Here is a 56132-nt window from a genome sequence, read left to right as displayed (position 1 = left end):
CGGCCGCGCGGAACTGCTCGATGCGCTCAGCTTCGGCACGCGCGAACAGCTCGGCATCCTGACGCGGCTCGCGTACGCGGATCTCTTGCAGGCCTCAGGCCGGCCGACTCTGCTGATGCTCGACGATGCCGCGGTACACACCGATGCCGCGCGCCGCGACGCGCTCAAACGCGCGTTGATCGACGCGGCGACGCGGCATCAGATTCTGGTGTTCACGTGCCATCCGGAGTTGTGGGACGACCTGGGCGTCAGGCAGCGGGCGGTGCAGGATCTGAAGGTGGCGTGAGCGGGGCGGGCCGGTACCACCCCGGTACGGTCCGCTTACTCGTACCACCGCGGCGTGTACACCCACTGCGCGCCGTGATGACCGCAAGCGAATCTTCTCGTCAGCGACGACCCGACGATCACCATCGTGCGCATATCCACATCGGCCGAGCGAAGCTCGCCGAGCGTCAGCGTGCGCAGCGTGCCGCCGGGCCGGCCGATATCGCGACCCAGCACCACCTGGGTCGATGGCACGCGATACTCCCGCACGATGTCGAGTGCCTTGTCGAGTTGCCATGGACGCGCGCGCGAAATCGGGTTGTAGAACGCCATCACGAGATCGGCCTGCGCCGCATGGCGCAGGCGGGTTTCGATGATCGTCCACGGCTTCAGGTTGTCCGACAGCGACAGCATGCAGAAGTCGTGGCCGAGCGGCGCGCCGGCCTGCGCGGCGGTCGCGAGCGCGGCCGACACGCCCGGCACGATCGATAGTTCGACGGCCGCCCATGCGTCGTTCCGGGAAGCTTCGAGCGCTTCGAGCACGGCGGCCGCCATCGCGAACACGCCGGGGTCGCCCGACGACACCATCACGACCGAGCGGCCCTCGCTCGCGAGCTCGAACGCGTGCCGCGCGCGCTGCATTTCCTCGCGATTGTCGGTGCCGTGCACGCGCTGACCGGCGCGCAGCGGGCCGGCCATTTTCACGTACGTGTCGTAGCCGAGGATGTCGGTTGCTTCGTTCAACGCGGTGCGCGCGGCCGGGACCATCAGCTCGGCCCGGCCGGGACCGAGGCCGATCACGCTCAGACGGCCGCGGGCACGGCCGAGCGTCGCGGGGTCGATGGCGAGCGGGGAGAGGGCGAGCACGACGCCGGGGTGTGCGTCGTCGTGCAGCGTTTCGTGGGGGACGCGTAGCGCGGTATGCAGCAACCTTGCGGCACTCGATTCGCCCTGTGCGGCGCTGGCATCGGCGAAGCGCAGCGGCACCTCGAGAAGCCTTGCCGCTTGCGCGAGCGCCGGGTCGGCCATGCTCGTCGATGGCGCGAGCAAGGCCGCAAGCGAAAGCATCGCGAGACCCTGCGCGTTCAGTGCCGCGCGCACGCGTGCGACGATCGCGTCGGCGGCATCGGCATCGTCGCTGGCGACAGCCGCCACCACACTGCGCGGATGAATCACGAGTTCGTCGTCACGCCCATCCCACGCGCGCGGCGTCACGCGAATCGCGAGACGCGCCGACGCCGAGCGCGGCAGTTGCGCGTCGTCGAGCCACGGCGCGTCGCCTTCGATGCGCGTGCTTTCGCCCGCGAGCAGATCCGACACGAAGCGCTTGCCCTGACCCAGGTCGGCGAGCGCATAGCCATCGGGCGGATTGAGCACGCAGGTGCCGAAGCGCAGCTCGCCGCTCGTCGTGATCGCGGGCTGTACGGCCAACGCCGCGGCGATGTCGCGCGCCATTACGTTGACGCCCGCGAGGCCGCCGAGCAGCGGCACGACCGCGCTGCCGTCCTCGGCGACCGCGAGGACCGGCGGCTCGGCGCCTTTGTTCGACAGCAGCGGCGCGAGGCAGCGAATCACGATGCCGGCCGCGCACAGCGCGACGATCGGCGTGCCGCGCGCATACAGCTCGCGCAGATGCGCGCCGAGTTCGCTGTACGAGACGTCGGCGTCGACGCGCCCCTGCAGCGCATGGACCTGGCAGTCCGTGGCAACGCCGGCCGCGGCATGCGCGCCGCGCTCGACATACGACGCCTGAATCCGCCGCGCGGTCGCAAGCGCGCCCGTACCGAGAATCACGATGGCGGGCCCGTTCATCCTTGCCATTTTTGCCCCGGCACGACCAGCAGTGAGAAATACGGCGACGCCATCGGATCGACTTCCGCGAGCGGCACGATGCGCTGATTTCGCATCGTCGCGCGTTCGACGTACAGCGCGCGCCGCGCGAGTCCGAGTTCGTCGAGCACGCGCCGTACCTTGTCGAAATTGCGGCCGAGTTTCATGATGACCGCCGCGTCGGCGTCGGCCAGACGGCGGCGCAATTCATCTTCGGGCAGCACGCCCGACAGCACCGACAAGCTCTGGTTGCGATAGACGAGCGGCGCGCCGAGCACCGCTGCGCCGCCGAGCATCGAGCACACGCCGGGCACCACCTCACTGTCGTAGCGCGCCGCGAGCCGGTCGTGCAGATACATGTACGAGCCATAGAAGAACGGATCGCCTTCGCAGATCACCGCGACGTCGCGGCCCGCGTCGAGATGGCCCGCGACGATTTCGGCGGCGGTGTCATAGAAGTCCGCGATGATCGCTTCGTACGACAGCGGCGGTTCGAGTGCTTCGGTGGTGACCGGATAGACGAGCGGCAGATGCTGCTGCGCGTCGTGCAGATACGCCTCGATGATGCCGAACGCGTTGCCCTTCTTGCCCTTCGCGACGAAATATGCGACCACCGGCGCCGCTTTGAGCAGCCGCAGCGCCTTCAACGTCAGCAATTCCGGGTCACCGGGACCGACGCCGATGCCGTACAGCCGTCCGCGACTCGTTAGCTGGCTCGCCATTTATTCGACCTCCGTCGCAAGCGCGTTGACCGCGGCGGCGGCCATCGCGCTGCCGCCGCGCCGTCCGTGCACGACCACATAGGGGACGCCGCGGCTGTTTTGCGCGAGTGCCGCTTTCGATTCCGCCGCGCCGACGAAGCCGACCGGAAAGCCGAGAATCAGCGCCGGCTTCTGCGCGCCGGCATCGAGCATGTCGAGCAGATGAAACAGCGCGGTCGGTGCATTGCCGATCACGACGACGCTGCCCGCCAGATGCGGGCGCCACAATTCGAGCGCGGCGGCCGAGCGCGTGTTGCCGATTTCGCGCGTGAGCGCGGGCACGTCCGGGTGCGTGAGCGTGCAGATCACTTCGTTGTTCGCGGCCAGCCGCGCGCGCGTGATGCCTTGCGCGACCATGCCCGCATCGCACAGGATCGGCGCGCCTTGCGCGAGCGCGCGGCGGCCCGCGCTGCCGGCACCGTCGGAGAACGCGAGGTCGTCGATCACGTCGACCATGCCGCACGCGTGGATCACGCGCACCGCGAGCTTTTCGAGGTCGGCGGGGATGCGCGCGAGGTCGGCCTCCGCGCGGATCGTCGCGAAGGATTGGCGATAGATCTCCTGACCGTCGCGAATGTAATCAAGCATGTGGAGTACTCCGGGCGAGGCGCGCGAGCAGCGCGGCGGCCTCGTCGATCGTCAGTTGGGGCGCGACGCATTGGCCGAAGCCGGGGCGGCCGTCGCGTCGATAAAGGTCGTAGAGGCCGGGCGCGGCGGCGAGCAGCGTGTAGGGCGCGCGATGGGCAGCCGCGCAGGAGCGCGGACAGCCCGTCAGATGCACGTCGACGCCGGCGGGTAAGCGCTCGGCGAGTTGCAGCGCGTCGGTCTTGGTGTCGGCGAGGCCCTTCGCGCAGCCGGCCGAACCGGCGCAGGCGATCACGTGCGTGATGGCCTGCGCGGGATCGCACGCGAGACCGAGTTCGATCAGCTTCGCGAGCACGGCGGGCACCGCCGTCGTCGCGATGTCGGGCAGCAGCACGCTTTGCCATGGCGTCGCGTGCAACCTGCCGTTGCCGTGTTTTTGCGCGAGCGCAGCCAAGGCGCGCAGCGTGGCCGCATCAATCCGGCCGAGCGGTGGTTGGCCGCCGACATGCGACGTGCCGTCGCCGCGCTGCGCGTGCGCGCCGAGCCGCAGCGATGGGTCGGCGGCGATGTGTCGTTGCCAGTGGCTCAGCGATGCGTCGCGCGCGAGCGGGAAATCGACGTAGCGCTGCGCGTGCTGCAGCAGCGCGTCGGCGCAATGCGTGGCGAGCAGGTCGCGCATGCGGGTCGCGTCGGCTGCGGCGAGGTCGAGGAACGTGTGCAGCAACGCGCGCAGGAGCGCAGGCACGCGCGACGCCGGCACCGCCGCGAGCGTGCCCGTGCCGTTGGAATCGCGATGGTCGCGCGGGTTCGAGTTTTCGCCTGCCGGAGCCGGGCACCCCGCGAGGCCGAACACGAAGCGCACGCCTTCTTCGTCAGCCGACGCCGCGAGCCACACGTCATGCGGATGATCGACCCGCGCAAGCTGTTCGCCGCCGTCGAGCAGCAGCGCGAATTTCGGCGACAACGCTACGAAACGCGCATCGCCTTGCAGCAGCGTCAGCAGTTCTGCGCACAGCGGCGTCGTGTCGATCAGCGCGTGCGGATCGCGGCCGGCGGCGGGGCTGATCATCACGTTGCGGACGTCGTCGGCGGAACTGAGCGCGCCGGCCGGTCCAAGCCCCGCACCGATCAGCGCCGCGCTCAACGCCGCTTCGTGTCCGTTACGCACGCCGCGCAGTTGCAGATTCGCGCGATTGGTCAGCTCGGCGACGCCGTTCGCGTGCCGCGTGCTCGCATCGGCGATCGCGCGTGCCTGCGCCGCGCTCAGCACGCCGCCGGGCAGTTTGATGCGGCAGATGCCGCCGTCGCGCGCGGGGACGATGCGCAGCAACCCCGGACATGCCGAGGACCGCGGTGTCGTGACCGCGTGGGACGAAACAGTGGGAGGCGAAGCTCGATTCAAAGGGGCACCGGGTTTAGCGTCGCGCGACGGCATGGCTGCGGCCTCGCTGCATGCTGCCCGACGAGGGCCGGCGTGAACGGTGCGGCCGAAAGGCGCTTCGGGCCGACCGTGGGCAATGAAAGCGGCCATTATATCTTTACGCTGTGGCCGCAGCGCCTGTTTGCCGGCCATCGCGCGCTGCCGGTGATCCCGGCAGCATGGCGCTCCGCCGCGAACCCGCGGGCCGCATGGCGGCGGTATCATGCCGACTTTCGCAACCCGCGCTCCGAGCCTGTGCAAAGCCGCATGCGTGAGCCGGTGCAATCGCTAAAGAATCGACGCAACTAATGAGGATGGATGCATGCCGGCATGGCTGACCGTAGTGGGCATTGGCGACGACGGCTTCGCCGGTTTGGGGCGGCCCGCGCGGCGTGCGTTGCTGGGCGCGTCGGTCGTGTACGGCGGCGAGCGCCATCTGGCGATGCTGCCCGCGCGGCTCGCCGCGCGCCGTGCCGCATGGCCGCGCCCGTTCGATCTCGCGCCGTTGCTCGCCGAGCGTCCGCACGCGGTGTGCGTGCTCGCGAGCGGCGACCCGATGCTGTTCGGCGTCGGCGCGACGCTCGCGCGGCAGTTGCCGGCCGGCGAGTTGCGCGTGCTGCCGGCGCCGTCGTCGTTGTCGCTCGCGGCCGCGCGGCTCGGCTGGCCGTTGCAGGATGTCGCCACCGTCTCGCTGGTCGGCCGACCGCTTGCCGCCCTGAATGCGCATCTGCGTGACGGCGCGCGCCTGTTCGTGCTGAGCGTGGACGGGCGCACGCCCGCGGCACTGGCGGCCTCGCTCGATGCGCGCGGTTTCGGCGCGACTGCCATGACCGTGCTCGAACATCTGGGCGGTGCACGCGAACGGCGTGTCGATGGCCGCGCGGATCAATGGCCGGCCGGCGAGATGGCCGCGCTCAATCTGATCGCGCTCGAGTGCCGCGCGTCGGCGCATGCGCCGCGTCTGCCGCTGACCTGCGGTTTGCCCGACGACGCCTTCATCCACGACGGCCAGTTGACCAAGCGCGACGTGCGCGTCATCACGCTCGCGCGCCTCGCGCCCGCGCCCGGCGAGTTGCTGTGGGACGTCGGCGCGGGCAGCGGTTCGATCGGAATCGAATGGATGCGCGCGCATCCCACGTGTCGCGCGATCGCGATCGAAGCGAACGACGCGCGGCAGCGCTTCATCGAACAGAATCGCGATGCTTTGGGCGTGCCCGGGCTGCAACTCGTGGCCGGCCGCGCGCCCGACGCGTTGCAGGGACTGCCGGCGCCGCACGCGGTGTTCATCGGCGGTGGGGTGACGGAGCCTGACGTGCTCGACACCTGTTGGACACAACTGCGCGACGGCGGCCGGCTCGTCGCGAACGCGGTGACGCTGCAAGGCGAGGCGGTGCTCGCCGCATGGCGCGAGCGGCATGGCGGTACGCTGACGCGCATCGGGCTCGCTCACGCGCAACCGCTCGGCGGCTTCGATACGTGGCGCCAGGCGTTGCCGATCACACTGCTCGACGTGACCAAACCCGCCAAACCAGCGGCCGATTCGTGATGCGTGACGAGACTCCCGAGCAGCCGGCGCCGCTGCGCAGCGGCTATACGACCGGCAGTTGCGCGACCGCGACGTCGCTCGCGGCCGCTCGTCTACTGCTGGCGGGCGAGGTCAGCGAGGTCGCGGAGATCGTGTTGCCGAAGGGCCAGCATGTGCCGATGCGGCTCACGTTCTGCCGCCTTGCCGCGCTGGACGGCGAGCGGATCGCCGAAGCCGGCACGATCAAGGATGCCGGCGACGATCCCGACGTGACCCACGGCGCGCTCGTGTTCGCGCGCGTGCGCCTCGTGCCCGGGCCCGGTGTGATCTTTCGCGCGGGGCCGGGCGTCGGCACGGTCACGCGCGCGGGGCTCACGCTGCCGGTCGGCGAACCGGCGATCAATCCGGTCCCGCGCCAGATGATCACGCAGCACCTCGACGAACTCGCCGCGCGCCATGCGTATCGCGGCGGCTTCGAAGTGACGCTCGGCGTCGAAGGCGGCGAAGCGCTCGCGCTGAAAACGATGAACCCGCGACTCGGGATTGTCGGTGGGCTGTCGATACTCGGCACCACCGGCATCGTGCGGCCGTTTTCGTGCTCGGCGTATATCGCGTCGATCCATCAGGGCATCGATGTCGCGCGAGCGAACGGCTATACGCATGTGGCCGCCTGCACCGGCAACGCGAGCGAGGACGCGATGCGCGCGCACTACGGCCTGCCCGATATCGCGCTGATCGAAATGGGCGATTTTGTCGGCGCGGTGCTCAAGCATGTGAAGCGCGCGCCGGTCGAGCGACTGAGCATTTGCGGCGGCTTCGGCAAGCTCAGCAAGCTCGCGGCCGGCCATCTCGATCTGCATAGCCGCAACTCCAGCATCGATCTCGAACAACTCGCCGCCTGGGCTGCCGCGCATGGCGCCGACGCCGCGCTGCAAGCGGCGATGCGCGCGGCCAACACGAGCCAGCAGGCGCTCGCGCTCGCTCACGCGCGGCAGGTGCCGCTCGGCGATATCGTCTGTCAGCACGCGTTGGCCGTTGCTCGCGATATCGTGCCGCCGCAGGTCAGCGTCGAAATCTTCGCGATCGACCGGCAGGGCAACATCGTCGGAGTCGCGCGGTGACGCGCATCCTGCTGCTCGGCGGCACCGGCGACGCGCTGAAGATCGCGCGCCAACTCGGTCCCGCGCATGTGTACAGTCTCGCGGGACTCGGCAAGGTCCCCGACGACTTGAAGTGCGCGGTGCGCGTCGGCGGTTTCGGCGGCAGCGCGGGTCTGGCGCGTTACCTCGCGAGCGAAGCGATCGGCCTCGTGATCGACGCGACGCATCCGTACGCGGCGCGGATCAGCGCGAATGCCGTAGACGCGTGCCGCGTGGCGAAGGTGCCGTGCTGGGCGCTGCGGCGTCCAGCGTGGCAGCCGCAAGCCGGCGACGAATGGCGCATGGTCGATGACTGGAACGAACTGATCGACACGCTCGCGCCGTTCAGGCGGCCGCTTTTCACGCTCGGGCGCGAACCGCTCGCGCATCTCGACGAGATTGCGCCGCATCAATTCTGGACCGTGCGCGTGCTCGATTCGCATCCGGACACGGCGCGCTCGCGCATCCTCGCGGCGCGCGGACCGTTCACGCTCGACGGCGAACGCGCGCTGTTCGCGCTGCAGGCGTTCGACGTCGTCGTCAGCAAGAACAGCGGCGGCGCCGCGACCGAGGCGAAGCTCGAGGTCGCGCGCGAACGCGGCTTGCCGGTGATCATGCTGCGACGGCCGGTGTTGCCCGAGGTCGATCGCGAGTTCGCCAGCGTTGCCGATCTTCTCGATGCGTTGCCCGCGCAGGCGAATGCGGATTCGGGTAAGTGAGCAAATAATTGGAGTACTGAATGACAGTGTTTTTTATCGGCGCGGGTCCGGGCGACCCGGAACTGATCACGGTCAAAGGGCAGCGTCTCGTGCGCAGTTGTCCGGTGATCCTGTATGCGGGGTCGCTGGTGCCGGCCGCGGTGCTCGAAGGTCATAGCGCGCAACAGGTGATCAACACCGCGGAGCTCGATCTCGACCAGATCGTCGCGCTGCTCGCGGCGGCGCACGCGAAGGGCCAGCATGTCGCGCGGGTGCATTCGGGCGATCCGTCGCTGTACGGTGCGATCGGCGAGCAGATCCGCCGTTTGCGCGAGCTGGCCATTCCTTACGAAATCGTGCCCGGCGTGACCGCGACGGCCGCATGCGCAGCGGCGCTCGGCTGCGAGTTGACGCTGCCCGGCGTGTCGCAGACGCTGATCCTCACGCGCTACGCGAGCAAGACGTCGATGCCCGAAGGCGAGCAGTTGGGCGATCTCGCGCGGCATCGCGCGACGCTGGCGATTCACCTCGGCGTGCGGCATCTCGCGCGCATCGTCGATGAGTTGCGGCCGCATTACGGCGGCGCGTGTCCGATCGCGGTGATCTATCGCGCGAGCTGGCCCGACGAGGAAAAGATCACTGGCACGCTCGACGATATCGTCGCGAAGGTGCAGGGCAGCGCGATCGAGCGCACCGCGCTGATTCTGGTCGGCCAGGTGCTGGCCGCCGAAGGGTTCGCCGATTCGACGCTGTATGCGAAGGGCAGTTGACGGCGCCGTGAAAGCCTTTCTGGCGTCAGGAAGCGGCGTGCGTTGTCGATCATAATGTGACGCAGCGCGCGAGCCTGGCCGCCGTCTGCTGGCAAAACGCGAAGCGCGAAAACGCGAAAATCCGCAAGTTCTGCACCGCCTCGCGGCGCGCAGACCGCCTGCGTCACCGATCTGCTGATCCCCATTTGCGAGAACTAACCATGATGCGTCGAAGCTGTGCCGCGCTGTCGAGCGCGGTGCGTGATTTCTTCGCGGCGACGCTGCCGGCGGGCGGCTCGTAGCGCTCGCGAACGCACGTGGTTCGCGACGCCGCGCGACTCAATCCTCGAGCGGCGACATGGCCTTGAGTGGTGCCGGCTGGTCGTCGCCGAATCGGATCGTTGGGACCAGCGCGAGCAGCGCGACCACGAATAGCGCGATCACGAACATCGACACGAAGGTCAGATGCAGCGACTGGTGCAGCACGAGCCGGACCAGATCGCTGTCGCCGAGATCGGCGGCGCGGTTCTGCAGCAGCGCCTTCAGCTGATCCGACGTGACCGTCGCGACGCCCTGCGAATGACTGAGCCCGAAGTTCAGCACCGCGCCGAACAGCGTCGCGCCGAGCGTGCTGCCGAGATTGCGCGAAAACAGGTTCGACGCGGTCGCGCTGCCGCGTTCGTCCATCCTGACGATCTCCTGGATCAGCACGAGCGAACTGACGCTCGACGTCCCCATGCCAAAGCCCATGATCAGCGACGCGAACCCGGCGACGAGCGGCGACGCGCCCGGCGACAGCAACAGCAGCAGCACCGCGCCGAGCGGCACGAACGCGCTGCCGCAGATCAGGATGCGCCGCAAACCGAGCCGGTGAAACGACTTCGCCGCGAACGTCGCGCCGGTGGGCCAGCCGACCATCATCATCGTCAGCGCGAGGCCGGCCACCACGGGCGAACGATGCAGCACGCCCTGCACGTACATCGGCAGGAACGTGGTCGCGCCCATCAGGATCATGCCGGCCAGCACCGTCGCGCTGTTGCATGCGGCGATCGGGCGGCGGCTCCATAGCGCGAACGAGATCATCGGTTCGGCCGCGCGACGCTCCTGCAGCACGAACAGCAGCACGCACAGCACGAAGACGCCGCCTGCGAACGAGGCTGGCGCCAACGCGTCGTCGCCGGCGTAGGTCAGCGTCATCATCAGCGCTGCGATCGCGGCCATGAACAGCGCGGCGCCGGCGAAGTCGATGGACGGCCGCGCGTGCCGTTCCGATTCGCGCAGGAACGCGATGAAGCCCGCCGCCGACGCGAGCCCGATCGGCACGTTCATCCAGAAGATCCACGCCCAGGACAGGTTGTGAATGATGAAGCCGCCGACCATCGGACCCACGACCGCCGAAATCGCCCACACGCTCGCGAGATAACCCTGCACCTTGCCGCGTTCGCGCGCCGGGTACAGATCGGCGACGACGGTCAGCGTGACCGGCTGGATCGCGCCCGCGCCGATCCCCTGGATCAGGCGGAACACGATCATCGCCGGCATCGACCACGCGAAGCCGGCGAGCACCGAGCCGACGAGAAAGATCGCGATGCCCGCGAGGATCACGGGCTTGCGCCCATAGAGGTCGGCGAGCTTGCCGAACACCACGGTCATCGCGGTCTGCGTCAGCAGGAACGACGAGAACACCCAACTGTATAAATGCAGGTCGCCGAGTTGCGAGACGATCTGCGGCATGGCGGTCGACACGATGGTCGCTTCGATCGCGACCATCGCCATCGAGGCCATCACGGCGGCGATCACGAGCGGGCGCGAAGATTGAATATTGCGGGACATGAAGGGCGTAGTATCGATATGTTGAATGCGTCGACGGCCCGGAGGAGGCCTTGCTGCGACGCATCGGCGCGGCCGCGCGCGGCGGCCGGTCAGGAGTATGCGCCTTGCGGAGAATGCGCGCTCGCGCCCGGGCAGCCGGCGAACCGGCCGGATTGGGCACGACCGTTGCGTATTCGGATTTCCCTTTGACACACGGAGGACAATCATGAGGATCGAATTCACCGGACGCCGGGAAGTGGTGGCTGCTGCGCGCGTCGCCTACGAGGCCAATGTGGACGGGAAGGACGTATGGTGCAGCGTGTCGCTCGACGCGCTCAATGACCATTTCGGCAATGGCAGCCTCGGCAACGGCGCCCCGTCTGCTCACGATCTGGTGGGAGCGTTCGAGGCGAACCGCGCCCGCATTGAAAATGCTACGCGGCGGGTGCTCGAACGCAACGGGGGACGGTCCGTGGAGCTCGAGACGCGCGACTTCGATTGAGCGACCCGCTTGCTTGTATCGGGTCAAGCGATTCGTGCCGCGGTGGAAAGGACTCTTCCATCGCGGCGACTATATCCGCGACGTCGGCGCGGCTACAGTATCGACGCACACACCGCTTAACGCGTGTGAGCGAGAGAGTTGGACCCGGCTGCCGGCAGCCGGGTCTTTTTTTATGGCGCGTGCGAGCACGCCATTATTTCGCTGGCAATTCGCCGCAGGAGCGTGCGACGATTAGCACGGTGATTCGCGCGACGATTGAAAGGCTGCGGTATAGTCGCGGCAACTTTAAATCCGTCTCTTCGATTCTCTGGAGAATATCGTGCAGGAAATCATCGAAGGTCTGATCCGCTTTCAACGCGAGGTCTTTCCACAGCAAAGCGCGCTCTTCAAGCGTTTGTCGACCGCGCAGAATCCCAGCACCCTCTTCGTGACGTGTTCGGACAGCCGCGTGGTGCCGGAACTGCTGACGCAGACCGAACCGGGGTCGCTGTTCGTGATCCGCAATGCGGGCAACATCGTGCCGTCGTACGGTCCGGAGCCGGGCGGCGTGTCGGCGACCGTCGAATATGCGATTGCCGTGCTCGGCGTGACCGACATCGTGATCTGCGGCCATTCGAACTGCGGCGCGATGACGGCGATCTCGAGCTGCACGAATCTGGAGCACATGCCGGCGGTCGCGAGCTGGCTGCGTCACGCGGATGCGGCGAAGGCGATCAACGCGTCGCGCCACTACTGCTCGGATGCGGAGCGTCTCGAGGCGCTGGTCAAGGACAACGTGATCGCGCAGCTCAGCAACATCCGCACGCATCCGTCGGTGGCGGTCGGACTCGTGAACAAGACGCTGCGGCTGCATGGCTGGATCTTCAATATCGAAAGCGCCGAAATGCTTGCGCTCGATGGCAAGACCGGTAACTTCTTGCCGCTTGCGGATAATCGGGAAATTTGTGCGGGTTGAAGTGGCATTAAAACGGGTTTTTAGTTTGAGGGATTGACACCTTGGCTTGCTAAAAGCCTTGCATAAAGCGAACGCGGCGCAACGGATATTTCCGGTGCGCCGCGTTGTTTTTTCGGGTTGGCCGGCGCGGCGACGCGGCTTCGATCCCACCGCGCCGCCCGGCACAACCACCTCTATCAGCTCGACGTCACCAGCGAATCCGACGGCACGAGCTTCAACACACCAGGGCTCTTCGCAGCCGGGTTCGACCACAGCAGATGCATGCTCGCCGCGCCCGTGCCGTGCACGTACTCGACCTTGATCGAGGCGCTCTGGTTCGCGGCGAGATGGACCTTCCCGCCCGCGCTGCCTGGCGTCGTGCTCGTCTTGTCGATCACCTTCACGCCGTCGATCCACAGACGCGCGACGTTGTCGCTGTTGATCGTGAACGTATATTCGCCGTCCTGCGTCGCCTTCAGCGCGCCGGTCCAGCGCACGCCGTAGTTGGTCGCGTTGACGCCGGCCGATGCATCGGGCGAATCGGTGCCGCGCTCGGTGTTCAGATCGAAATCGATCAGCGGCGTGATCGACGTCTTCACCGGCGCCGCGCTGAAGGTCGGATCGTTGTAGTACGCGACCTGCAGCACCGGCAGCTTGACGTCGAAGCCGCCCGTCAGCGCCTGCGTTTCCGACGTCTGCCAAGGATGGCCGTCCGGGTAGAACGTCCCCTGGAACGGCGTCGCCGGTTCGACCGTCGCGGGCGCGCTCGGCGTCTGGCCCCAGTGGAAGCGCGTATTGGTACGGCCGATCATGAGCTCCCACACGATGAAGCCGGTGGTGCCGCCATAGTTCCCGACGATACCCGGCATCGTCTGGCCCGTCGTGCCCGCGAAGCCGCGTTGCAGCGTCTCCGAATTCAACGCGTTGATGCTGCTGCCATTCACCGGACCCGTGTACGGATTGTTGTACGGATGGAACCCATAGAAGTCCGAAAAGTACGTGCCTTCGTCTTCCTGCACCTGCGGCGAGTTGATCGGCTGCGTCGCGCCTGCGTTCAGGATCGCGATACGCGCATCGTTCATCATCTCAGCGCGCGTGTTCTGCAATGAACCATTGCCGCTGCAGCCCGGTTCGTTCATCGGCTCCCAGAAGATGATGCGCGGGTCGTTGCGATGCGGCGCGACAAAGTCGGTGATGTAGTTCGCGAGGCTCTGCTTGTATGTGATCGCCGGGTTCGACGCGCTCGCCTGGAAGTACGCCTGCTCGACCGGCGTGCCCGGCGACTGCACCCACTGGCTGTTATGCACGCCCCAGACTGGCGCGGGCTGCGGGCCGAATTGAGGGGTGGGGTTCCAGCAGTCGTCGTAGAAGATCGGCGAAACCTTGATGCCGTGCCGCGCGGCGATCGTCAGCAGGTTTTCGAACTTGCTCAGGAAGGCCACGCGATCGTTGGCCCACACCAGATAGTGCAGGTACACGGCGACCGTGTTCATGCCGTACGTCTGCGCATAGGTGAGTTCGCGGTTGACGATCTCGGGATCGTAGTTCTCCCAGAAGTCGATTGCGTTGACCGCGTTGGACGGCGTGTAGACCGCGCCGACCACCTTCGAGAAATCGTAAACCGGCGAAGTCACGGTCGGATACGTATGGATCGTGATGTTGCTGAACGATACGCCCACACCGAAGCGCCGCACGCCGAAGCTACCCGACTGGAACGCCGCGGGCAGCGCATTGGTCGCGTCGTTGGCGCTCACCACGCGCTGGCCGTCCAGATCGACGAGGATCGCGTTGCCGCTCGTCGTCACCTTCAGATGATGCGTGCTGCCGCCGACGATCGAACTGATCGGATACTGGATGAAATTGGTCCAGTTGTTGTTCTCGCGACCCACCACGAGCGAATGCGAGCCGGTGTCGAGGCCGATGAAATAGCCGGTCAGGCTGTCCGGACCGCCCGACGTCGGGTTCGTCGTGCGCACGACGAAGCCCGCGTTCGCAGGGCCCGAGCCGACCGGTGCGGTGACGGTCACGTCCGCTTCGTACGACGCGCTCGCGTAGGTCGTGGCGAGCGCGACGGCCTTGTCGCCGGCGCCGGTGCCGTTGGCGGGCGGCGCGTCGATCGCGATCGTCGACGCACTGGCGCCCGGGTGCCAGGTGCTCGCCGAACCGGGCGCGAGGTAACTGGTGAAATCGCCGAACGACAGCGTCGTCCTCGAGAGCGGGGCGGGCGGCGCGGGGGGCGTGTACGGCGCCAGGTTCAGCGTCGGGTCGGCGATCACGAGTGGCGGGGTGGTCGTTTTCATGCCGACCGGGATGGCCTTGGCGGCCTTGAACTCATTCTGCACGTCGGCCGCGTCGGCCGAAGCCACGGCGGCGGCCGACGCCGACGAAACGGCTGTCGCCGCTGTCGCATCGACCGCTTTGACCTGCTCGTCCGCCGTAGCGGACGCGTTGGGCGAACCGTCATTACCGCCGCAGGCGCTCAGCATCGCGAGCGCGGCCAGCACAAAGTAATTGCGCACCTGTATCTCCTGAGGTCCCCGCTTGGTCGTGGGTCATAATTATTATTAAATACGCATACAGCGAACTTGCTTGAAAGCATCGCTGTAAGAGTGCGGAAGTCGATATGAATAATATTATTAGTTAGTCTGACCAGTATCGGTGGATTCCCTGATTTGCCAAAGTGGGCGCGCGGGGTAGTCGCGAGGGCGCGCGCGAGCGCGGGCATAATCCTGTTTTTCATCACCCACGCTCACCGAACCGTCCATGCCGCCCGTCGCCGCCGTCCGCCCGAGCGCCGTACCGTTGCGCAGCGTCGCGCTGATCCTCGTGTCGATGTTCTGCTTCGCGCTCGTCGACGCCCTCGCGAAATCGCTTGCGCTCGCCTATCCGGCCAACGAGGTCACGTTCTTCCGCATGCTGTTCGGTCTGTTCCCGGCCGTCGCGATGTGCCTGCGCGGCAAGCCGCTCGCCACGCGCTTGCGGCAACTGGACGTGCGCGGGCAGACCCTGCGCGCGCTGACGCTGCTCGGCGCATCGGGTCTGTTCTTTGCGGGGCTGCCGTATATGCCGCTCAGCGAGGCGGTCGCGATCGTCTATTCGGAGACCTTGCTCGTGATCGTGCTGGCGCCGCTGCTGTTGCACGAAACGCTCAAGCCGCGCGACGCGCTGGCCGCGGCAGTCGGTTTCGCCGGCATGCTGCTCGTGGTGCGCCCTGACGGCTCGCACGCGAGCTGGCTCGGGCCTGCGCTGCTGATCGCGAGTGCGTTGTGCGGCGCGCTGTCGATCATCCAGATCAAGCGCATCAAAGCCAGCGACGATTCGGGCACGACCGTGCTGTACTTCACGCTGGTCGGCACGGCCGTCATGGGCGCGTCGCTGGTCTTCGCGTGGCGCACACCGTCGTTCGATGCGCTCGCGATCATGGCGCTGCTCGGCGCGCTTGCGACGGCGGGCCAGTTCTTGATGACGATGGCGTTCCGCGATGCCGATGCCGGCGCGCTCGCGCCGTACAACTACACGAGCATCGTGTGGGCCGCGCTGTTCGGCTACCTGGTGTGGGGCGAGACGATCGGCGGAATATCGATGCTCGGTATCGCGTTGATCGTCGGCAGTTCGATCGCCGTCGCGATGCGCCGCAAGCCGGAGGAAGGGCCGCTCGTCTGAGTTGCGCTTGCGTCGCTGAAAACAGGGTCGAAGGCGGCGCCGGAAGAACCGCTTGGGACTCCGATTAAGGCGCGCGTTTGAACGGAAGAATACCCGTCGATTTCGGACACATCCCCGACCAGATCCGCCGATTCGTCGGTTGTTGGGTCTAAAAGGGAAAACACTGTCATTCGGATCGCCCACACTTTGACTAATGGGTCGGTCGATCGGTTGGAATGGGGAGCGTGCCTTGTATAGCGAACCGAGAATGATCGTGTTGATGGGCCTCGTCTTCGGCGCGGTGACGATTGGGGCCTATGTATCGCAGCTGGACAACGACTGGTCGTCCGGTCGGGACGTGAGTCTCGTCGCCGACGGCGAACGGGGTGTCAGCGCGACGGCGGCGGCGGCGGGGCAGAGCGAAGGCCGGCCCGGCGCGGCGACGGTCGCGCCGGCAACGCGCCGCCATGCGCTGCGCGACGACGTGGCCGCCTTGCGGGCTCAGCCGGCCGCGTCGATTGGAGCGCAGGCGGGCGACGCTCTGGCCATCGCGGCGCTACAGTTCGCCCGGGAGTCGAACAAGGCGCAGCAACAGCAGCACCCGCACCCGCAGCCGCAGCCGCAGCCGCAGCAGACGAGTTTGCCGCCGCAGCCTACGGTGACTTCGAACCGGACCCAGGCGCCACCCACGGCAAAGACCGGGCACGCACACCATAGCCGCGTTGCGTCGGGTACCAAGACGAAACCTCGCTCAGCGCAAAGTGTTGCGACGACATCGGGTAGTCATGCGCGGGGCGGCAGCCACCGGAAAAGTTCTACTGCTGAGCGGTCTGGGAAGAAAGCGGCCAGCGTCGTGCCAGAGGCGCGGCCGTTGCCGCAATATGCAACGCAAGGCGTCGAGTCGCCATGGTCGATGTCGCGCGCGGGGCTGACCAGCCAGTCCGCAAATCAAGCGGTCGCCAGCAACGGCCCCAAAACCCGCGCCGAGGTAGAGGCCGAACTCGTGCGCGCGCGTGAGAACGGTACGATGCCCGCGTTCGGCAGACCCGAGCCATCGGGACCTGGGGCACACTGAAGCGGGCCTCGCGCCGCGTCCCCGGCAACCGTTAGATCAACGACGCGGCGAGCCGCGCGAAGGTGGCTTCGTCGGTGCGATCGAACGCAAGCGGCGTGACCGATACGTGCCCCGCCGCGACGGTTGCCGTTTCGCTGTCGGCATCGTTCTCGCGCGGGCCACGATCGAAGCGCAGCCAGTGATACGCGATGCCGCGCGGGTCGACTTCCGGCAGCACCTCGATGTCCCTGACGAGCCCGACGCCCTGGCGCGTCGGCGTCAGCGGACCGGCGTCGGCGGCATCGACGTCGGGGAAGTTGATGTTCAGGCAGGTCGGCGCCGCATGCTCGATCGCGAGCAACTGACGGATCACGCCGGGTGCGAGCGTTCGCGCGGTGTCCCAGCGCACGCGCTCGCGATCGCTGAACGCCTGGCTCAGCGCGAACGACGGCAGCCCGAGCAGCAGACCCGTCATCGCCGCGCCGACCGTGCCCGAGAACATCGTTTCGATGCCGAGGTTGCCGCCGCGATTGACGCCGGACAGCACCAGCGACGGCGGCGCCTCGCGCATCAGATGACGCACGCCCATCACGACGCAATCGCCGGGCGTGCCGGTCACGCCGAAACGGCGTTCGCCCTGGCGGCTCACGCGCAGCGGCGAATGCAGGCTGATGGAATGCGACGTACCGCTCTGGTCGTGCTCGGGCGCGACCACCCAGACTTCGTGCGCGAGCTCGGCGGCCACGGCTTCGAGCACGGCGAGGCCGGGCGCGTCGATACCGTCGTCATTCGTCAGCAGCACTCGCGGCAGCTTGGATTCGTAAGCGGACATCGCGTCAATCTCCTGTGGCTCGGTGAATGAATCGTAGGGAAGGGACGCCCATTATCGGGCTTTCGTCGGACGCGCGTACGATGACGGTGAGCCGCCAACCGACCTAGGACGACCCGTCATGCAGATCGACCCGTTTGAGATTGCGATCGCCGATCAGGACATCGACGATTTGCGCCGCCGCATCCACGCCACCCGCTGGGCGCCCGCGACGCCCGCGCCCGCCTGGCAGCAGGGCGCCGACCCGGCCTGGCTGCGCGAACTCGCGACCTATTGGGCCGGGCAATTCGACTGGCGCGCGGCCGAACGCAGGTTGAACCAGCTGCCGCAATTTCTCGCCGACGTGAACGGCCAGACCGTGCACTTCGCGCATCGGCGCGCCGCCAGTGTCGCGCCCGGATTTCAGGCTTATCCGCTGGTGATCACGCACGGCTGGCCCGGTTCCTTCTTCGAGTTTCACGCGCTGCTCGGTCAGTTGTGCGATCCGGTCGCGTTCGGCGCCGATCCCGCCGACGCCTTCGACGTCGTCGCGCCGTCGCTGCCGGGCTTCGCGTTTTCGCCTGCGCCCGCGCAGGCCGGCATGTCCGCGTTCCAGGTCGCGGACCGGTGGGTGTTACTGATGCGCGGGCTCGGCTACGAGCGCTTCGGCGCGCAGGGCGGCGATCTTGGCGCGGGCGTGTCGATCGCGTTGGCCGCGCATCATCCGCGGGTGGTCGACGGCATCCATCTGAACTTCCTGCCGAGTTCCTATGAGCCCGCGATCGGCGCGGTGCAGCGGGAGCTGACGCCGGCCGAGCAGGACTATCTGCGCGAGAAGAACGACTGGGCCGCACTCGAAGGCAGTTACGCGCATCAGCACGGCACGAAACCGCTGACGGTCGCCGCGTCGCTGAACGATTCGCCGGTGGGACTCGCCGCATGGATCGGCGAGAAGTTTCGGGCGTGGAGCGATTGCGGCGGCGAGGTGGAAAGCGTGTTCTCGAAAGACGATCTGCTGACCAATATATCGCTGTACTGGTTCACGCAGTGCATCGGCCCGGCGATGCAGATGTATTGGGAAAACCGCCTGCAGCCGATGCGTTTCTCCGACGGCGAGCGCATCGACACACCAGTCGGCTTCGCGCTGTTTCCGAAGGAGATCAATCATCCGCCGCGAAGCTGGCTCGAACGAACCTTCAACGTCGCGCAGTGGAGCGAAATGCCAGCCGGCGGGCACTTCGCGGCGATGGAAAAGCCCGCGTTGCTCGCGGCCGAGATTCGAAAGTTCTTCAGGCCGTTGCGGCAGAAAGCGCGCTAGGCAGCGTCGATCACTAACGGCGAAGGCGGCTCATACCGCCTTTTTTATTCATTCGGCGCGCGTCGAACGCCTCGGCGCGGCCGCAACGGACACGCTATTCATCGACGACAGCCAGGCCAGCGTGGACGGCGCGCTCGCGGCCGGTTTCTAGGGCTTCCGGTGCGTCGACGTGGCGAGCTTGTCGATCGAACTCGCGCGGCGCGGTGTGTTATAGCAGTTGCGATGATGGTCGAACTTTCATGCACGAGGGCACCATACACGCTATGGCACATTCGTCGAACCACGATCACCGCCGCCGTTTTCTGCGCACGGCGCTCGGGCTGCCGGCAGCGCTTGCGCTGTCGCGCGTCACGTCCGCGCAAACCGAGGCGCACGCGCAATCCGGTGCCACCTTACCCCGCATGGGCCGCCGCGCGATCCCGTCCACCGGCGAAGCGCTGCCGGTGATCGGCTGCGGCACGTGGCGCACCTTCGACGTCGGCGACGATGCCGCCGCGCGCGCCCAACTCGCCGAGGTGCTGCGCATCCTGTTCGAAGCGGGCGGCTCGGTGATCGATTCCTCGCCGATGTACGGTTCGTCGGAAGCGGTCGCGGGCGCGCTGCTCACGCAGCTCGACGCGCATCGCAAGGCGTTCGTCGCCACCAAGGTCTGGACCGAGGGACGCGAGGCCGGCATCGCGCAGATGGAGGAATCGCTGCGGCGTTTTCAGCAGCCGCATGTCGATCTGATGCAGATCCACAATCTGCTCGACTGGCGCACGCAGCTCGCGACCTTGCGCGACTGGAAAGCGCGCGGCCGGATTCGCTATCTCGGCATCACGCATTACACATCGAGCGCGTTCGACGAAGTCGCGGCGGTGATGCGCAGCGAGAAGCCCGATTTCGTGCAGATCAACTACGCCGCCGACGATCGCGCGGCCGAGCAGCGCATCCTGCCGCTCGCGGCCGATCTCGGCATCGGCGTCGTGATCAATCAGCCGTTCGGCGGCGGCGGTTTGCTCGCGCGCGTGATGAAAATGCCGTTGCCCGCATGGGCCGGCGAAATCGGCTGCACGAGCTGGGCGCAGATTCTGTTGAAATTCGTGCTCGCGCAGCCGGCGGTGACGGTCGTGATTCCAGGCACCGGGCGGCCGCAATACATGGCGGACAACGTGCGCGCGGGATCGGGGCCGCTACCCGACGACGCGATGCGCGCGCGGATCATCGCGGCGGTCGGCGGCTGACGTGATGCGCAATCCAGTGCGCAATCCATCACGGCGATTACTTGCCGCTTGCTATTCGCATACAGGTGCCGCCTCCCACAAACGCCGCACGACACGGGAATAAATCCCGCCACACGCCAGTCATGCCTCACGAACCGGGTTCGGTTCGGCGAATCCTTATCGTGAGGTCATCATGTCGTCACATCCTTCATTCGATCCGGCGCGTCGCGGCGCGCTGAAGTGTCTTGCGTTCGGTGGCCTCGGCACTGTGTTCATGCTGTCGGGCGGCGTGCTGACGCCGGTCGAACTCGCGCTCGCGGCCGACGCGAACACCGCGACGCCAGCGGCTGGCACGCCGCTTTTCCTGCAGATCAGCGACACGCATATCGGCTTCAACAAGGAGGCGAATCCCGACGTCGCGGGCACGCTGAAACAGACGATCGATTACGTCAACGCGATGCCGGCGCGTCCGCCGCTCGCGATTCACACCGGCGACATCACGCATCTGTCGAAGCCCGCGGAATTCGATCTGGCCGCGCAGCTGATGTCGGGACTGAAGATCACCGAGTTGCACACGGTCCCCGGCGAGCATGACGTCACCGACGGCCCCGGCACGGAGTACTTCAGCCGCTTCGGCAAGGCTTCGGATAACCGCGGCTATTACAGCTTCGATCACCAGGGCGTGCATTTCGTCGGGCTCGTCAACGTGATGCATTTCAAGCCGAACGGCCTCGGCGGTCTCGGCGACGAGCAGCTCGAATGGCTCGAAAACGATCTGAAAGGCCGCTCGTCGAGCACCCCGGTCGTGGTGTTCGCGCACATGCCGATGTGGACCATCTACGAGCCGTGGGGCTGGGGCACGGGCGACGCGGGACAGGCGATGAGCTATCTGAAGCGCTTCGGTTCCGTGACGGTGTTGAACGGCCACATTCATCAGATCGTGACAAAGGTCGAGGGCAACGTGACCTTCCATACCGCGCGCTCGACCGCCTATCCGCAGCCGAGCGCCGGCCAGGGCGATGGCCCTGGGCCGCTGAAGGTCGCGAGCGACCAGCTGCCGAAGATGCTCGGCGTGACGAGCGTCAGCATCGCGCGTCATCCGCTGAAGGCGACGCTCGACGACACGACGCTCGCTTGACGACACGCGCTACTTTTACGCTTGAGGAGATCAATGATGCTAACCAGGATGATGGGCCGCGCGCTCGCGATTCTGCTCGGCAGTGTCGCGATTCTGGCGGTGTCGGCGGGGCTCGGTTTTGCGCAAACGACGATACCGATGCAGGTGCAGAAACAGACCGTCGCGTCGACGCCTAACGCGATCGTCATCAAGAACTTCATGTTCTCGCCGATGGAACTGACCATCAAGGCGGGCACGACGGTCACATGGAAGAATCTCGACGGCGAGCCGCACAGCGTGGTCAACGACGCGGGCCTGTTCCGCTCGGCCGCGCTCGATCAGGACGACACCTATCAGTTCAAATTCGATAAACCGGGCGTGTACAAGATCTTTTGCGGCATCCATCCGAACATGAAGGCGACCATTACCGTGCAATGATCCGATTGCCGCCAAGCCCTTGCTCAGCAAGGGCAGTTTGGATTTTGCTCCGAACTCAACCTTGGATCGCGAGCACTGTTATTCCGTAGGCGGCTTGGCCGGCCCCCAGTCGACGGGGTGGTGCAGCGAAATCTGCAGACGATCGCGCAATTCGGGATGGACAGACGCCTGGTTGAGAACAGCCATGCCTCCGATTTGACGCAAGGTTTCGTCCGTGATCGGCGCGCGGCAATCGTCCGAAGCCAGAGGCACAGTCATTGCCATTCCGCGCAAATGCAGCGGCGGCGCGTCGAGCGGCGGGCGCTCGACGCGCAGGTCCGCCGCCTCGGCCAGTTGCCGGTGCGCGTTGACGAGCCGCGCGAGCCGCGCGAGAAACATTTCGCGCCACGCGGCGTCGAGCGCGGCGAACTGATCGTGAAACGTGTCCATCGTTTCAAGAAAATTGACCAGCGAATCGAAGGTCTCCTGATAGCTCGCGAACACCGGCAGCCGTGCCGCGTTGCGCTTCAGATGTGGCGACACCCACGCCTGCTCGAGGTCGGTCTTCAGCAGCAGGTGCGCCTGCTTCAGGTTCGTGCTCAGCGTGCGCAGCCTGGAGGCCGCCGGCTTGATCTGCGCTTTGTCGAGCTGTCCCGCGGCCAGTTGCGCGACGACATCGGTGGCCTGTTCGTTGCCGTCGTTGACGAGCGTGTTCGCCCAGTAGCCGTGATCGGGCGGAAACGTGATCTGCTGGATGACGAAGCCGAGCAACATGCCGAGTACCACGCCAATCAGGCGCTGTTCGAGCAGCGGAAGATGTTCGCCGGTATAGAGCACGAGCGTGATCGGCACCGTGATGCTGGTCATCTGGAACAGCGACGGCCGCAGCGCGACGATGCCGAAGATCACGACCGGCAGCAGCGCCGCGCCCATCCACAGGTGCGGCGCGGTCAGCCAGATCAGCAGCGTGCCGATCGGCATCGCCACCACGTTCGAAAACACCCGCTTGTAGAAGTAGCTTCGAGCCGCCGAAATCGAGCTACCGAGCGCCAGCGTCAGCATCGTCGAACCGGCGAGCGGCACGGCCGCGTCGGGAAAGTCGAGCAGGTATGGGATGCCGAAACCGATCCACAGGCCGAGCGTCAGCTTCGTGTACTTGGCGGTTTCCGACAGAGAAAAGCGCGCGAGCGCGCGGTGCAACGGCGTGAGTGGCTGGTGCTGATACCTGTTCGACATGATTCTTATGCTGACCGATGACGTTGGGCCGGGCACCGTTGGGCCGGGCACGGCGCGGCGTTCGCGACATGCGCGCAGGTGACCTTACCATCCGGAGCGGACGGCTTCGGGAATTCGTACGGCAGCAGGTTCGCGGAATACTGCTCGAGGTGCGCGGCGCGCGCAGTCCAACGCGGGTTTCGAGCGACGGTTTCGGCGTCGCGCGCGCGTTCGCTGCCAGGCCCGCTTGTTGCATGCAAAACGGCGACCGCGTTGGCGCGTTCCGCAGAATCCGCGTCGCATCGGGCGTAGCGGACGACGGCAGGCGCACGGCTGGCTGTCGGGCTCTGTGCCGGGTTGGAGTTTTTACCTGTTTTGCACGCTTTTTTGCCAACTCACGCGGTATCGGGCGGCGTCGTTTGAAGCACCGCCGAAGCGAGGCGGAAACGCAACGCTGCTATGTTGTCGGCCGTTCGCGACAGGATTACATTCATTGAGCATTGCGTGCAGCGGCAGCCTGCGAGTTCGGTTTACGCGCCGGCTCGTCAGCGCGCCAGCTTGTCAGCAGGAAGTGGCATACCCGGAGCGTATTGCGATGGCTACCGATCCCGACGATATCGACTTGCGTCATTCCATCACGGACGGCCGGTCCTCCTTCGAACCCGACGGCCCTGACGAATCGGGCGTGCCGCCCCCGCACTTCGGCCGCCTCGCCCTGTGCCTCGCGGCGGCCGGCGCGCTGACCTTCGGTGTGATGGGCACCGTCGCCTACGGCGTCTGGTTCAACCAGGATCAGCAGACGTACGCGGATGCCATTGCGGGCGCGCGCCGGGCGCTCGGCTCATCGGCATCGGCCCGGGTGCCGACGGTGGCCGTCGCGCACGCGCCGGAGGAGGCCGCCCCGCCCTTCGCCATGCCGTCAGCCAGGCAGCCCGCCGCGCCAGACGTCGCGCTCGAAGCGGCCCGCGCGAACGGCGGCTTCGAGGACACCAACCCGGCCGTGTGGTCCGGGCAGATCCACGCGAGTACGCCTGACCCGAATCTCACCGCCACGCTGGCCGATACGCCGGTCGATACCTCGGCGGATATGTCGGCGGATCTGTCGGCGGATCTGTCGGCCAACCCACCCACAGCCCCCATTGTTCCCACGCCACCGCCGGGCTACACGCGGCACGTCGCCAATGCCGCCAATTCCACCGGGAAACCCGCGGCCGGTCACGACGCGAAAGAAACGCGGCTCGCACAGCAGGAGCGGCGCGCGACGTCGCAGCACAAGGGTGGTCTGTTTGCGCGGATCGGACAGTTCTTTCGACGCGTGAGCTATCGTCAACATGACAACGGCCGACGGCAACAAGATACCTACTCCCATCCCTGAGCACGCGGTCGTCGGGCCAGCGGGGCGAGCAGGGCTACGCGGCGCCGCACACGCGCGCGTGCCGGTGTGGCGCTTCCGGCCGGGGCCCGCGAGCGTCGCCGTGGCCGCGCTGTTGTGTCTGCTGTTCGGCCTGCTGTATGTAGCGATGCAGATCCGCACGGTGTTTTCCGATCAGTTGAAGCAGGAGTACGCGGGCCTCGTACTCGAAGCCGCCGGGCGCGTCGACAGCGCGCGCGAACAGTTGGCCGCGTGGCAGCGTATGGCCGACACCCCGGCGAGTCACGACGCGTCGTTCGTGCCGGCCTATGACGCGGCGCGCGCCGAACTCGCGCGGCGTTTCGCGGCGCTCGCGGCGCTCGTCAACGCGAGTCCGTCGCCGGCGCCGCCCATTCCGTCGGTGTCACCGACACAGGCGACGCCCGAAGCCGTCGCGGTGGTGCTCGGCAGCGTATCGGCCTATTGGCGCGCGCAGCGCGACGCGTCGAGCGCCGACGTGCGGCTGCGCGTCGCGCACGTCGCGCGCACGCTGATCGCGCTCGCCGCGCTGCTGTTCTGCATGCTGATCACGGCGCTCGGCATGTACGCGAAGCGCACCCGCCAGCTCGCGGGGCAGTCGCACGAGTTCGAGCTGGCGTCGCTGCACGATTCGCTGACGGGCCTGTCGAACCGCCGCAAGCTGCTGGCCGCGCTCGACTCTGCCGCCAGGCACGCGCGGACCGCGGCCGTCGAGCAGCGCCTCGCCGTGCTCTATATCGACCTCGATGGCTTCAAGCAGGTCAACGATTCGTTCGGGCATCGCACCGGCGACGAATTTCTCGCCGCGGTATCCGCCCGGTTTCGCGCGTCGGTGCGCAAAGGCGATCTGGTCGCGCGCATCGGCGGCGACGAGTTCGCGGTGCTGGTGCGCACCTTTGCGGGCGATGACGAGCTCGCCGAGATCGCGCGCCGGCTGATGGCCTGCGTGGTCGACACCGACGCACAGATGGGAATCGGCGGCGTGCGCGCGAGCGTGGGCATTGCGAGTTATCCCGACGACGTCGACGATCACCGCCGTCTGGTCGCCGCCGCCGATGCCGCGATGTATCAGGTCAAGCGCGACGGCAAGAACGGCTTCGCGTTCGCGGCGCAGACGGGCAGGGAAGCGACGTTGTGAACCGCCTGAACGTCACTGGCCTTCGTTGCGCCACTCCGTCAGCTTTTCGCGCTCGTTGAGTTCGATGAACGCCGGCCGTGCGCGCAGCCCGCGGATATAGCTCGCGAGATGCGGCCAGCCCACCGTCGCGGGGTGGGGCATGTTGCGGGTCCAGCGCATCAGCACGAGCGCGAGCAGATCGGCGGTGCTGAGCTTGCCGCCCGCGAGGTATGCGTGGCCGTCGGCGAAATGCCTGTCGAGCCGCGCACACGCTTCTTCGATGCGGCGTTGCGCGAGCGCGCGCACCGCCTCGGCGCCCGCGGGGTCGCCGTCGCTGCCGGCGTAGAACCAGTCGCGCATCGCGGGCAGCAGCGTATTCGCGAGGTAGATCATCCATTCGAGCCATTCTGCGCGTGCTGCCGAGCCGGGCGCGGGCGCGAGGTCGGCCTCGGCGTGGCGCTCGGCGAGCAGCATCAGCAGCGCGGCCGATTCATGCCGCGGCACGCCATCGACGACCAGCGTGGGCACGCGCCCGGCCGGATTCAGACGCAGATACTCGGGATCGTGCTGCTGGCCCGCGTCGATATCGACGAGGCGCGCTTCGAACGGCACGCCCATTTCGAGCAGCATCCAGTGCACGGGCATGCTGGCCGCGCCGGGCGAGTAGTAGAGAACGTAGGACATTCGGGGCTCCGTGGATCGTTGAGAGCGCGGTCGAGCTGTGAACAGAAAGAATAAGGGGCTGTCGCCGAAACGAACAGCCCCTTCAGATGCGTCAGGCGCCAGCGTACGCAAATGCGGGCGCTTCGAAACAGCAAGCCTCGAATCACGCCCGCGGCCAGGTCTCTTTCAATGCGCCGACGCGTGCTTCTCCTGCTCGGCTGCGCTCGGCTGCGTCACCGCGCTGACGATCACGAACACGACCACGTTGACCGCGAGCGCAAGGAAGCCGATGTTGACGTCCTTCAGCGCATCGGGCAGGAACGGCATCAGTTGGCCGACGCTCCAGTGCAGCGTCGTCGTCAGTGTGACCACCGCGACACCCGCGACGATGCCGCAGAACGCGCCTTGCCTGGTCGCGCGGTTGTGCGGGAACAGGCTGCAGAGCACGGCCGGGAACAATTGCGTGACGAAGCTGTAGCCCATCAGCAGCAGCGCGACGATGGTTTCGCCGCCGTTCAGCGTGAAGGCGACCGCGACCAGCGCCACGACCGGTACGAGGAAGCGCGCGATCACCGCGACCGACGCATCCGACGCGTTGCGGTTCACCATGCCGCGATACACGTCGTTGGCGAGCAGCGTCGACGCCGAGGTCAGGATCATCGAGCCCGGCACCAGCGCGGTCAGGATACCGGCCGCGCCGATCACGCCGACGAACCACGGATCGAACGTCTGCAGCGACAGGCGGAACAACGACAGGTCGATGTCGGCGCCCTTCAGGCCCGGCACGCGCAGCGTCGCCGCGAAGCCGACGAAGAACACGAACAGCAGGATCAACTGATAGAGCGGCAGAATCGCGGCATTGCGGCGGAAGATTCGCTCGTCCTTCGCCGTGAAGATCGAACCGAACGTGTGCGGCCACATGAAGAAGCCGAGCGCGGTCAGCAGCACCGTCGACTGGAACCACACGACGCTCGAACCGCGCGCCGGGAAGGTCAGGAAGCCGGGACGGGCGGCGTCGATCGTGCGGAACATCGCGGCGAAGCCGCCGTAGTAATGCAGTGGCAGATAGATGCCGAGGAACAGCACGATCGCGAGAATCAGCAGATCCTTGGCCACCGAGTTCCAGGCGGAGCCGCGCACGCCCGACACGATCACGTAAGAGGTCACGACGATCGCGCCGATCCAGATCGCCGCCGTCGACGAGATCGCACCGTACGACGCGGTCGAGACGATGATGCCGAGGCCCTTCAATTGCAGCACCAGGTACGGGATCAGCGCGGCCACGCCGACCAGCGCGACCAGCGTGCCGAGCGCCGGGCTCTCGTATTTGCGCGCCAGGAAGTGCGGCTGCGAGACCAGGCGGTGCGTCTTCGCGTAGCGCCAGATCGGCGGCAGCATCCAGTACGACAGGATGTACGCGAGCGTGCCGTACGCGAGGATGTAGTAGACCGGCGCCCCCTTGCCGTACGCGAAGCCGCTGCCGCCGAGGAACGTGAAGGTCGTATAGATTTCGCCGGCCATCAGCAGGAACACGAATGCGGTGCCGAAGCTGCGGCCGCCCACGCTCCACTGCTCGAGGCTCATGTCGTGGCCGCGCCTTGCGCGCACGCCGAGGAATAGCGCGAATAGCGTAACGGCGGCGATGATGACGAGTGCGCTCATGGGCGAACCTCCTCGCCATCGGCGGCGACGTGTCGGTTGGACGGATCGAGGTTGTAGATGATCGCCATGATGATCGCGCTCAACACCACCCACATGACGATCCAGGCCAGCACGAACGGCATGCCGAGCACGATCGGCTCGACGCGATTGACAAACGAAACGCCGACCAGGATGCCGACGAACGGCAACGCGGCAAGTACACGAAGCAGCATGTGGACAACTCCTCGAACCAGTAGGTATGTGTCGTTGAAATTCCGGCTTCGCTGAGGACTGTATGCCGGATACTTCGGTCCCGTAAAGCAGGTCAAAATAAATGTCGGAGTTTCGACCGCTGCAATTGCATCTTTCCAGCCCGGATTGCTGCAGTGCAAAGCGGGACGCGCCGTGGCGCGCAAGGTGTCGCGCGGCTTTTCTGCAGGCCGACTGGCGCGCCGCGATATGATCTGCGAGCATTGCAGCATTTTCCGGACCGCGCGATTCCAGCCGGGTTCATGACCGGCGGCGCGCCCAGGCGCGAACTCGCGCGAGCACACGCAGACAAGCAGGCACACGGACACGCACATGGTCGAAAGTCTGATCTCGGACATCATGTTTGGCTTTATCGGCTTAATCAGCATCATCAATCCGTTCAGCGGCGCGTTTGTGTTTCTGGACCGGACCGCGTCGTTGACCCTCGACGAGCGCACCGTACTCGCCCGCAAGATCGCGATCAACGCCGCCGTTGTGCTGCTGGTGGCATTCTTCATCGGCACGCCGATCCTGCATTTCTTTGGTATCTCGATGGAGGCGCTGCGCATCGGCGGCGGGCTCGCGCTTGCCGTGGGCGGCTGGCAAATGCTCAATGCGCCGGACACGCCGGCGGTCGAGCAGACGGAAGTCAAGCGCGTCGACGCCGAAACCGCGAAATCGCGCGCGTTCTTTCCTCTGACCGTGCCGCTGACCACTGGCCCCGGCTCGATCGCGACCGCGATCGCGCTGTCGGCGAATCGCACGCACAAGCTGTCGGCGTTCGTGATGGGGGGCATCGCGTCGGTCGCCATCACGTTCGCGGTGGCCGTCTGCGTGTATCTGATCTACAGCCGCGCGACGATCCTCGCGCGCTATCTCGGCGTCGAGGGCACCAAGGTCGCGTTGCGGGTGTCGGCGTTCCTGCTGCTATGCATCGGCGTGCAGATCATTCTGACCGGCGTGTCCGAATTCCTGATTCCGATCGCGACGATGCGCCCGCCGGCGGGCTAGCGCCGCATGCCGGCGCCATGCATGCTGTGGCGGCGGCGCCGCAGGCGGATCGCCTTCGGGTGGTTCGTGTGGAACGTCGACCGGATCGTCCGGGATCGGATCGGGGTCGATCTTCGGCGGCGGCGTGTTCGGCGCGATGTCGGGGTCGACTTCGGGCGGCATCGGCGCATGCGGATGCAGCGGCAGTGACAGCGACTGCAACGAAATTTGCGCGTGGGTTGGCGCGTTCAGGTCGAATGTGCCGATTGCACTGGGCGCTTGCCGGCTCGTATCAGGTAAATCCATCAGTCCTCTCCTAGGGTCTGTTTACATATGGAACGCACGCGCGTTCCATATGTAAACAGACCCTGGTCTTCGTTCAGACGCGCAATGCTCGTGCCGCATGCCGACGGATGTCGTTCGCGTGGAACGTCAATTGCTGGAACCCGGCACGCGCGCCGCATCGCGATGACTGCGCGCGCCCGGCTCACATTGGACATCGCCCACGCAAAGCACTGGACGAGGAGCGCATATGGCGCGACACAAGGCCGACGTTGCCGACGACGACTTCGAGATTTTCGCCAGCTATCACGGAACAGGTGACGGCCGATACATAGGTGGGCTGAAGGTTGTGAGGAAAGCGGACAGGCGGATTCTGTTCCCGTTCGAGGGCGCACCGCAGATCGGCCCCTATGCGACCGCCGATGAAGCACGCCGCGCCGCGATTGCGTACGGCCGCAAGCTCGTCGCGGCCGATCGTGCCGCGCCCGAAGGCTGAGCGGGCGCAGCCGGTTTGGCAGTGCTTCCGTGAGAGGCGCAGAGCCATCAGGGCAGACCGCCGAGCGACGGCGAAATCGTGCTGCCGCGCGCGGGATCGTCCGGATGTTCGTCGGGCACGGTGGGGCGCGCCGACAGCGGCGGATGATCGCGATAGCAGGTGTCGACCGAACCGTCGACGAGGCAGTTCTGGAACGCATCGGCGTCGCTCTTGTGCGCGAACGTGTACAGCGTGCGCTCGACCTGCACCTCGGTATCGGATACGCGAATTGTCGTAATGCTCATGAGGTTCTCCTTCGGGGGCGCGCCTTTTTTACAAAGCGAACGTGCCGTGCTACCGCCTTCGAGATCGCAATGGCCGTGCCTGTTGCGCTGCGCGCGGACTTCTCCGGCAAGGCTCGAATGTTGCTGCATGAACCAGATGCCCGTTCGAGATGGCGCGTAACGACGCGAATCGACGGCAGAACAAACGAGGAGGGCGCGATGCAAGATCCCCAATCGACCGACACCCCGCAGCAGAGCGCGACGCCAGGCGGCGAGCAGTCCGCGAGGCCAGATAACCGCGCCGCGCCCACGATGTCCGACGAAGTCAAAGCCCGCAACAAGCCGAGCGGTACGCACTACGTCGAGCCGAGTCCGCTCGGCATCGAACCGGTCGTGCAGACCGGCGTGGACAAAGCGACCAATCCGCCACGGTCGAGCGAGCGGCCGCGCCAGGGCGCCGAAGTGCCGCTCGGCAGCGGCGAGCACGCGGAGCCGCCGGGGGGCGGCGGGCGCGAATCGCACCACAAGCAGCCGGGCGAGCAATGACGCTGCGCGTTGCGTGCCAGCCGTGCATCCAACCCGTCAACACCCAACCGGAGAAAGCGCATGCAACCGGACAATCCAACCCAATCGATGAACCCCGGCGACGAAGCGCCGCCCAACACGCCGGGCGCTGGCGAAGACCTGTGCGCCGCCTGCCACGGTACGGGCAAGGTCGAGGGCGCTCGCTGCGCGGTGTGCGGCGGCACGGGCAAGGTGCTGCAGGGCATCGGCGGAGGCTAGCCGGCTGCTCGTGCGCAGGTTCGCGGCAACCGCATCACAAGCCAGGAGCAACCATGTTCAACGAGTCCAGGCACGGCTTCGACGCCGCGCAGACCGAATACGAAGCGTTCATGCTGGAGCCGCACGACTGGGTGCCGAACAACAGCAAGCTGCCGGTCGTGCTGTACCGGCGCGCGCTGTCGCCCGGCAGCGGCAATCTGCCCGCCGCGTTCGAAATCCTCTTCGAGCGCAATGCATGGCCCGCGCAGTGGCGCAACGGCATCTTCGATTTCCATCACTTTCACGCGACCGCGCACGAGGTGCTCGGCGTGACAGACGCGAGCGCCGAGGTGATCGTCGGCGGGCCGGGCGGACGCGTGGTGACGGTGCACGCGGGCGACGTGCTGTTGCTGCCGGCCGGCACCGGCCATTGTCTGCAATCGTTCGAGCGGCATTTTCAGGTGGTGGCGGGCTATCCGTTCGGGCAGCAATGGGACATTCGCCGCGAAGCGCTGACGCCGCAGGAACTCACCGAGATGCTGGCGTTGCCGTTTCCGCCGCTCGATCCGATCGACGGCAAGCATGGTCCCGTCATCGAGTTTTGGCTGCAGTCGGCCTGAACTTCGTCGTTCGCGAAGCAACCGACCTGCCGCGGCGTGGCGTGCAGAGTTGCGCGGTTAGGCGCATCATCTGTGGGCTTTGCCGCGATTTTCCCGCGCGCTTTCGGCGGTGACGCTGGCACGTGGGCGGTTCCACGTGCGGCTTCGCGTCCTTATCGACATGCCCGGACGCGCGCGCTTCGATGTCGACTCGATGCGCCGATCCGTCCGCGCGCTCCGCGGCGCGCGTCGGCCGTCTTCCGAATTGCCGAACAAGGAGCGTCCCATGCAAAACGATTCCGCCCTCGATCAGTTGTGCATCAACACGATCCGCACGCTGTCGATGGACGCCGTGCAGAAAGCCAATTCCGGCCACCCCGGCACGCCGATGGCGCTCGCGCCGGTCGCGTATCACCTGTGGCAACACCACCTGCGTTACGACCCTGACGAGCCGCTGTGGCCGAATCGCGACCGCTTCGTGCTGTCGGCCGGGCATGCGTCGATGCTGCTGTATTCGCTGCTGCATCTGGCCAACGTGAAAGCCGTCGACGAACACGGCAAGCCGACCGGCGCACCGGCCGTGTCGCTCGACGACATCGAGCATTTCCGCCAGATCGACAGCAATACGCCGGGCCACCCCGAGTACCGGATGACGACCGGCGTCGAGACCACCACGGGACCGCTTGGGCAAGGGCTCGGCAATAGCGTCGGCATGGCGATGGCCGCGCGCTGGTACGAGAGCCACTTCAATCGCTCGGACGCGCCGCTGTTCGACTACCGCGTGTACGCGATTTGCGGCGACGGCGACATGATGGAAGGCATCTCGCACGAAGCGGCCTCGCTCGCGGGGCATCTGAAGCTGTCGAACCTGATCTGGATTTACGACAGCAACCGCGTGACGATCGAAGGCCATACGGACCTCGCGTATAGCGACGATGTGGCAAGCCGCTTTCACGGCTACAACTGGCACACGCTGCACGTCGGCGATGCGAACGACACCGCCGCGCTGGAAAAGGCGCTGGTCGAAGCGAAGAGCGTGACCGACCGGCCGACGCTGATCGTGGTCCACAGCATCATCGGTTGGGGGGCGCCGAACAAGCAGGACACCGCGTCCGCGCATGGCGAAGCGCTCGGCGTCGAGGAAGTCGCGCTCGCCAAGAAATTCTACGGCTGGCCCGAGGACAAGTTCTTCTACGTGCCCGAGGGCGTGCACGAGCGCTTCGCGCAGGGCATCGGCGCGCGCGGCAAGGCGGCGCGCGAACAATGGCAGGCGAAGTTCGACAGCTACAAAAAGCAGTATGCGGAGCTCGCGCGCGAATTTGCGCAGATCGAGGCGCACGAATTGCCGCAGGGCTGGGACAGCGACATCCCGAGTTTCAACGCGGACCCGAAGGGCATCGCGACACGCGAATCGTCGGGCAAGGTGCTCAATGCGATTGCCGCGCGTGTGCCGTGGATGATCGGCGGCGCGGCGGACCTGTCGCCGTCGACGAAAACCAACCTGAAGTTCGAAGGCGCCGGCAGCTTCCAGGCGGATCACTATGCCGGCCGCAATCTGCACTTCGGCATTCGCGAGCATGCGATGGGCGCGGTGGTCAACGGTCTTGCGCTATCGAATCTGCGCGCGTACGGCTCGACGTTCCTGATCTTCAGCGACTACATGAAGCCGCCGATCCGCCTGTCCGCGATCATGGAAGTGCCGGCTATCTATGTGTTCACGCACGATTCGATCGGGCTCGGCGAAGACGGTCCGACGCATCAGCCGATCGAGCAGCTCGCGTCGCTGCGCGGCGTGCCCGGCCTCACGGTGCTGCGTCCCGGCGACGCGAACGAAGCGGCCGAGGCATGGCGCGTTGCGCTGACGCAGCCGCATCGGCCGGCATGCATCGTCTTGTCGCGCCAGCCGCTGCCGACGCTCGACCGGAGCCGCTATGCGCCCGCGAGCGGCGTCAGGCACGGTGCGTATGTCCTCGCCGATGCGCCCGACGGCAAGAAGCCCGAGGTGATCCTGATGGCGACCGGCAGCGAGCTATCGATCTGCGCCGACGTGTACGAGAAGCTGAAGAGCGAGGGCATCGCGGCGCGCGTCGTGTCGATGCCGTCGTGGGACATCTTCGAGCGCGAGGACGGCGCGTATCAGGAGTCGGTGCTGCCTGCGGACGTCGAGGCGCGCGTCGCGGTCGAGCAGGCTGCGTCGCTCGGCTGGGATCGGTATACAGGACGGCTCGGTGCGCAGGTCGTCATGCATACGTTCGGCGCGTCGGCGCCGATCGCGGATCTGAAGAAGAAATTCGGTTTCACGCCGGAAGTCGTGTATCAGGCGGCGAAGCAGCAGATCGAGCGGGTGAAGAAGGGGAAGGGCACTTGAGCGTGCGGCGCTCGACGACGTCGTGAACGCTTGATGCGAAAAGCGGTGGGCCGGCGGGATCTATCCGTTTCGATCAGGCGTGCGGCCACGGTTTGCGGCCGCTTGCCGGCCTACTCGGTCGCGAGGCCGGACGCCTCGCCGCGCCATGAAAGGAGACTTCAAATGGCCGAGATCAATAAGGAAGACGTTGTTGCGGTGCTGAACCGGATTCTCGAATCCGAGTTGGCCGGCGTCGTCCGATATACGCACTATTCGTTCCTTGTGTTCGGATTCGGACGCATTCCGATCAGGTCGTGGTTGCGCGCGCAGGCCGATGAATCGTTGTTGCACGCACAGCAGGCCGGCGAATGGATCACGACTCTGGGTGCCTATCCGTCGCTTGCGATCGGTCCTCTGCTCGACTCGCACACCTTCGATATCTCTTCGATCCTCCGCGAGTCGTTGCAAGCCGAGAATCTTGCGTTGCAGTTGTATCGCGACCTGCTGGCGCTCGTCGAGGACCGCTCGGTTGCACTCGAGGAATTCGCCCGTCAGATGATCCACGTCGAGGAGATGCACGCGGGCGAAGTCGACAAGATGCTGCGCCGCCCTGGGGAAATGACGACGTCGGAGGACAGCTAGTGCGGATGCCGATGATGGATATCGGGGAAATGCGCGTGCGAATGTGTAATAGGCAGATGCACGTGAACGTGCGTGTGCGGATCTTCACCGGCATAAGGAAACTCATGCGCGTGCTGATGGTGCTCGTCATGGCGATGCCGGTGCGTGTGTTCAAGAAACTCATGGCTGTGCTCATGCTCATGCCGCTCGCGCACATGTAGCCAGATACCCAGCGCCATCAGGGCGGCGGCAATCCAGAAAGACAGATTGGGTAGCGCGGGCCATATGATCAGCGAAAGCATGACACCGAACAGCGGCGCAACGGAAAAGTACGCGCCTGTACGCGCCGTACCGAGATGGCGAAGTGCAACAACGAACAGCACGAGGCTGATGCCGTAACCGCCAAGCCCGGTCAGCATCGCTGCCGCCATGGTTCCTGCTGACGGAAGCGAAGCGCCCGCCGCGATCGCAATGCCGAGATTCACGGGACCGGCCACCATCCCTTTGAGACACGCGATCACCATCGCGTCGTTCGCCGAGACCTTGCGCGTCAGGTTGTTGTCGATTGCCCAGCACAGACACGCGCCGACGATCAGTAACGCACCCACCGGCACGCCTGACTGTCCCGGATGCCACGACAGAAGCACGCCGCCCGCAACGATCGCCACCATCCCGAGAAAAACCTGAATGTCGACATTTTCCTGGAAGACCACCCAGGCAATCACTGCGGTCAACACACCCTCAAGGTTGAGCAATAACGAACTCGTTGCCGCTGGTGTGGTGGACAGGCCCAGCATCAGCAATGCGGGGCCGGCGACGCCACCCATCGCTATCGCCCCGATCAGCCAAGGCAACTCGCCTTTGGTGATGCGGTGGTCCGCGGCGGACTGAAGTCCGCGCGATCGGAAGGCACGCCACGCGATGCCGACGCCAAGCCCCAGGCCGCTACCGAGATAAAACAGTCCTGCGAGCATGAAGGGGCTGACTGAGCCGAGCAGCGACTTGGCCAACGGTGTCGCGGCGCCGAACAGCGCCGCGGCGATTAAGGCGGTGAATATCGCGCCGTATCCTGATCTCACCACTCCAACCTCTTGTCCGCAGCAGAAGGGACAGTTTACAGACCATCGCTGGGGTGACGGACGAAATTCGCCGTTCGGCGCGGCAGCGGTGAACCTGGTCGTCACCGACACGCGGCTCGACTATCGCGGCAAGGTCCATCGGTCGTTCAATACCGCCTGGACGAAATGATAGGGGCATACGTCGACGCACTTCGCACATGTTCGGAGCATCGAACTGTCGGCACGCCGCAGACATTTCGCCGCGAGGCTGTCCGTGCGCCACCACCACTCGCGAATCGCCTTCATGCCCGCGGCTGCCGCGCAAACCGATTCGATCGCGCGCGAACATGGCACACCCTGTGCGCTAGAGACCGCGGGTCCGCAACACTCTGCAGTTCAAGGATCTGCGGCCTCGCTCGATATGCTAAGCTGTCAGACAGTGCTCCGCACAAACGCACAAAAGTAGCGCACGATCGATGCTTTTCTCGGATGTATAAAGAGGAGAAGCGACCATGAAAATCCTATGGGTCGATGACCACGAAATTCTTTGCGTTGCTCTTTCCGAATATGTCCAAACACACGCGTCGGAACTGAGCGCAGCCCCAATCGACATCACGCCCGTCTTTACGCTTGCCAGCGCGCTTGAAGAAGTCAACAAGACACCGTGCCCGGACCTGGTATTCCTGGATCTTAATCTGGATGGTGAGAATCGTGGCGCCGCGACACTTGAGCATTTTCAGGCCGGAAATCCATCCAATGTTCCCGTGGTCATCTGCACAGGACTTGCTCCTGGAAACGATCATGAAGTTGAAATTTTGCGAATGTGCATGCGTGACTACGCCGCTCGAGGAATCCTGTTGAAAGGAGGCGCGCACAAAAAAATGTTCATTGGACTGAGCAGGATCTTAGGAGGTGAACTCTGGATTCCGGAAGAAGTCTTGCTCCGCTTTGCCTGCTCGACACAAGCGCCCTCAGCTAGCCGGAATCAGCATCATCTTGGGCTTTCTCCGCGAGAGTGGGATTTGGCGCGTTGCATTGCACGTGGCCTCTCAGGTAAACAGATCGCAAGAGAGCTTGGCGTCTCCGAGGGACATGTCAGACAGGTTTCTTGTGTTATTTACGACAAACTTCAAGTCAGAAACCGCGTTGAAGCTGCACTTCGAGTCAATGCCGAGCTTACCCTTGGAAGCGGGGCGGCAGATACGCGACTGTCGTGAAGATCTCTGCTACACCGCTCTTCATGTTTCCCTGCCATCACTTTTAACCGCCTTCGGTCGACGTTTTTGGCTTATGTTCTGCAAGTGTGGTCAATAAGGTTCGTTCCGAAACCGGTTTCGACAAAAGCTTGATGCCACTGACGGCTACTTTTTTGAGCACAGCTGACGAGGTGTCCCCCGACCACAGGATCGCAGGGATCGAAGCGTCGGTAGCAGCGCGGACCGCCGTAATCGCCGCAATGCCGTCCTCGTTTTCCAGCCGGTAGTCAGAGAGGATGAAGTGCGGACCGCTTGCCAAAGCCTCAATGCGCAACTGCTCGATGACGTCGGATGACGATTCCCCCGCCACGACGTAGCAGCCATGCTCGATCAGGCGCATCGATATTTCGATTCTTAAGTCGCTGTTGTCCTCGATGATCGCCACGACCATATTGGTCAGGTCCGGGTCGCCGTCTTCAACCGTTTGAACCTCGCGCAACTCCGGCGGTATGAGTCCCATGAACGGGACCGTAACCGAAAAACGCGATCCACGTCCTGGTGTCGAGTCCACGTCCAGTTTGTGACCAAGAAGGTTCGCGAGCCCCTGGACAATGGACAGACCCAGGCCGAACCCTTTTTCACGATTCCTCTCGGGATTATCGACCTGTACATAGCTTTTGAAGATATCCGCCTGTCGACCTTCAGGGATACCGATCCCGTTGTCCCAGACGCTTATCTTTATGCCGCTGCCTCGCCTCTGGCAACTCACCAGAACATGTCCCTTCTTGCCTCCCTGTTCGGAAGGCGTGTAACGGACCGCGTTGATCACCATATTCCGGACGATCCTGTCCAACGCATGTCGATCCGTACGGACCAGATAGGGGCGACTACGGAGTCTTAACTTCAGCCCCTTCGTCTCAGCCAGCGGCTGCATATCCACGACTATGCCGCGTAAAAGGGAAGGCAGCGCCACCTCCTGAATTTCTACATTCCAGGTGCCGGACTCGAGGCGGCAGATATCCAGTGCCCCGTTAATCATTCCTTCCATCGCGTCCACTTGCCTTTGCGCAATCGAGACGCCTTCGACCAGATTGGTCGATTTAATGCTCCGCCCGATGAAATTTAACTTCAGGCCGAGCGTGGTGAGCGGTTGACGCAGGTCATGGCTTATCGCAGCGATCAGCAGGTTCTTCTCCGCCGTTGCCGCTACAGCCTGAGAACGCGCCTCCTCGAGAATAATCTCTTTAACATATGCGCGTTTCTGACTGTAAAAAATAAACCACGCGAGGAAACAATAGCCAATTAGTTGAGCCGTATAAAAGCCCAGCATTGCTGGCCGGTAAATAAATAGAGGTGGTCCCAAGCTAAATCCGAACGGGATAGCCCCGAGCACGAATGAACCTAAATTCGCACGAAGACTCGGTGCGAGCAGCAGCAAGGTAAATGTATGGCTGATTAGCGTGTACTCAAGGAAGCCAGAACTGGCCAATTTGACGTAGGGAGCATGGCCCGAGAAATCGGGTGGGGTGAGCCCAAAGCTACCCGCCGCCCACCAGAACGATGTCAGTGTGACGACTGCAGCCCATGTCCAGTGCATCTGCTCGACCGCGTCGACGCTGGCGTGCTTCGGGAGCGCCATGGTCTTTTTCAGCAAGTATGCTGCCATGGGAGTGGCTATCCCCCACAGTCCCAGGACCCAGACGACACGGAACCAAAGATAGCTATCCGACGTCTTGATCCACGATCCATATATGCACAACAGTGTGGCTCCGACCGACACTAGCGCGGTCCAACATACCGCTCGACGGGACAGCGATTTCAATAACTCACGTTTGACATAGAGATTCTGCTCGGTACTGAGTGCTGCAACGGGTCCCAGAAAAGGATTCACAAATTCAGCGAATCTGCGGAGCTCGATTTCGTGAGCCGTTTCACCCGCCCACAGTGATGTTTTGGCCCCGCGCTTTTCGCCCGAGTCAGAATCACGTCGTGTTTGAATACGGGACGCCATAGCAGGCCTCCGAGAATCAAGTGCAGCTACGCTCCGTTATGCAAGCTTTGTGTTCCCCTGCCATCTCTTTCACCCGCCTTCGGTCAATGTTTTTGGCTTATGTTCTGCAAGTGCGGTCAATAAGGTTCGTTCCGAAACCGGTTTCGACAAAAGCTTGATGCCACTGACGGCTACTTTTTTGAGCACAGCTGACGAGGTGTCTCCCGACCACAGGATCGCAGGGATCGAAGCGTCGGTAGCAGCGCGGACCGCCGTAATCGCCGCAATGCCGTCCTCGTTTTCCAGCCGGTAGCCGGAGAGGATGAAGTGCGGACCACTTGCCAGAGCCTCAATGCGCAACTGCTCGATGACGTCGGATGATGATTCCCCCGCCACGACGTAGCAGCCATGCTCGATCAGGCGCATCGATATTTCGATTCTTAAGTCGCTGTTGTCCTCGATGATCGCCACGACCATATTGGTCAGGTCCGGGTCGCCGTCTTCAACCGTTTGAACCTCGCGCAACTCCGGCGGTATGAGTCCCATGAACGGGACCGTAACCGAAAAACGCGATCCACGTCCTGGTGTCGAGTCCACGTCCAGTTTGTGACCAAGAAGGCTCGCGAGACCCTGGACAATGGACAGACCCAGGCCGAACCCTTTTTCACGATTCCTCTCGGGATTATCGACCTGTACATAGCTTTTGAAGATATCCGCCTGTCGACCTTCAGGGATACCGATCCCGTTGTCCCAGACGCTTATCTTTATGCGGCTGCCTCGCCTCTGGCAACTCACCAGAACATGTCCCTTCTTGCCTCCCTGTTCGGAAGGCGTGTAACGGACCGCATTGAGCACCATATTCCGGACGATCCTGTCCAACGCATGTCGATCCGTACGGACCAGATAGGGGCGACTACGGAGTCTTAACTTCAGCCCCTTTGCCTCAGCCAGCGGCTGCATATCCACGACTATGCCGCGTAAAAGGGAAGGCAGCGCCACCTCCTGAATTTCTACATTCCAGGTGCCGGACTCGAGGCGGCAGATATCCAGTGCCCCGTTAATCATCCCTTCCATTGCATCCACTTGCCTTTGCGCAATCGAGACGTCTTCAACCAGATTGGTCGATTTAATGCCCCGCCCGATGAAATCTAACTTCAGGCCGAGCGTGGTGAGCGGTTGACGCAGGTCATGGCTTATTGCGGCGATAAATTGGTTCTTCTCCGCCGTTGCCGCTACAGCCTGAGATCGCGCCTCCTCGAGAACAACCTCTTTTACACATGTGCGTTGCTGATCGTTGCAAATGAACCATGCGACGACACAATAGCCAATTATTTGAGCCGTATACCAGTCAAACATTCCTGGCCGGTTAATAAAGAACAGTGGTGCCATGTTAAATCCGAATGGGATAGTGCCAATCACGAGTGCGCCTAAAGCCGCACGAAGACTGGGTGCGAGCAGCAGCAACGTAAATGCCTGGCAGATCATCGTCAGTTCCAGAAAGCCATACCGGCCGAATCTAAAGTAATAACCATGGAGGACCACGAATTTGGGTGGGATGAGCCCAAAGCTGGCCGCCGCCCACCAGAAAGATGTCAGCATGACCAATGCAGCCCATGCCCAGTGCATCTGCTCGACCGCGTTGACGCTGGCGTGCTTCGGGAGCGTCATGGTCTTTTTCAGCAAGTATGCTGCCAAAGGAGCGGCTATCCCCCACAGTCCCAGGATCCAGACGATACGGAACAAGGGATAAATATCCGATGTTTTGATCCACGATCCGAATACGAACCAGAACGGGCTTCCGACCAGCAGTAGCGCGATCCAATATACCGATCGGCGGGACAGCGATTGCAATAACTCGCGTTTGACGAGGAGATTCTGCTCAGTACTGAGTGCTGCAACCGGTCCCACAAAAAGATTCATAAATTCAGCGAATCTGCGGCGCTCGATTGTGTGAGCCGTTTCGCCCGCGCACAGTGATGTTCTGGCCCCGGGCTTTTCGCCCGCGTCGGAATCACGTGGTGTTCGAGTACAGGACGCCATAACAGGCCTCCGGGAATCAGGTGCAGCTACACGCCATTGTGCTAGCGGTCCGCCAGCAAGTCGATGGACAAGTGTTCTGTTTTTTGCCGAACAAAAGTTCGTGATCCACGCAGGTGGTCCCTACCCGAGATTTGTGCCCGCTGTGCCGAGCGTTGGGTGGAAGACCGTCAAAGCTGCTCAACGAGGGTAAGTATGAGGCTGATCTCTCGCGCTGCGCAGTACCACTAACTCGCGGTTGTCCTGATCAAGCACGGCTCGCCAATTGCGATATTGGGTGCTCGCTCCGCGTGTGCCGCGTCGAACTGCATCCGTAACCAGGCGTGCGCCGTACTCTCAAGAAATCACCCTAACGAATAATCGTAAAGCGACACCCAACATTTATTCTCCCGAAAAGGAACATTTAATGCCGAACATCAAATTATCGACGTAACTACAACTGACACGATTACACGGCGCAATAATGCAACATAATTCGATACAAGAAGGGCGTCAATCACCGCACAACGGCCCGCGTTCTTCTCTTGTCGAATGCCTGTTACGAGTACGGCTCTATAACCGGCCGATGCGGAAAACGCAGTGCGTACATGCGCGACGTTTTCCACCTCACTTTCAGGGAGATCGACATGATCCGCAATACGCCACCGAGTTAAGCCAGCTGAGTCGCGGACGACTCCACACCCCATATCAACCACAACTTGCAGTTTGTCTGCAGAACTGGCTGCAGTGTGCTATTCGGTTTCCCGATTGTTAAGTTAGCCATGAATCAAGGAGCTCCATGATGAAAACCCTTGCATGCCTTGTCCTCGCCAGCTGTGCGCTTGCCAGCCCGGTCGTCAGCTTCGCTCAGAGCACCGCGCCCGTCACCCGTGCGCAGGTGCGCGCGGAACTGATCCGTCTCGAGCAGGCCGGCTATCACGTGGGCGACGGCGACCATACGACGTATCCCGAGCAAATTCAGGCTGCTGAAGCGAAGATCGCTGCACAGGACAGCCAGCAGGCGGGCAACAGTGACGTTGGCGGTACGACGACCAACGGCACCGCAGCTTCCGGCAGTGTCCAGCATGTGTCGAAGCCCTCGCCATCGTCGTGCGTCGGCCCCGCAAGTTATTGCAACCTTTTCTTCGGTAATTGACCGCGAGATGGCTCGCCCGACACCGCCCCGACGATCCGGGTAACGTGCCTGGATCGTCTGGGGGCGTCCTCACCGGTGGCGTCCGAATCTTCGGACCCTGCGCAACGAATTCCAGGTGAAATGATGAACCCGCGGTCGATACGCATCGCCGGCCACATGGTGTTGACCTCGTTGACACTTTACGTCGCCAATGTATTGCTGCGCACTAACAACAGCGTTGCAGGCGCGATGTTGCTGATCCTCGGGACGTTGGTCATACATCTCCTTCGCCCCTTAATCCATTCGAGCATCGAGCCGCCTTCGATGAGCTTTCGCGTCTGGCTCAACAAATCCTCGCTGCCAACGGACTTTCAGATCGGGCAAGCATCGCTTCGTTCGCACCCGACGCCGCGGGATACGGTTCTCGACAGCTTCTCAGCCTCGGCGCTCATCAGCCGTCCGTCGAAACGGTGGTAGCCTCCCACGCATCGATTTCCACGTTCAATGCCGACAACTTGTCTCGAACGAGCCCGAGTGCGTCGCTACCGAGCAAAAGACGCGTGGGCGGATGATCCGCTGCCATGGCGGCCAGCATTGCGCGCGCCGCTTTCCTGGGATCTCCCAACTGCTTGCCGCTATTTTCCTCGCGGGCCTGGCGGATGGGATTGAAAATATCGTCGTAATCCGAAATCGAGCGGGGGGTCCGCGTCATCGAGCGACCTGCCCAGTCAGTGCGAAATGAGCCCGGCGCCACGGCCGTCACGGCAATACCGAAGGGCTTGACCTCTTTGCCAAGCGCCTCGGAGATGCCCTCCAACGCAAACTTGCTCCCGCAGTAATAAGCGATTCCCGGCATCGTGATGTAGCCGCCCATCGATGTGATATTCAGAATGTGGCCGCGGCGGCGCTCACGCATGAACGGCAGGACGGCCTTCATCATGGCGACCGCACCAAATACATTCACATCGAACTGTCGGCGCATATCCGAGAGCGGCGATTCCTCCATGATGCCCTCGTGGCCGTAGCCGGCATTGTTGACCAGCACATCGATTGGGCCGACGCCAGCCTCGATTTCCGCCACGACGCCGTCGATCGCGTCGAAGTCGGTCACGTCGAGCACGCGTCCCCAAGCGGCATTCGCGGATACGGACTCGAATTCACGCTTTGCCTGGGCACTTCTCACCGTACCGACGACCTTGTGACCCACCGACAGCGCTTCCTGTGCGAGCGCGCGGCCAAAGCCGCTGCTGACGCCGGTGATGAGCAGAGTTTTGCTGGTTGCCATTGAAGCTTCTCCCGAATGTCGATTGGAGAGTGCATACTAATCTGACCAGCGAGGCAAATTAAGCCGAATTCCGCTGATTTTCTTGCATAAAACTATGAACACGATACGCGCTTTGGCCCAGCACCCAGCTCTATCCTCTCGAAGCCAGAAACGCATGATTGTCCTGCTACGCGCGTTGGCGCCTGACGAGGGCTACAACCTGACGGCACTGCCGAGCGTCCGCATCTTGCGGTCGAACCGGGCGCTATCGCGCACGCCCGTTCTGTACGATCCCGGTATCGTGATCGTCTGCCAGGGCCGCAAGCGAGGTTATTTCGGCGACCAGCTCTACCTGTACGACGAGCGTCACTACCTGGCCGTGTCCGTGCCCGTGCCGTTCAGCATGGAGACCGACGCAACCGAGGAGCGCCCACTGCTCGCGCTGTATCTGCACCTAGATTTCGCATTGGCCGCCGAACTTGCGGAGCGGATCGACCGCGAAGGCGTGGGGGAGTGCGCACCAGCACCTCAAAGCATGATGTCGACGCCGATGGATGACGCAATGCAAGCGTCCGTGCTGCGCTTCCTCGAGGCGATGCATCGGCCGCTCGAATCTGCTGTGTTGGGCGCCGGGCTGCTGCGTGAACTGTATTTCCGGGTGCTCACCGGAGCCCAGGGAGGCTCGTTGCGCGAGGCTTTGGCGATGCGAGGACAGTTCGGACAGATAGGCCGCTCACTCCGCCTGATTCATGCAAGCTATGCTCAGCCCCTCGACGTGAGGCAACTGGCCGACGAAGCGGGTATGAGCATTCCGAGTTTCCACAGCCACTTCAAGGCAATTACGCAGGTGTCGCCGATGCAATATGTGAAGTCGACGCGCCTTCATCAGGCTCGCCTGTTAATGGTGCGCGAGGAGCTAACCGCGGAGGCGGCGGGACACGCTGTGGGTTATGCGAGCCCGTCCCAGTTCAGCAGGGAATTCAGGCGTCTGTTTGGCTTGACGCCGGCCGCAGAGGCTAAGCGTATGCGCGAGAGCTTCGCGATCCCGGCAGTATTCGGTGATACAACTTATGTCTCGTCGCACTGAATTTGCCTCGGTTCGGTTCGATCGTAGATCAGTGATCGGACATCCACGAGTGTCTGCTAGACGGTGAGTCACAACCGGCACCGCTGAGCGCGAACGTTCGATATCGCACCGATTGTCCGAAAGTTAGGGGGGATAGTGGGACGGCGGCCGTTTTCAAGCGACGATGCAAACCACCGAGCCAACGGATCAACTGACTGCATGAAGGACTCGATCAACAACACACCGCTGGTCGGTCGGCTGCGCGACGTAGAAACCAAGTGGAAACGACCCCATGCCCAAGATTTTTTTCGAGCGGCCTGGTAAAGGCCCCGTGTTGACCACTTCTCTTGACGACGAATACGCAATCGCGGTCACGCGCCCAGATGGCTGTGCGTGTGTGGATGACGAAGCACGAACTCGTCGGGCCATGTGCCTGCGTGAGGGTTCGCGAAAACGTCGCAAGGCTAAAGTTCTTGCGCAGCAACGACTCGAAACCCGCGGGCAGATGCGATTGGTGGAATGACTATCGCTCCCATTCGCCGGAGTCTTCTTGAATCGAAGCCTGCGCGATAAACGCAACTCAGCTATGTCTGACTGCGCAAGAGCAGCCGCGGCCGGAGTTGTCGAGGCGCGGCGGCCGGGTCAAGCCACTTTCTATTCCACCGCGATGCAGTAACGTCGATCTCATTGAGCATCAGGCATCTCAAACAATAAACCGGGTAACACTGGTCGACAACCCAATGAGGCGGCTTCCGGATGGCTTCCAATCTCCTGTCGCCGAGACGAGACTCTTTTGAAGGCAGATCTAGCAGAGATGAGCGTACCAGCGGACACAGGATCCATCCCGCTTTGCCGAGGTTCGGCAAAGCCATCCCCAGGCTTGTTTCCGATAGCATGCCCGCGCTCACCTGACAAGGCGCCACGACACGCCCCAACCAACTGCCAATCGCGATCCAACGTGGCGCGAGAATTGATGGTTTTTGGCTTTGACGACGGCAGGCTTCAGATCGCGACACAACCCGTGCCCGCTTCCGCTGCTCAGAAACTTTATAACTAAAAAAATTGGAGAAATTGCAGAATGGACCTTTTCGATACAGCAATCCAAACTTTCCTGACGCACATTGCTTTGAGTTGCGCCATGTTGAACCACGCGATAAGAATCATCGCGGACCTATACACATTCAAAGGTTTGGTGCTCATGCCCGTATTGTGGTGGATATGGTTCAAACCCAGCCAGCGTGGCGAATGGGAGCGTGAAATGGTCGTCGCGACGATCGCGAGCGGCCTTCTGGCGCTCACACTATTCAGGCTCATTGCCCATTATTTGCCATTCCGTATGCGGCCTCTCTTTAATCCTGAACTGCACTTGAATTTTCCATCGGGTGGTCTGGACGCGGCCGTGCTGCCAGCCTGGAGCTCCTTTCCGAGTGACCACGCAATGCTGTGGATTTCGGTCGCAACTGGGATCTTTCTGGTTTGGCGCGGCGTCGGCATGCTCGCACTTTTATACACCGCGATCTTCATTTGTCTGCCGCGCGTTTATCTCGGCTGGCACTATCCGACCGACATACTTGCGGGGGCGGCGATTGGAGCGACCATCACCTGGATAATGACTCGGGACGCCGTTAGAACGTGTTTTTCAGTGCCGATTCTGGGGTGGATGCACAAATTTCCCGGGCCCTTTTATACCCTGTCGTTTGCCTTGTGTTTTGAACTGGTAACCCAGTTCAACGAGTTACTGGTTCTGGGGCGGTCGGTATTGCAAGGCCAATGACCACGCGGGGAAAACGCGCGCGCCAGGCTGAGATCGACCAAGCGTATCTGATCGATACCGCCAGTCCATTGTCATTTGATGGGGCGCAGCGAGTGCTTGATAGTCGGCAATCGCACAGGCTCCTCATGACGTGACGGTTTCACCCGACGTGTTGACCTCGATCCCCCAGTTGCCTTGCTCGAGCCAGTCATCGCCGAGCAGTACCGCCGGATGCTGGGTGCGGCTCTGCCCGTTCGCAGCCGTCGTGTCGGACACCGCGACGGCCTTGCAGGAGCTTCACGGGCTTCTACATCCCGGCGAGCAGGCGAGATTGATGACACCCAATCCCATAGAACCGGTCCAGGGACTGCAAGCCGAGCAGGGTGGCATACTCCATCAAATGGTGGCCGCGATTCGCGTGCCCGACAGCACGCATGATGCAATTCGGCGTGCGTTTAAGGCACGCGGCCAGGATCAAGCGTAGCGAGATAAACTAATCCAATGTGTCGTCTTCAATAGCCGTTTTGCCTGGCGGTTTCAAGGGTGAAGCGCAACGGGGTTAATGAAACGCAGGCGGAGGCAGTGAAGCGGCTTCGAGCATGCGTGCGAAGACCTCCAGAGGCGAGTGAAATGCGTGCGTAGCACGTGGCCTGCTATTCATGCTGTCAGCGATGGCGTCAAGTTCATCCTGGCTGCACACGGACAGATCCGTACCTTTGGGCAGGTACTGACGCAGCAACCCGTTGGTGTTCTCGCAGGTGCCGCGTTGCCACGGACTGTGCGGGTCGCAGAAGTACACGCGCACGCCGGTGGCGGCAGTGAGTTCGGTATGTCGCGCCATTTCCTTGCCCTGATCGTAGGTCAGGCTCTGGCGCATCGGAGCGGCGATGGAGTTCAGTTTGGCGCTGAAGCCAGCCAGCGCGGAGGCGGCAGTGGCGTCGTTCATCTTCGCCAGCAGCACAAGCCGGCTGGAACGCTCGACCAGCACGCCCACGGCGGAGCGGTTGCCCGCGCCCTTGATGAAGTCGCCCTCCCAATGTCCGGGCATGACGCGATCGTCGACTTCAGGAGGACGCACATGGATGCTCAGCATGCCGGCCAGCTGGCCGCGCCTGTCGTTGCCGCGACTGCGCGGCATACGCGTATTGTGGGTCTGGCGCAGACACGCGATGAGCTGGCGACGCAGCTCGCCGCGCGGCCGCGCGTAGATCGCGTTGTAGATCGTCTCGTGCGAGACATGCATGCTCGGGTCATCAGGCCACATGCGTTTCAGGGTACCGGAGATCTGCTGTGGCGACCACTTCCAGTCCAGCAGGCTGAGCACAATGCGCCACAGCGCGCCTTGCGGGTCCAGTTTGTGCGACGGGCGAGCCGCCGCCCGACGGCTCGAACTGATGGCCTGCGCGTGAACCGAAGCGTAGCCACGCACAGCAAGGGTATTGCGTGCCAGCTCGCGGCTTACGCTCGACGCCGAGCGGCGATCGTTCGGGCCATGGCCCGAACGATCAACCCCTGCTGTTTCATGCTGGCAATAGTGAGACGTTCTTCAGGCTGCAACTGCTGATATGTTCGCGAATTCATGTGCGCACCTTAGCAGGTCCAAGGTGTTGCACTTCACAATTGAGGCCGCCCCTTTATTGCTGAAGAATTGTCTGGAAGCGCACAGATTCCCCCGATATGCCTCGTATGCTTTAGCGCTATAAGCGAAGCCAAAATGACAACCAGATGGCTTCTCGAGGCCCTTCGCACACACCAACTTTTTTCTACCGTCGCAATCTGTGTTCCCAGTCGCGGCTATTCGGTCACGCTACGCCCGACGAAATTGAACCGCCTGGTCGCATTGCGCTCATTTGCGCCCGGTTGCCAGCCTTGATTGCTCTCATTGGCCGGCTGGCGACTTTGTGGTTGGGGTCGCAAGCGAGTTGTTAACCCCGTAAGCGGGGGGGCGGGACGTCGAGCGACTGTTCGCGCTATTCGGCTGGCCCGAGGTCGACGACGCGGCGCCGCTGTCCGTGTTGGTGGCGCCAGGCGTGCCGTAGCCACTCGTTGCAGCGGCCGGCGACTGTGTGGTCGGAGTCGCCAGCGTGTTGTTGCTTTGTGCATATACGCTGCCCGACAGCGTGAGTGCGGCGACGGCCGCGATCAATGTGCTGGTTGCCTTCTTCATGACACGCGTCTCCTTGGTTGGACTGCGATTTCGACGCAAACGATGCTTCCGCACCGTTTCCGTCGTGCTCGCCTAATGCCAAGTTTAGGAAAGCGATGGCTGATAGTTACGCGCATTATTCACAATGGTGAATATCGATTTTCGGCGCTAACCGGGTAACCTGACGCGCGCTGGTCCCCAATCTGAGGCTATCAGTCACCGCGCGCAAGACGCCCACTGCGGCCGCCATTATTTCTCTTCCCGCATCCACGGCGTAAACGTGATTCCGACCAGCAATCCTTCCGGCCCGATGAAGCGACTGACCGTCTGGCCCCACGGCTCATTCCGGTTCCTGACCAGCATCCGATACCCTTGCGATTCAAGTTCCGCCGTTGCCGCCTGGACGTCGTCGACATCAAACTCGATCCAGGCTTGCGGGATGGGTACGTCGCGAGGCCACGAATCCGTGCCGAAGCACGACTGCGAGGCGTGGGAGAGCGGCCACAAGGCGAAAGAGTTTGCGCCGTTCAGACCCTCCGTATGGAGATAGCCGCCGTTCTCTTCCTTGAAGGGGATACCGAAGGCCCGACCGTAGAGATCGCGGCTTGCCTGGGCTTCAATCACAATCGGGCCAAAACCTGCGATGAACAAGGCCGTGGCTTTTGGGATCTTTTCCATGGCTTCTCCTTTGCCGCGAAAGAGCGGCGCGATGAAGAACGAACAGGTTCGCCCACGCCCATCGAACTGATCTGGCGGCGAGTTTTCCGGTACCGCGGGGCATGGCATGGTTGAGTGTAGGCTTGTTTCGGGTGGCCGGCGATGCATCGCGCGGCGCCGTGGCGCGTGCGTCGAGGCGAAACGGCGTTGGCACGCTTTACCGTCGCTTTGCAAGAATTGCAGAAATTCGCGCGGGTCCGATGCCCGGCCATCAAGCCTTGGCGTTGATGCCGTCTTGCGCGTTGTCCTCGCCGCCCCGTTCAAGCGTGCCGCGATATGCGCGCGACTCCATCTCGGCCAGCCGGCTCAGCGTACGCGACAGATCATGCGCGCCTTCGAGACCGATCAACGCGGTCTCGATCGGCTGATCGGAGGCGATGAAGAGCGCACGCTTGCGGTCGTAGAAGATGTCGATCAGCCAGACGAGGCGCTGCAGCGTATGCGGCTGCCTCAGCGCTTCCGTATGCAGACGATCGACGATCAAGCCTTGCCATTGCTCGGCGAGATCGAGGTAGTCGAGGTGCGAGCGGCTTGCGACGCACAACTGCTCGAAGTCCGCCCACAGCAGCGCGCGGCCGGCTGCCCGCGCTTCGAGCGGCCGGCCCGCCGCGCTCAGCCTGACCGGCTCGATCGCAGCGTCGCGTTCATGGCTCGTGAAGATATCGCGCAACGCGGCCTCGCTCGATGCGTCGAGCGGCGCGAAAAAGCGCGGCACCTCGGCCGCTTCGCCGCTGAAGCGGTAATCGCGCACGCCGTCGAAATGGATCACCGTGAAGCCGCGTTTGATCTGCGCGATGGTCGGCAGAAAGCGCTCGTGAAACTCGGGGTCGGGCAACAGATCGTCCGGTGCGTAGTTCGACGTCAGCACGATACGCGTGCCCAGGTTGATCGCGGTGTCGAGAAAGCGGCCCATCAGGAACGCGTCGGCGATATCGTGCACATGGAATTCGTCGAAGCACAGCAGCTCGACACCGTCGAGCCATTGCCGCGACACGTCGCCGAGCCGGTCGTCGCCGCGCGGCGCGTGCACGAGCCGGCGGTTCATCTCGCGCAGGAACTCGTGGAAATGCAGGCGCCGTTTGCGGCATGGCGCAAGCTCGAACAGCGTATCGACGACGAGGCTCTTACCGCGGCCCGGCAGTCCGTGACAGTAGACGCCTTGCGGCCCGAACGCGGCGGTGGACCATGCCTGCCGCGCGCGCTGCTGCGCGCCGACCAACCCGACGAGCGCGCCGATGGCCTCGCGCTGCCGTGCATCGGCAGAGATGCCGCGCGCGGTCAGTGCGCGCGCGATGCGGGTTTCGTCAAGCATGGGCAAGAGCGTCCATGCCTGATGACGCGAACGACGCGAATGATGCGACTTGCGCGAATGACGCAGTGTGGGCCGCCGCGAAAACGGCGAGGACGTGTGTGAGCATGAGATAACGGCCGACGTGATGGCCTGCGGCGAAGCAGACCCAATGAGCGCGTGCACGGAGCGCGCGCCATTTTACCAGCCACGTTCTGCGTCGAACGTTGGCGCGCACACGCGTCGTCGAGCCGCTACCGCGTCATTTGTCGTGATGCCCCGGCAGCACGGCACCGAGCACCTGCTTCGCCGTTTCGACCACCACGTTGCCCTGATCGGGGTCGCCCTTCATCAACGTCTCGACGAACGCCTTTGCCTGCGCGAGCGTGACGTGCGGCGGCAGCGGCGGCACGTTCGGATCGGCCTTCACCTCGATCACGACCGGACGATTCGACGCGAGCGCGTCGTCCCAGGCGGTGGCCATCTGATCGGGATTGTCGACATAGATGCCCTTCAGACCGATCATCTCCGCGAAGCGGTGATACGGCACGGACGGAATGCTCTGCGAGGCCTCGAACTTCGGATCGCCCTCCATCACGCGCTGCTCCCATGTGACCTGATTCAGGTCGCCATTGTTGAGCACCATGCAGATCCAGCGCGGATCGCTCCAGCCTTGCCAGTACTTCGCGACCGTGATCAGCTCGGCCATGTTGTTCATCTGCATCGCGCCGTCACCGACGAGCGCAATCACGGGCCGCTCGGGGTACGCGAACTTCGCCGCGATCGCATAGGGCACGGCCGCGCCCATCGACGCGAGCCCGCCCGACAGCGAGCACATCATGCCGCGCTGCACTTGCAGATCGCGTGCGTACCAGTTCGCGACCGAGCCCGAATCGCTGGTGACGATCGCGTTCGAGGGTATGCGCTTCGACAGCTCCCATATCGAGAGCTGCGGATTCAGGCCATCTTTCGCGGGTTCGTGCGCGCGTTTCTCCAGCGTCTTCCACCAGTCGGACACCCAGCCTTCGATGCGCTCGCGCCACAGCCGATCCTTCTTTTGCTCGAGTAGCGGCAGCAGCGCGCGCAGCGTCTCGGCGCTATCGCCGACGAGGTTCACTTCCATCGGATAACGCAGGCTCAGCATGTCGGCCTTGATGTCGATCTGCACGCCGCGCGCGTCGCCTTCCTTCGGCAGAAATTCCGAGTAGGGGAAGCCCGAGCCGATCATCAGCAACGTATCGCAATGGGTCATCATGTCGTAGCTCGGCTTCGTGCCGAGCAGGCCGATCGAACCGGTCACCCACGGCAGATCGTCGGGCAGCGCGGCCTTGCCGAGCAGCGCCTTGGCGACGCCGGCGCCGAGCTTCTCGGCGATCGCGATCACTTCGTCGGTCGCGTGCAGCGCGCCCGCGCCGACCAGGATAGCGACCTTGCGGCCCGCGTTCAGCACGTCGGCGGCCTGGCGCAATTGCTCGTCGCTCGGCACGACGCGCGGGCGCGCGTAACCGATGCCCGAATGCAGCGTGCCATGCTTGCGCCCCGGCGGCTCGTAGGAAATGTCCTGCAGATCGTTCGGCAGTATCAGCGCCGTGACCGCGCGCTCGGCGAGCGCGATGCGCACTGCGCGATCGACCAGATGACGGACCTGCGCGGGCATCGTCGCAAAGCCGACGAACGAGCCGGCCACGTCCTTGAACATCGCGGGCAGATCGAGCTCCTGCTGATAGTGTCCGCCGATCGCCGCGCGCGCCTGCTGACCGGTAATCGCCAGCACCGGCATGTGATCCATGCGCGCGTCGTACAGCCCCGTCAGCAGATGCGATGCGCCCGGCCCCGAGGTGGCGATGCACACGCCCAACTCGCCGGTGAATTTCGCATGCGCGGAGGCCATGAACGCGGCCATTTCTTCGTGACGGACCTGAATGAATTCGATCGGCCCCGGCTGATCCGTGCTTTTGTGGCGTTTCTTCGCTTCGCTCTGCGCGCGGTTCAACGCGCCGAACACGCCGTTGATGCCGTCGCCCGGATAGCCGTAGATTCGTCGCACACCCCATGCGTGCAGCCGCCCGATGATGAAATCGCCGACGGTTTCAGCCATGATCCTCGCTCCTCGATAGCCAGTCGATGCCGCCGCGCGAAATGGGCGGCCGTCGTCGGTATCGGCGAGCAAGGCTTGTTCCTTGCGAATGGCTTGCTACCCGGTCTTGATCCTCGGCTGCGGCGCGTCGAGCGGTTCGTGGCCGAAGCGCTCGTATTGCGATATCACCTGCGCGCCGAACAGCAGCAGTGTCGCGAGCCATTCGAAGCTGAGCAGGATCACGATCGCCATCGTCAACGAGCCATAGACGACGCTGACCTGCGACAGCGTGGCGAAATACCAGACCAGCACGTGCCGCGTGATCTCCCACAACCCGCCGGCCACCACGCCGCCGATCAGCGCGTGTTTGAGCGACGGCCGTCCCACCGGCATCACCAGATAAACCGAGGTCAGCACGAAGATTTCGCCGGCGAGCCCGAACAGATACAGCATCACTCGCGAGAAGCCCTGCAACGATACGTGCAGGCCGAACAGTCTGAGTCCTTCGGCGCCGATCGTGTCGAGCGCGCTCGACACGAACGTGACGATCAGCAGGCCCACGCCGAGAAACAGGATGTAGCAGTACGGCAGCAGCGCCGAGATCAGGAAGTGGCGCCGCTTCACGACGACCCGATGCACGAAGATCAGCGACATCGCGTTTTCGAGCACGGTGAACGCGAGCGAGCTGAAGAAGATCATCGTCAGCAGCAGCACCCAGCCGATTACCGCGCGATGCAGCAGGAAGTTCGACAGCTCACGCACGAGCGCGGCCGATTGTCCGGGCACGAGCCAGCGCAGCAGATGCGCAAGCGCGTCGAGCACCAGCTGCTGCGGCACCACGCGCGACAACACGATGACGATCAGGATCAGCAGCGGCACGATGGACAGCAGCGCGTAGTACGCGACCGCGCCCGCGAGCAGCAGCCCCTGGTTCGCGCGAAACGCTTTCAGCGTTTGCAGCAGGAAGCGCCAGGGATGTCTGGCGATATACAGCGCTTGCTGGTCGAGCAGGATCGGCATGAGGCCTCGCGGTGCGCGCCGGGCACTGCCGGATGGCAGCCGCTCTCGACACGCCTGTGTGCTTTATATACCGTAAGCAGAAACGGGGCCATCAATGGCGCGGCATATAGTTTGCTTGGCCGCGTTCGCAAGATCGCGTTCCCTTGCCGAGGACAGCCGATGGATCAGCCGCCGCGTCAGACCGACACCGCGCCGCAAGCCAACGATCTGGTGATCGCGCGGCCGGAGGGACTGTATTGCCCGCCCGGCGATTTTTACATCGATCCGTGGCGGCCGGTCGAACGCGCGGTGATCACACATGCGCATTCCGACCACGCGCGTTTCGGTCATCAGCGCTACCTGGCCACGCGCGCGGGCGCGAGCGTGCTGCTGTCGCGGCTGCCCGGCATCGCGCTGCACACGCTCGACTATGGCGAGCCGTTGACAATCGGCGCGGCGAGCGTGTCGCTGCATCCGGCCGGGCACGTGCTCGGCTCGGCGCAGGTGCGCATCGAACACGCGGGCCGCGTGTGGGTCGCATCGGGCGACTACAAGCTCGAAGCCGATCCGACCTGCGCCGCGTTCGAACCGGTGCGCTGCGATACGTTCATCACCGAATCGACGTTCGGTCTGCCGATCTATCGCTGGGATACGCCGCAAAGCGTGTTCGATTCGATCGATTCATGGTGGCGTCACAACGCCGCCGAAGGGCGCGCGTCGGTGCTGTTCTGCTATTCATTCGGCAAGGCGCAACGCGTGCTCGCGAGTGTCGATGCGGCGATCGGGCCGATCTTCTGCCACGGCGCGCTCGGGCCGCTCAATCGCGCGTATCGCGACGCGGGCGTGCGTCTGCCGGCGGTCGGTCTGGTCGGCGAGATTGCCGCGAAAGACAAGGGCGTATTCAAACAGGCGCTGATCGTCGCGCCGCCGTCCGCGCAGAACAGCGCGTGGCTCAAGCGCTTCGGCGACTATAGCGATGCGTTCGCGTCGGGCTGGATGCGCCTGCGCGGCGCGCGTCGCCGGCGCGGCGTCGATCGTGGCTTCGTGCTGTCGGATCACGCGGACTGGCCGGGTTTGCAAACGGCGATACGCGAGAGCGGCGCCTCCCGCGTGATCGTCACGCATGGCTCGATCGAACCGATGGTGCGCTGGCTCAACGAGCAGGGCCTGCACGCCAGCGCGTTCGAAACGCAATACGGCGACGATACCGTCGAAGCCGATGCGGCCGGCGCCGACCAGGCGCCGGCGGCGAGCGAATCATGACGGGCACCGTATGAAACGCTTCGCGGCTCTCTACACCGCGCTCGATGCGACCACGTCGACGCACGACAAGCTCGCGGCGCTGACCAGTTATTTCTCGGTGGCCGACCCCGAAGACGCGGCATGGGCGTCGTATTTCCTCGCGGGCGGCAAGCCGCGTCAACTCGTGCCGACGCGTTTGCTGACCGAAATCGCGCGCGAGCGCGCCGGCTTGCCCGAGTGGCTGTTCGAGGAGTCGTATCACGCGGTGGGCGATCTGGCCGAGACCATCGCGCATATCCTGCCGCCGGCGTCGCGCAACTCCGAGCTGGGTCTCACGCAATGGATCGAGCAACGCATGCTGCCGCTGCGCGGCCTGCCGCCCGACGAGTTGCGCAGGCGTCTGCTCAGCTACTGGGACGAACTCGACTGGGGCGGTCGTTTCCTGCTGACCAAGCTGATCGGCGGCGGCTTTCGTGTCGGCGTCGCGCGGCAACTGGTGGTGCGTGCGCTCGCCGAAGTGGCCGGCGTCGATCACAAGCGGATCGCGCAACGAATGGTCGGCTGGACCGATTCGCAACAGAAGCCCGATGCGGCGCGCTATCTGCGTCTGATCGCGCCGCAGACCGACGACGATACGCAAGCGCACGCGCCTGAACACGATAGCGACCTCGGCCTGCCGTATCCGTTCTTTCTCGCGCATCCCTTGCAGACCGATCCGGCCACGCTCGGCGATCCCGCGCACTGGCTGATCGAGTGGAAGTGGGACGGCATACGCGCGCAACTCGTCAAACGCGGCGGCCGCGTGTGGTTGTGGTCGCGCGGCGAGGATCTGATTACCGATCGTTTTCCCGAAGTCGCGGCATTGGGCGAGGCATTACCCGATGGCTACGTGATCGATGGCGAGATTCTCGCGTGGGAGCCGGGCGCGGCAGCGCCATTGCCGTTCGCGCGGCTGCAACCGCGCATCGCGCGCAAGACGCTGACGCGCAGGATACTCGCGGATTCGCCCGCCGCGCTGCTCGCATACGATCTGCTCGAAGCAAACGGACGGGACCAGCGCATGAACCCGCTCGCTGAACGGCGCGCACGCCTCGATGCGCTGGCCAGCTCCGTCGATGGCACGCTCGCGCGTGGTCTGCTGCGCATATCGCCGCTCGTCCTTGCAGCGGACTGGACCGCGCTCGCGGCGTTGCGCGACGAGAGTCGCGCGCGCGGCGTCGAAGGTTTGATGCTCAAGGAGCGCGAGTCGATGTACGGCGTCGGTCGTACCAAGGCGTCGGGCACGTGGTGGAAATGGAAGATCGAGCCTTATGCGGTGGACGCTGTACTTGTTTACGCGCAGCGCGGTCACGGCCGTCGCGCGAGTCTTTACACGGACTACACGTTCGCGGTGTGGGACGAGGCCGACGGCGTGCGCACGTTGGTGCCGTTCGCGAAGGCCTATTCAGGGCTCACGGATGAAGAGATGCGTCGGGTCGATGCGATCGTGCGCAAGACCACCGTCGATAAATTCGGCCCCGTGCGCAGCGTGACGCCAACGCTCGTGTTCGAGATCGGCTTCGAAGGGATACAGGCGAGCTCGCGTCACAAGTCCGGCGTGGCCGTGCGTTTTCCGCGCATGCTGCGCTGGCGCACGGACAAACACATCGACGACGCCGATACGCTCGCGATGCTGAAAGGGTTCATCGATAATCGTGCGGGATAACCCGCAGAGCACAAACCCCTAACATGTCGAGCATTTTTTTATCGGCATCGTCGCTTATTCTTTGTTAA

At 64.1% G+C, this 56132-nt stretch carries 55 protein-coding genes and 2 pseudogenes (1 of these 57 cut by a window edge); 33 read left to right on the top strand and 24 right to left on the bottom strand.

From position 1 onward, the window contains the following. On the top strand, nt 1–286 hold the 3' end of the coding sequence (locus OKW29_RS06825; protein WP_429290445.1) for an AAA family ATPase. Its footprint begins 2336 nt before the window's first position; only the last 286 of its 2622 coding nucleotides appear in the window; its start codon lies beyond the left edge, outside the window; the stop codon is at nt 284–286. Between the two features lie 35 nt (nt 287–321). On the opposite strand, the gene cobJ is transcribed toward OKW29_RS06825, so the two are convergent. Genes cobJ through cobG form a run of 4 tightly spaced genes read right to left on the bottom strand, consistent with a single transcriptional unit; the run spans nt 322 to nt 4875 of the window. Continuing rightward, nucleotides 322–2076, bottom strand: a complete 1755-nt coding sequence (gene cobJ, locus OKW29_RS06820; protein ID WP_429290749.1) for a precorrin-3B C(17)-methyltransferase — start codon at nt 2074–2076, stop codon at nt 322–324. Then, a complete protein-coding gene (locus OKW29_RS06815) occupies nt 2073–2816 on the bottom strand; it encodes a precorrin-2 C(20)-methyltransferase (protein WP_429290444.1) in 744 nt (247 codons plus the stop codon). The genes cobJ and OKW29_RS06815 overlap by 4 nt, the downstream gene beginning before the upstream one ends. Then, the gene (locus tag OKW29_RS06810) at nt 2817–3443 is read right to left on the bottom strand and encodes a precorrin-8X methylmutase (protein ID WP_429290443.1); all 627 of its coding nucleotides are present in this window, start codon (nt 3441–3443) and stop codon (nt 2817–2819) included. Continuing rightward, nucleotides 3436–4875, bottom strand: coding sequence for a precorrin-3B synthase (gene cobG, locus OKW29_RS06805; protein WP_429290442.1), 1440 nt, complete (start codon nt 4873–4875; stop codon nt 3436–3438). Before cobG ends, OKW29_RS06810 begins: the two co-directional genes overlap by 8 nt. A 39-nt stretch (nt 4876–4914) precedes the next feature. On the opposite strand from cobG, the gene OKW29_RS06800 reads away from it, so the two are divergent. From OKW29_RS06800 to OKW29_RS06775, 6 genes are read left to right on the top strand one after another with little or no spacing between them, the layout of a single operon-like run. After that, the gene (locus OKW29_RS06800; protein WP_429290441.1) at nt 4915–5169 is read left to right on the top strand and encodes a hypothetical protein; all 255 of its coding nucleotides are present in this window, start codon (nt 4915–4917) and stop codon (nt 5167–5169) included. Between the two features lie 13 nt (nt 5170–5182). Next, the gene (gene cbiE, locus OKW29_RS06795; RefSeq protein ID WP_429290440.1) at nt 5183–6406 is read left to right on the top strand and encodes a precorrin-6y C5,15-methyltransferase (decarboxylating) subunit CbiE; all 1224 of its coding nucleotides are present in this window, start codon (nt 5183–5185) and stop codon (nt 6404–6406) included. Beyond that, nucleotides 6406–7506 carry a cobalt-precorrin-5B (C(1))-methyltransferase gene (locus OKW29_RS06790; protein ID WP_429290439.1) on the top strand — a complete coding sequence of 367 codons (1101 nt, stop codon included), beginning with the start codon at nt 6406–6408 and terminating at the stop codon, nt 7504–7506. The genes cbiE and OKW29_RS06790 overlap by 1 nt, the downstream gene beginning before the upstream one ends. Beyond that, the gene (locus OKW29_RS06785; protein WP_429290438.1) at nt 7503–8243 is read left to right on the top strand and encodes a cobalt-precorrin-6A reductase; all 741 of its coding nucleotides are present in this window, start codon (nt 7503–7505) and stop codon (nt 8241–8243) included. The genes OKW29_RS06790 and OKW29_RS06785 overlap by 4 nt, the downstream gene beginning before the upstream one ends. 20 nt (nt 8244–8263) lie before the next feature. Next, nucleotides 8264–8992: a precorrin-4 C(11)-methyltransferase gene (cobM, locus tag OKW29_RS06780; protein ID WP_184035399.1), complete on the top strand. Its 729-nt coding sequence runs from the start codon at nt 8264–8266 to the stop codon at nt 8990–8992. Nucleotides 8993–9048: 56 nt separating this feature from the next. After that, on the top strand, nt 9049–9273 hold the full coding sequence (locus tag OKW29_RS06775; RefSeq protein WP_429290437.1) for a hypothetical protein: 225 nt from the start codon (nt 9049–9051) through the stop codon (nt 9271–9273). 37 nt (nt 9274–9310) lie between these two features. On the opposite strand, the gene OKW29_RS06770 is transcribed toward OKW29_RS06775, so the two are convergent. Further along, the gene (locus OKW29_RS06770; RefSeq protein WP_429290436.1) at nt 9311–10804 is read right to left on the bottom strand and encodes an MDR family MFS transporter; all 1494 of its coding nucleotides are present in this window, start codon (nt 10802–10804) and stop codon (nt 9311–9313) included. 205 nt (nt 10805–11009) lie between these two features. On the opposite strand from OKW29_RS06770, the gene OKW29_RS06765 reads away from it, so the two are divergent. Both OKW29_RS06765 and OKW29_RS06760 read left to right on the top strand, forming a co-directional pair. Then, nucleotides 11010–11285, top strand: coding sequence for a DUF1488 domain-containing protein (locus tag OKW29_RS06765; RefSeq protein WP_008923225.1), 276 nt, complete (start codon nt 11010–11012; stop codon nt 11283–11285). Between the two features lie 319 nt (nt 11286–11604). Further along, nucleotides 11605–12240 (top strand): carbonic anhydrase, encoded by a 636-nt coding sequence (locus OKW29_RS06760; RefSeq protein ID WP_429290435.1) that lies wholly within the window; start codon nt 11605–11607, stop codon nt 12238–12240. Nucleotides 12241–12416: 176 nt separating this feature from the next. On the opposite strand, the gene OKW29_RS06755 is transcribed toward OKW29_RS06760, so the two are convergent. Then, nucleotides 12417–14738 carry a PA14 domain-containing protein gene (locus OKW29_RS06755; protein WP_429290434.1) on the bottom strand — a complete coding sequence of 774 codons (2322 nt, stop codon included), beginning with the start codon at nt 14736–14738 and terminating at the stop codon, nt 12417–12419. A gap of 244 nt (nt 14739–14982) precedes the next feature. Here OKW29_RS06755 and OKW29_RS06750 point away from each other — a divergent pair, with 244 nt between their 5' ends. After that, the gene (locus tag OKW29_RS06750) at nt 14983–15882 is read left to right on the top strand and encodes a DMT family transporter (RefSeq protein WP_429290433.1); all 900 of its coding nucleotides are present in this window, start codon (nt 14983–14985) and stop codon (nt 15880–15882) included. A 247-nt stretch (nt 15883–16129) separates the two neighbouring features. Next, nucleotides 16130–16936 (top strand): DUF4148 domain-containing protein, encoded by an 807-nt coding sequence (locus tag OKW29_RS06745; RefSeq protein ID WP_429290432.1) that lies wholly within the window; start codon nt 16130–16132, stop codon nt 16934–16936. Nucleotides 16937–16967: 31 nt separating this feature from the next. Here the strand turns inward: OKW29_RS06745 and surE are convergent, their stop codons facing one another. Beyond that, on the bottom strand, nt 16968–17747 hold the full coding sequence (gene surE, locus OKW29_RS06740; RefSeq protein ID WP_429290431.1) for a 5'/3'-nucleotidase SurE: 780 nt from the start codon (nt 17745–17747) through the stop codon (nt 16968–16970). A 118-nt stretch (nt 17748–17865) separates the two neighbouring features. On the opposite strand from surE, the gene OKW29_RS06735 reads away from it, so the two are divergent. The 4 genes from OKW29_RS06735 (at nt 17866) to OKW29_RS06720 (ending at nt 21798) form a co-directional block, all read left to right on the top strand. After that, a complete protein-coding gene (locus OKW29_RS06735) occupies nt 17866–19041 on the top strand; it encodes an epoxide hydrolase family protein (protein ID WP_429290430.1) in 1176 nt (391 codons plus the stop codon). Between the two features lie 263 nt (nt 19042–19304). Then, nucleotides 19305–20264, top strand: coding sequence for an aldo/keto reductase (locus tag OKW29_RS06730; protein WP_429290429.1), 960 nt, complete (start codon nt 19305–19307; stop codon nt 20262–20264). Between the two features lie 172 nt (nt 20265–20436). After that, nucleotides 20437–21381 carry a metallophosphoesterase family protein gene (locus OKW29_RS06725; protein ID WP_429290428.1) on the top strand — a complete coding sequence of 315 codons (945 nt, stop codon included), beginning with the start codon at nt 20437–20439 and terminating at the stop codon, nt 21379–21381. A gap of 36 nt (nt 21382–21417) precedes the next feature. Then, nucleotides 21418–21798, top strand: coding sequence for a cupredoxin domain-containing protein (locus OKW29_RS06720; protein ID WP_429290748.1), 381 nt, complete (start codon nt 21418–21420; stop codon nt 21796–21798). 78 nt (nt 21799–21876) lie between these two features. Here the strand turns inward: OKW29_RS06720 and OKW29_RS06715 are convergent, their stop codons facing one another. Then, entirely contained in the window at nt 21877–23013 is a 1137-nt protein-coding gene (locus OKW29_RS06715) for an FUSC family protein (protein WP_429290427.1), read from the bottom strand. 574 nt (nt 23014–23587) lie between these two features. On the opposite strand from OKW29_RS06715, the gene OKW29_RS06710 reads away from it, so the two are divergent. Further along, entirely contained in the window at nt 23588–24367 is a 780-nt protein-coding gene (locus OKW29_RS06710) for a hypothetical protein (RefSeq protein ID WP_429290426.1), read from the top strand. Continuing rightward, the gene (locus tag OKW29_RS06705; RefSeq protein WP_429290425.1) at nt 24324–25520 is read left to right on the top strand and encodes a diguanylate cyclase domain-containing protein; all 1197 of its coding nucleotides are present in this window, start codon (nt 24324–24326) and stop codon (nt 25518–25520) included. Before OKW29_RS06710 ends, OKW29_RS06705 begins: the two co-directional genes overlap by 44 nt. A 12-nt stretch (nt 25521–25532) precedes the next feature. Here the strand turns inward: OKW29_RS06705 and OKW29_RS06700 are convergent, their stop codons facing one another. From OKW29_RS06700 to OKW29_RS06690, 3 genes are all read right to left on the bottom strand, one after another. Continuing rightward, the gene (locus OKW29_RS06700; protein WP_429290424.1) at nt 25533–26183 is read right to left on the bottom strand and encodes a glutathione S-transferase family protein; all 651 of its coding nucleotides are present in this window, start codon (nt 26181–26183) and stop codon (nt 25533–25535) included. A 165-nt stretch (nt 26184–26348) separates the two neighbouring features. Beyond that, entirely contained in the window at nt 26349–27824 is a 1476-nt protein-coding gene (locus tag OKW29_RS06695) for a sodium:solute symporter family protein (RefSeq protein WP_429290423.1), read from the bottom strand. After that, the gene (locus tag OKW29_RS06690; protein ID WP_018425194.1) at nt 27821–28036 is read right to left on the bottom strand and encodes a DUF3311 domain-containing protein; all 216 of its coding nucleotides are present in this window, start codon (nt 28034–28036) and stop codon (nt 27821–27823) included. The genes OKW29_RS06695 and OKW29_RS06690 overlap by 4 nt, the downstream gene beginning before the upstream one ends. A gap of 349 nt (nt 28037–28385) precedes the next feature. On the opposite strand from OKW29_RS06690, the gene OKW29_RS06685 reads away from it, so the two are divergent. Continuing rightward, on the top strand, nt 28386–29063 hold the full coding sequence (locus tag OKW29_RS06685; RefSeq protein WP_184062325.1) for a MarC family protein: 678 nt from the start codon (nt 28386–28388) through the stop codon (nt 29061–29063). On the opposite strand, the gene OKW29_RS06680 is transcribed toward OKW29_RS06685, so the two are convergent. After that, on the bottom strand, nt 28980–29348 hold the full coding sequence (locus OKW29_RS06680; RefSeq protein ID WP_429290422.1) for a hypothetical protein: 369 nt from the start codon (nt 29346–29348) through the stop codon (nt 28980–28982). The two genes, OKW29_RS06685 and OKW29_RS06680, sit on opposite strands and share 84 nt — an antisense overlap. A 226-nt stretch (nt 29349–29574) precedes the next feature. Between OKW29_RS06680 and OKW29_RS06675 the strand changes: the two genes are divergently transcribed. Continuing rightward, nucleotides 29575–29820 (top strand): DUF6723 family protein, encoded by a 246-nt coding sequence (locus OKW29_RS06675; protein ID WP_090809892.1) that lies wholly within the window; start codon nt 29575–29577, stop codon nt 29818–29820. A 47-nt stretch (nt 29821–29867) separates the two neighbouring features. On the opposite strand, the gene OKW29_RS06670 is transcribed toward OKW29_RS06675, so the two are convergent. Further along, complete coding sequence (locus OKW29_RS06670; protein WP_429290421.1) at nt 29868–30104, bottom strand: hypothetical protein; 237 nt, start codon at nt 30102–30104, stop codon at nt 29868–29870. Between the two features lie 198 nt (nt 30105–30302). On the opposite strand from OKW29_RS06670, the gene OKW29_RS06665 reads away from it, so the two are divergent. The 5 genes from OKW29_RS06665 (at nt 30303) to OKW29_RS06645 (ending at nt 34433) form a co-directional block, all read left to right on the top strand. Then, entirely contained in the window at nt 30303–30629 is a 327-nt protein-coding gene (locus tag OKW29_RS06665; RefSeq protein WP_429290420.1) for a hypothetical protein, read from the top strand. 60 nt (nt 30630–30689) lie between these two features. After that, nucleotides 30690–30866, top strand: a complete 177-nt coding sequence (locus OKW29_RS06660) for a hypothetical protein (RefSeq protein WP_184047024.1) — start codon at nt 30690–30692, stop codon at nt 30864–30866. A 53-nt stretch (nt 30867–30919) separates the two neighbouring features. After that, nucleotides 30920–31465, top strand: a complete 546-nt coding sequence (locus OKW29_RS06655; RefSeq protein ID WP_429290419.1) for a cupin — start codon at nt 30920–30922, stop codon at nt 31463–31465. Between the two features lie 265 nt (nt 31466–31730). After that, nucleotides 31731–33812, top strand: a complete 2082-nt coding sequence (tkt, locus tag OKW29_RS06650; RefSeq protein WP_429290418.1) for a transketolase — start codon at nt 31731–31733, stop codon at nt 33810–33812. 162 nt (nt 33813–33974) lie between these two features. Next, complete coding sequence (locus OKW29_RS06645; RefSeq protein WP_018425186.1) at nt 33975–34433, top strand: ferritin-like domain-containing protein; 459 nt, start codon at nt 33975–33977, stop codon at nt 34431–34433. Here the strand turns inward: OKW29_RS06645 and OKW29_RS06640 are convergent. Next, the gene (locus OKW29_RS06640; RefSeq protein WP_429290747.1) at nt 34430–35494 is read right to left on the bottom strand and encodes a DMT family transporter; all 1065 of its coding nucleotides are present in this window, start codon (nt 35492–35494) and stop codon (nt 34430–34432) included. The two genes, OKW29_RS06645 and OKW29_RS06640, sit on opposite strands and share 4 nt — an antisense overlap. On the opposite strand from OKW29_RS06640, the gene OKW29_RS06635 reads away from it, so the two are divergent. Together OKW29_RS06635 and OKW29_RS06630 are read left to right on the top strand one after the other, a co-directional pair. Then, nucleotides 35415–35660 carry a hypothetical protein gene (locus tag OKW29_RS06635; RefSeq protein ID WP_429290769.1) on the top strand — a complete coding sequence of 82 codons (246 nt, stop codon included), beginning with the start codon at nt 35415–35417 and terminating at the stop codon, nt 35658–35660. The two genes, OKW29_RS06640 and OKW29_RS06635, sit on opposite strands and share 80 nt — an antisense overlap. Before the next feature lie 322 nt (nt 35661–35982). Then, complete coding sequence (locus OKW29_RS06630; protein ID WP_429290417.1) at nt 35983–36687, top strand: LuxR C-terminal-related transcriptional regulator; 705 nt, start codon at nt 35983–35985, stop codon at nt 36685–36687. A gap of 43 nt (nt 36688–36730) precedes the next feature. Here the strand turns inward: OKW29_RS06630 and OKW29_RS06625 are convergent, their stop codons facing one another. Beyond that, nucleotides 36731–38677 carry a hybrid sensor histidine kinase/response regulator gene (locus tag OKW29_RS06625; protein ID WP_429290416.1) on the bottom strand — a complete coding sequence of 649 codons (1947 nt, stop codon included), beginning with the start codon at nt 38675–38677 and terminating at the stop codon, nt 36731–36733. A gap of 69 nt (nt 38678–38746) precedes the next feature. Beyond that, entirely contained in the window at nt 38747–40696 is a 1950-nt protein-coding gene (locus OKW29_RS06620; protein ID WP_429290415.1) for a hybrid sensor histidine kinase/response regulator, read from the bottom strand. A gap of 775 nt (nt 40697–41471) precedes the next feature. Here OKW29_RS06620 and OKW29_RS06615 point away from each other — a divergent pair. Together OKW29_RS06615 and OKW29_RS06610 are read left to right on the top strand one after the other, a co-directional pair. Continuing rightward, a complete protein-coding gene (locus OKW29_RS06615) occupies nt 41472–41828 on the top strand; it encodes a DUF4148 domain-containing protein (RefSeq protein ID WP_429290414.1) in 357 nt (118 codons plus the stop codon). A gap of 120 nt (nt 41829–41948) precedes the next feature. After that, the gene (locus OKW29_RS06610; RefSeq protein WP_184062307.1) at nt 41949–42284 is read left to right on the top strand and encodes a hypothetical protein; all 336 of its coding nucleotides are present in this window, start codon (nt 41949–41951) and stop codon (nt 42282–42284) included. Here the strand turns inward: OKW29_RS06610 and OKW29_RS06605 are convergent. Beyond that, the gene (locus tag OKW29_RS06605) at nt 42259–43092 is read right to left on the bottom strand and encodes an oxidoreductase (protein ID WP_429290413.1); all 834 of its coding nucleotides are present in this window, start codon (nt 43090–43092) and stop codon (nt 42259–42261) included. The two genes, OKW29_RS06610 and OKW29_RS06605, sit on opposite strands and share 26 nt — an antisense overlap. A 154-nt stretch (nt 43093–43246) precedes the next feature. On the opposite strand from OKW29_RS06605, the gene OKW29_RS06600 reads away from it, so the two are divergent. The 3 genes from OKW29_RS06600 (at nt 43247) to OKW29_RS06590 (ending at nt 45911) form a co-directional block, all read left to right on the top strand. Continuing rightward, nucleotides 43247–44158 (top strand): AraC family transcriptional regulator, encoded by a 912-nt coding sequence (locus OKW29_RS06600; protein WP_429290412.1) that lies wholly within the window; start codon nt 43247–43249, stop codon nt 44156–44158. 271 nt (nt 44159–44429) lie between these two features. Then, entirely contained in the window at nt 44430–44660 is a 231-nt protein-coding gene (locus OKW29_RS06595) for a hypothetical protein (protein WP_429290411.1), read from the top strand. A gap of 555 nt (nt 44661–45215) precedes the next feature. After that, a complete protein-coding gene (locus tag OKW29_RS06590; protein WP_429290410.1) occupies nt 45216–45911 on the top strand; it encodes a phosphatase PAP2 family protein in 696 nt (231 codons plus the stop codon). 123 nt (nt 45912–46034) lie between these two features. Here OKW29_RS06590 and OKW29_RS06585 read toward each other — a convergent pair. The 7 genes and pseudogenes from OKW29_RS06585 to OKW29_RS06555 all read right to left on the bottom strand — a co-directional run. Beyond that, nucleotides 46035–46163: pseudogene (locus OKW29_RS06585) on the bottom strand (DUF3079 domain-containing protein); the annotation flags it as partial. 286 nt (nt 46164–46449) lie between these two features. Further along, nucleotides 46450–47471, bottom strand: a pseudogene (locus OKW29_RS06580) (IS30 family transposase). A 298-nt stretch (nt 47472–47769) separates the two neighbouring features. Beyond that, nucleotides 47770–48057, bottom strand: a complete 288-nt coding sequence (locus OKW29_RS06575) for a hypothetical protein (protein ID WP_429290409.1) — start codon at nt 48055–48057, stop codon at nt 47770–47772. A gap of 228 nt (nt 48058–48285) precedes the next feature. Beyond that, nucleotides 48286–48714, bottom strand: a complete 429-nt coding sequence (locus OKW29_RS06570) for a VOC family protein (RefSeq protein ID WP_187628060.1) — start codon at nt 48712–48714, stop codon at nt 48286–48288. A 250-nt stretch (nt 48715–48964) separates the two neighbouring features. Then, nucleotides 48965–50065, bottom strand: a complete 1101-nt coding sequence (gene zapE, locus OKW29_RS06565) for a cell division protein ZapE (protein WP_429290408.1) — start codon at nt 50063–50065, stop codon at nt 48965–48967. 238 nt (nt 50066–50303) lie between these two features. Continuing rightward, nucleotides 50304–52139, bottom strand: a complete 1836-nt coding sequence (locus OKW29_RS06560; protein WP_429290407.1) for a thiamine pyrophosphate-requiring protein — start codon at nt 52137–52139, stop codon at nt 50304–50306. Between the two features lie 96 nt (nt 52140–52235). Next, nucleotides 52236–53138, bottom strand: a complete 903-nt coding sequence (locus OKW29_RS06555; RefSeq protein ID WP_429290406.1) for a YihY/virulence factor BrkB family protein — start codon at nt 53136–53138, stop codon at nt 52236–52238. Between the two features lie 159 nt (nt 53139–53297). On the opposite strand from OKW29_RS06555, the gene OKW29_RS06550 reads away from it, so the two are divergent. Then, nucleotides 53298–54380, top strand: a complete 1083-nt coding sequence (locus OKW29_RS06550) for a ligase-associated DNA damage response exonuclease (RefSeq protein WP_429290405.1) — start codon at nt 53298–53300, stop codon at nt 54378–54380. A 10-nt stretch (nt 54381–54390) separates the two neighbouring features. Further along, entirely contained in the window at nt 54391–56064 is a 1674-nt protein-coding gene (locus tag OKW29_RS06545) for an ATP-dependent DNA ligase (RefSeq protein WP_429290404.1), read from the top strand. Nucleotides 56065–56132 lie beyond the last annotated feature (68 nt).

Source organism: Paraburkholderia sp. CI3 (assembly GCF_050436505.1).
Taxonomy (GTDB): Bacteria; Pseudomonadota; Gammaproteobacteria; order Burkholderiales; family Burkholderiaceae; genus Paraburkholderia; species Paraburkholderia tuberum.
The sequence above is the reverse complement of the archived record's forward strand: the minus strand, read 5'-3'. Positions and strand labels throughout refer to the sequence as shown.

Excerpts from the sequence above, each read along its gene's own strand:
- surE (WP_429290431.1), bottom strand. The coding sequence starts at position 17,747 with ATGTCCGCTTACGAATCCAAGCTGCCGCGAGTGCTGCTGACGAATGAC.
- OKW29_RS06570 (WP_187628060.1), bottom strand. The coding sequence starts at position 48,714 with ATGGAAAAGATCCCAAAAGCCACGGCCTTGTTCATCGCAGGTTTTGGC.
- OKW29_RS06710 (WP_429290426.1), top strand. The coding sequence starts at position 23,588 with ATGGCTACCGATCCCGACGATATCGACTTGCGTCATTCCATCACGGAC.
- OKW29_RS06810 (WP_429290443.1), bottom strand. The coding sequence starts at position 3,443 with ATGCTTGATTACATTCGCGACGGTCAGGAGATCTATCGCCAATCCTTC.
- OKW29_RS06720 (WP_429290748.1), top strand. The coding sequence starts at position 21,418 with ATGCTAACCAGGATGATGGGCCGCGCGCTCGCGATTCTGCTCGGCAGT.
- OKW29_RS06545 (WP_429290404.1), top strand. The coding sequence starts at position 54,391 with ATGAAACGCTTCGCGGCTCTCTACACCGCGCTCGATGCGACCACGTCG.
- cobG (WP_429290442.1), bottom strand. The coding sequence starts at position 4,875 with ATGCCGTCGCGCGACGCTAAACCCGGTGCCCCTTTGAATCGAGCTTCG.
- OKW29_RS06725 (WP_429290428.1), top strand. The coding sequence starts at position 20,437 with ATGTCGTCACATCCTTCATTCGATCCGGCGCGTCGCGGCGCGCTGAAG.
- cbiE (WP_429290440.1), top strand. The coding sequence starts at position 5,183 with ATGCCGGCATGGCTGACCGTAGTGGGCATTGGCGACGACGGCTTCGCC.
- cobJ (WP_429290749.1), bottom strand. The coding sequence starts at position 2,076 with ATGAACGGGCCCGCCATCGTGATTCTCGGTACGGGCGCGCTTGCGACC.
- OKW29_RS06750 (WP_429290433.1), top strand. The coding sequence starts at position 14,983 with ATGCCGCCCGTCGCCGCCGTCCGCCCGAGCGCCGTACCGTTGCGCAGC.
- OKW29_RS06680 (WP_429290422.1), bottom strand. The coding sequence starts at position 29,348 with ATGGATTTACCTGATACGAGCCGGCAAGCGCCCAGTGCAATCGGCACA.
- OKW29_RS06690 (WP_018425194.1), bottom strand. The coding sequence starts at position 28,036 with ATGCTGCTTCGTGTACTTGCCGCGTTGCCGTTCGTCGGCATCCTGGTC.
- OKW29_RS06555 (WP_429290406.1), bottom strand. The coding sequence starts at position 53,138 with ATGCCGATCCTGCTCGACCAGCAAGCGCTGTATATCGCCAGACATCCC.
- OKW29_RS06745 (WP_429290432.1), top strand. The coding sequence starts at position 16,130 with ATGATCGTGTTGATGGGCCTCGTCTTCGGCGCGGTGACGATTGGGGCC.
- OKW29_RS06615 (WP_429290414.1), top strand. The coding sequence starts at position 41,472 with ATGATGAAAACCCTTGCATGCCTTGTCCTCGCCAGCTGTGCGCTTGCC.
- OKW29_RS06670 (WP_429290421.1), bottom strand. The coding sequence starts at position 30,104 with ATGAGCATTACGACAATTCGCGTATCCGATACCGAGGTGCAGGTCGAG.
- OKW29_RS06630 (WP_429290417.1), top strand. The coding sequence starts at position 35,983 with ATGAAAATCCTATGGGTCGATGACCACGAAATTCTTTGCGTTGCTCTT.
- OKW29_RS06600 (WP_429290412.1), top strand. The coding sequence starts at position 43,247 with ATGATTGTCCTGCTACGCGCGTTGGCGCCTGACGAGGGCTACAACCTG.
- OKW29_RS06730 (WP_429290429.1), top strand. The coding sequence starts at position 19,305 with ATGGCACATTCGTCGAACCACGATCACCGCCGCCGTTTTCTGCGCACG.
- OKW29_RS06715 (WP_429290427.1), bottom strand. The coding sequence starts at position 23,013 with ATGTCGAACAGGTATCAGCACCAGCCACTCACGCCGTTGCACCGCGCG.
- OKW29_RS06695 (WP_429290423.1), bottom strand. The coding sequence starts at position 27,824 with ATGAGCGCACTCGTCATCATCGCCGCCGTTACGCTATTCGCGCTATTC.
- OKW29_RS06645 (WP_018425186.1), top strand. The coding sequence starts at position 33,975 with ATGGCCGAGATCAATAAGGAAGACGTTGTTGCGGTGCTGAACCGGATT.
- OKW29_RS06625 (WP_429290416.1), bottom strand. The coding sequence starts at position 38,677 with ATGGCGTCCCGTATTCAAACACGACGTGATTCTGACTCGGGCGAAAAG.
- tkt (WP_429290418.1), top strand. The coding sequence starts at position 31,731 with ATGCAAAACGATTCCGCCCTCGATCAGTTGTGCATCAACACGATCCGC.
- OKW29_RS06685 (WP_184062325.1), top strand. The coding sequence starts at position 28,386 with ATGGTCGAAAGTCTGATCTCGGACATCATGTTTGGCTTTATCGGCTTA.
- OKW29_RS06790 (WP_429290439.1), top strand. The coding sequence starts at position 6,406 with ATGCGTGACGAGACTCCCGAGCAGCCGGCGCCGCTGCGCAGCGGCTAT.
- OKW29_RS06665 (WP_429290420.1), top strand. The coding sequence starts at position 30,303 with ATGCAAGATCCCCAATCGACCGACACCCCGCAGCAGAGCGCGACGCCA.
- OKW29_RS06610 (WP_184062307.1), top strand. The coding sequence starts at position 41,949 with ATGATGAACCCGCGGTCGATACGCATCGCCGGCCACATGGTGTTGACC.
- OKW29_RS06595 (WP_429290411.1), top strand. The coding sequence starts at position 44,430 with ATGCCCAAGATTTTTTTCGAGCGGCCTGGTAAAGGCCCCGTGTTGACC.
- OKW29_RS06660 (WP_184047024.1), top strand. The coding sequence starts at position 30,690 with ATGCAACCGGACAATCCAACCCAATCGATGAACCCCGGCGACGAAGCG.
- cobM (WP_184035399.1), top strand. The coding sequence starts at position 8,264 with ATGACAGTGTTTTTTATCGGCGCGGGTCCGGGCGACCCGGAACTGATC.
- OKW29_RS06655 (WP_429290419.1), top strand. The coding sequence starts at position 30,920 with ATGTTCAACGAGTCCAGGCACGGCTTCGACGCCGCGCAGACCGAATAC.
- OKW29_RS06550 (WP_429290405.1), top strand. The coding sequence starts at position 53,298 with ATGGATCAGCCGCCGCGTCAGACCGACACCGCGCCGCAAGCCAACGAT.
- OKW29_RS06705 (WP_429290425.1), top strand. The coding sequence starts at position 24,324 with ATGACAACGGCCGACGGCAACAAGATACCTACTCCCATCCCTGAGCAC.
- OKW29_RS06770 (WP_429290436.1), bottom strand. The coding sequence starts at position 10,804 with ATGTCCCGCAATATTCAATCTTCGCGCCCGCTCGTGATCGCCGCCGTG.
- OKW29_RS06575 (WP_429290409.1), bottom strand. The coding sequence starts at position 48,057 with ATGAAGAAGGCAACCAGCACATTGATCGCGGCCGTCGCCGCACTCACG.
- OKW29_RS06560 (WP_429290407.1), bottom strand. The coding sequence starts at position 52,139 with ATGGCTGAAACCGTCGGCGATTTCATCATCGGGCGGCTGCACGCATGG.
- OKW29_RS06765 (WP_008923225.1), top strand. The coding sequence starts at position 11,010 with ATGAGGATCGAATTCACCGGACGCCGGGAAGTGGTGGCTGCTGCGCGC.
- OKW29_RS06675 (WP_090809892.1), top strand. The coding sequence starts at position 29,575 with ATGGCGCGACACAAGGCCGACGTTGCCGACGACGACTTCGAGATTTTC.
- OKW29_RS06700 (WP_429290424.1), bottom strand. The coding sequence starts at position 26,183 with ATGTCCTACGTTCTCTACTACTCGCCCGGCGCGGCCAGCATGCCCGTG.
- zapE (WP_429290408.1), bottom strand. The coding sequence starts at position 50,065 with ATGCTTGACGAAACCCGCATCGCGCGCGCACTGACCGCGCGCGGCATC.
- OKW29_RS06735 (WP_429290430.1), top strand. The coding sequence starts at position 17,866 with ATGCAGATCGACCCGTTTGAGATTGCGATCGCCGATCAGGACATCGAC.
- OKW29_RS06815 (WP_429290444.1), bottom strand. The coding sequence starts at position 2,816 with ATGGCGAGCCAGCTAACGAGTCGCGGACGGCTGTACGGCATCGGCGTC.
- OKW29_RS06605 (WP_429290413.1), bottom strand. The coding sequence starts at position 43,092 with ATGGCAACCAGCAAAACTCTGCTCATCACCGGCGTCAGCAGCGGCTTT.
- OKW29_RS06590 (WP_429290410.1), top strand. The coding sequence starts at position 45,216 with ATGGACCTTTTCGATACAGCAATCCAAACTTTCCTGACGCACATTGCT.
- OKW29_RS06620 (WP_429290415.1), bottom strand. The coding sequence starts at position 40,696 with ATGGCGTCCTGTACTCGAACACCACGTGATTCCGACGCGGGCGAAAAG.